The organism is Poseidonocella sedimentorum (genome assembly GCF_900116005.1).
In the GTDB taxonomy this organism is placed as follows: Bacteria; Pseudomonadota; Alphaproteobacteria; order Rhodobacterales; family Rhodobacteraceae; genus Poseidonocella; species Poseidonocella sedimentorum.
Genome location: NZ_FOYI01000001.1, coordinates 447,845 through 505,515, shown reverse-complemented (window position 1 = coordinate 505,515; position 57,671 = coordinate 447,845). Strand labels below are relative to the sequence as shown.

General features: G+C 63.4%; 39 protein-coding genes and 1 pseudogene (2 of these 40 running past the window's edge). 17 read left to right on the top strand and 23 right to left on the bottom strand.

What is annotated here, in order from left to right; genetic code table 11:
• A protein-coding gene (locus BM353_RS02380) for an alpha/beta fold hydrolase (protein ID WP_092076201.1) crosses the window boundary here: on the top strand, window positions 1-216 show its end. The gene continues 750 nt to the left of window position 1, outside the view; 216 of the gene's 966 nt are visible here — the last part of the coding sequence; its start codon lies beyond the left edge, outside the window; its stop codon occupies window positions 214-216.
• A 200-nt stretch (window positions 217-416) separates the two neighbouring features.
• Here BM353_RS02380 and BM353_RS16540 read toward each other — a convergent pair whose 3' ends face one another.
• Genes BM353_RS16540 through BM353_RS16525 form a run of 13 tightly spaced genes read right to left on the bottom strand, consistent with a single transcriptional unit; the run spans window position 417 to window position 24,983 of the window.
• Window positions 417-1,334, bottom strand: a complete 918-nt coding sequence (locus BM353_RS16540) for a hypothetical protein (RefSeq protein ID WP_143104085.1) — start codon at window positions 1,332-1,334, stop codon at window positions 417-419.
• Entirely contained in the window at window positions 1,331-9,538 is an 8,208-nt protein-coding gene (locus BM353_RS02370) for a peptidoglycan-binding domain-containing protein (protein ID WP_092076197.1), read from the bottom strand. The genes BM353_RS16540 and BM353_RS02370 overlap by 4 nt, the downstream gene beginning before the upstream one ends.
• A complete protein-coding gene (locus tag BM353_RS02365; RefSeq protein ID WP_143104084.1) occupies window positions 9,535-10,710 on the bottom strand; it encodes a hypothetical protein in 1,176 nt (391 codons plus the stop codon). The genes BM353_RS02370 and BM353_RS02365 overlap by 4 nt, the downstream gene beginning before the upstream one ends.
• Window positions 10,707-11,213 (bottom strand): hypothetical protein, encoded by a 507-nt coding sequence (locus tag BM353_RS02360; protein ID WP_092076193.1) that lies wholly within the window; start codon window positions 11,211-11,213, stop codon window positions 10,707-10,709. Before BM353_RS02360 ends, BM353_RS02365 begins: the two co-directional genes overlap by 4 nt.
• Complete coding sequence (locus BM353_RS02355; RefSeq protein WP_092076191.1) at window positions 11,210-13,300, bottom strand: hypothetical protein; 2,091 nt, start codon at window positions 13,298-13,300, stop codon at window positions 11,210-11,212. The genes BM353_RS02360 and BM353_RS02355 overlap by 4 nt, the downstream gene beginning before the upstream one ends.
• Window positions 13,284-14,843 carry a hypothetical protein gene (locus BM353_RS02350; protein WP_143104083.1) on the bottom strand — a complete coding sequence of 520 codons (1,560 nt, stop codon included), beginning with the start codon at window positions 14,841-14,843 and terminating at the stop codon, window positions 13,284-13,286. Before BM353_RS02350 ends, BM353_RS02355 begins: the two co-directional genes overlap by 17 nt.
• Before the next feature lie 44 nt (window positions 14,844-14,887).
• Window positions 14,888-15,922, bottom strand: coding sequence for an AAA family ATPase (locus BM353_RS02345; protein WP_092076187.1), 1,035 nt, complete (start codon window positions 15,920-15,922; stop codon window positions 14,888-14,890).
• Window positions 15,923-15,936: 14 nt separating this feature from the next.
• Entirely contained in the window at window positions 15,937-16,788 is an 852-nt protein-coding gene (locus BM353_RS16535) for a hypothetical protein (RefSeq protein ID WP_143104082.1), read from the bottom strand.
• Window positions 16,785-19,253: a vWA domain-containing protein gene (locus BM353_RS02335; RefSeq protein ID WP_177220435.1), complete on the bottom strand. Its 2,469-nt coding sequence runs from the start codon at window positions 19,251-19,253 to the stop codon at window positions 16,785-16,787. Before BM353_RS02335 ends, BM353_RS16535 begins: the two co-directional genes overlap by 4 nt.
• A gap of 52 nt (window positions 19,254-19,305) precedes the next feature.
• A complete protein-coding gene (locus tag BM353_RS16530) occupies window positions 19,306-20,904 on the bottom strand; it encodes a vWA domain-containing protein (RefSeq protein ID WP_143104081.1) in 1,599 nt (532 codons plus the stop codon).
• Complete coding sequence (locus tag BM353_RS02320) at window positions 20,901-21,869, bottom strand: DUF58 domain-containing protein (RefSeq protein ID WP_177220434.1); 969 nt, start codon at window positions 21,867-21,869, stop codon at window positions 20,901-20,903. The genes BM353_RS16530 and BM353_RS02320 overlap by 4 nt, the downstream gene beginning before the upstream one ends.
• A 7-nt stretch (window positions 21,870-21,876) precedes the next feature.
• Window positions 21,877-23,094 carry an AAA family ATPase gene (locus BM353_RS02315; RefSeq protein ID WP_092076175.1) on the bottom strand — a complete coding sequence of 406 codons (1,218 nt, stop codon included), beginning with the start codon at window positions 23,092-23,094 and terminating at the stop codon, window positions 21,877-21,879.
• Entirely contained in the window at window positions 23,091-24,983 is a 1,893-nt protein-coding gene (locus BM353_RS16525) for an ICP22 family protein (protein WP_143104080.1), read from the bottom strand. Before BM353_RS16525 ends, BM353_RS02315 begins: the two co-directional genes overlap by 4 nt.
• A 236-nt stretch (window positions 24,984-25,219) precedes the next feature.
• Between BM353_RS16525 and BM353_RS02305 the strand changes: the two genes are divergently transcribed.
• The 9 genes from BM353_RS02305 (at window position 25,220) to BM353_RS02265 (ending at window position 39,594) form a co-directional block, all read left to right on the top strand.
• A complete protein-coding gene (locus BM353_RS02305) occupies window positions 25,220-25,666 on the top strand; it encodes a DUF4236 domain-containing protein (protein WP_092076171.1) in 447 nt (148 codons plus the stop codon).
• A 238-nt stretch (window positions 25,667-25,904) separates the two neighbouring features.
• A complete protein-coding gene (locus BM353_RS02300; protein ID WP_143104079.1) occupies window positions 25,905-27,158 on the top strand; it encodes a radical SAM protein in 1,254 nt (417 codons plus the stop codon).
• Complete coding sequence (hxsC, locus tag BM353_RS02295; protein ID WP_092076167.1) at window positions 27,151-28,248, top strand: His-Xaa-Ser system radical SAM maturase HxsC; 1,098 nt, start codon at window positions 27,151-27,153, stop codon at window positions 28,246-28,248. The genes BM353_RS02300 and hxsC overlap by 8 nt, the downstream gene beginning before the upstream one ends.
• Window positions 28,233-28,766: a His-Xaa-Ser repeat protein HxsA gene (gene hxsA, locus BM353_RS02290; protein ID WP_092076165.1), complete on the top strand. Its 534-nt coding sequence runs from the start codon at window positions 28,233-28,235 to the stop codon at window positions 28,764-28,766. The genes hxsC and hxsA overlap by 16 nt, the downstream gene beginning before the upstream one ends.
• Before the next feature lie 37 nt (window positions 28,767-28,803).
• The gene (locus tag BM353_RS02285; RefSeq protein WP_092076163.1) at window positions 28,804-29,139 is read left to right on the top strand and encodes a TIGR03982 family His-Xaa-Ser system protein; all 336 of its coding nucleotides are present in this window, start codon (window positions 28,804-28,806) and stop codon (window positions 29,137-29,139) included.
• On the top strand, window positions 29,123-30,379 hold the full coding sequence (locus BM353_RS02280) for a His-Xaa-Ser system-associated MauG-like protein (protein WP_092076161.1): 1,257 nt from the start codon (window positions 29,123-29,125) through the stop codon (window positions 30,377-30,379). The genes BM353_RS02285 and BM353_RS02280 overlap by 17 nt, the downstream gene beginning before the upstream one ends.
• 386 nt (window positions 30,380-30,765) lie before the next feature.
• Complete coding sequence (locus BM353_RS17060; protein ID WP_177220433.1) at window positions 30,766-37,377, top strand: cadherin domain-containing protein; 6,612 nt, start codon at window positions 30,766-30,768, stop codon at window positions 37,375-37,377.
• Window positions 37,378-37,456: 79 nt separating this feature from the next.
• Window positions 37,457-38,059: a PEP-CTERM sorting domain-containing protein gene (locus BM353_RS02270; RefSeq protein WP_143104077.1), complete on the top strand. Its 603-nt coding sequence runs from the start codon at window positions 37,457-37,459 to the stop codon at window positions 38,057-38,059.
• 269 nt (window positions 38,060-38,328) lie between these two features.
• On the top strand, window positions 38,329-39,594 hold the full coding sequence (locus BM353_RS02265; protein WP_092076155.1) for a SulP family inorganic anion transporter: 1,266 nt from the start codon (window positions 38,329-38,331) through the stop codon (window positions 39,592-39,594).
• A gap of 37 nt (window positions 39,595-39,631) precedes the next feature.
• On the opposite strand, the gene ligD is transcribed toward BM353_RS02265, so the two are convergent.
• From ligD to ku, 3 genes and pseudogenes are all read right to left on the bottom strand, one after another.
• Window positions 39,632-41,161: a DNA ligase D gene (ligD, locus tag BM353_RS17190; RefSeq protein ID WP_342742200.1), complete on the bottom strand. Its 1,530-nt coding sequence runs from the start codon at window positions 41,159-41,161 to the stop codon at window positions 39,632-39,634.
• Between the two features lie 109 nt (window positions 41,162-41,270).
• Window positions 41,271-42,080, bottom strand: a pseudogene (locus BM353_RS17185) (DNA polymerase ligase N-terminal domain-containing protein); the annotation flags it as partial.
• Entirely contained in the window at window positions 42,077-42,904 is an 828-nt protein-coding gene (gene ku / locus BM353_RS02255; RefSeq protein ID WP_092076153.1) for a non-homologous end joining protein Ku, read from the bottom strand. The gene ku and the pseudogene BM353_RS17185, both read right to left, overlap by 4 nt.
• 500 nt (window positions 42,905-43,404) lie before the next feature.
• Between ku and BM353_RS02250 the strand changes: the two genes are divergently transcribed.
• Entirely contained in the window at window positions 43,405-45,468 is a 2,064-nt protein-coding gene (locus BM353_RS02250) for a catalase (RefSeq protein ID WP_092076151.1), read from the top strand.
• 28 nt (window positions 45,469-45,496) lie between these two features.
• On the opposite strand, the gene BM353_RS02245 is transcribed toward BM353_RS02250, so the two are convergent.
• Window positions 45,497-46,333, bottom strand: coding sequence for a Crp/Fnr family transcriptional regulator (locus BM353_RS02245; protein ID WP_092076149.1), 837 nt, complete (start codon window positions 46,331-46,333; stop codon window positions 45,497-45,499).
• The gene (locus BM353_RS02240; RefSeq protein WP_092076147.1) at window positions 46,330-46,905 is read right to left on the bottom strand and encodes a DUF421 domain-containing protein; all 576 of its coding nucleotides are present in this window, start codon (window positions 46,903-46,905) and stop codon (window positions 46,330-46,332) included. Before BM353_RS02240 ends, BM353_RS02245 begins: the two co-directional genes overlap by 4 nt.
• A 173-nt stretch (window positions 46,906-47,078) precedes the next feature.
• Between BM353_RS02240 and BM353_RS02235 the strand changes: the two genes are divergently transcribed.
• The gene (locus tag BM353_RS02235) at window positions 47,079-47,273 is read left to right on the top strand and encodes a hypothetical protein (RefSeq protein ID WP_092076145.1); all 195 of its coding nucleotides are present in this window, start codon (window positions 47,079-47,081) and stop codon (window positions 47,271-47,273) included.
• 40 nt (window positions 47,274-47,313) lie between these two features.
• Here BM353_RS02235 and BM353_RS02230 read toward each other — a convergent pair whose 3' ends face one another.
• Window positions 47,314-48,060: an alpha/beta hydrolase gene (locus tag BM353_RS02230; protein WP_092076143.1), complete on the bottom strand. Its 747-nt coding sequence runs from the start codon at window positions 48,058-48,060 to the stop codon at window positions 47,314-47,316.
• Between the two features lie 187 nt (window positions 48,061-48,247).
• Between BM353_RS02230 and thrS the strand changes: the two genes are divergently transcribed.
• The 5 genes from thrS (at window position 48,248) to BM353_RS17015 (ending at window position 52,963) form a co-directional block, all read left to right on the top strand.
• Window positions 48,248-50,194 carry a threonine--tRNA ligase gene (thrS, locus tag BM353_RS02225; RefSeq protein ID WP_092076142.1) on the top strand — a complete coding sequence of 649 codons (1,947 nt, stop codon included), beginning with the start codon at window positions 48,248-48,250 and terminating at the stop codon, window positions 50,192-50,194.
• 260 nt (window positions 50,195-50,454) lie between these two features.
• Window positions 50,455-50,757, top strand: a complete 303-nt coding sequence (locus BM353_RS02220; protein WP_092076140.1) for a BufA1 family periplasmic bufferin-type metallophore — start codon at window positions 50,455-50,457, stop codon at window positions 50,755-50,757.
• A 63-nt stretch (window positions 50,758-50,820) separates the two neighbouring features.
• A complete protein-coding gene (gene bufB, locus BM353_RS02215; RefSeq protein ID WP_092076138.1) occupies window positions 50,821-51,678 on the top strand; it encodes an MNIO family bufferin maturase in 858 nt (285 codons plus the stop codon).
• Window positions 51,675-52,424: an HvfC/BufC N-terminal domain-containing protein gene (locus tag BM353_RS02210; protein ID WP_092076136.1), complete on the top strand. Its 750-nt coding sequence runs from the start codon at window positions 51,675-51,677 to the stop codon at window positions 52,422-52,424. Before bufB ends, BM353_RS02210 begins: the two co-directional genes overlap by 4 nt.
• On the top strand, window positions 52,421-52,963 hold the full coding sequence (locus tag BM353_RS17015; RefSeq protein ID WP_092076134.1) for a DoxX family protein: 543 nt from the start codon (window positions 52,421-52,423) through the stop codon (window positions 52,961-52,963). Before BM353_RS02210 ends, BM353_RS17015 begins: the two co-directional genes overlap by 4 nt.
• 25 nt (window positions 52,964-52,988) lie before the next feature.
• On the opposite strand, the gene betA is transcribed toward BM353_RS17015, so the two are convergent.
• The 4 genes in view from betA to betI are tightly spaced (at most 8 nt apart) and all read right to left on the bottom strand, a layout consistent with a single transcriptional unit that may run on beyond the window.
• Window positions 52,989-54,650, bottom strand: a complete 1,662-nt coding sequence (gene betA / locus BM353_RS02200; RefSeq protein WP_281248099.1) for a choline dehydrogenase — start codon at window positions 54,648-54,650, stop codon at window positions 52,989-52,991.
• The gene (gene betB, locus BM353_RS02195) at window positions 54,647-56,107 is read right to left on the bottom strand and encodes a betaine-aldehyde dehydrogenase (RefSeq protein ID WP_218155447.1); all 1,461 of its coding nucleotides are present in this window, start codon (window positions 56,105-56,107) and stop codon (window positions 54,647-54,649) included. The genes betA and betB overlap by 4 nt, the downstream gene beginning before the upstream one ends.
• 8 nt (window positions 56,108-56,115) lie before the next feature.
• Window positions 56,116-57,624: a choline-sulfatase gene (gene betC / locus BM353_RS02190; protein ID WP_092076132.1), complete on the bottom strand. Its 1,509-nt coding sequence runs from the start codon at window positions 57,622-57,624 to the stop codon at window positions 56,116-56,118.
• Window positions 57,621-57,671, bottom strand: the final stretch of a protein-coding gene (gene betI, locus BM353_RS02185) for a choline-binding transcriptional repressor BetI (RefSeq protein WP_092076130.1). The gene runs 534 nt beyond the window's last position; 51 of the gene's 585 nt are visible here — the last part of the coding sequence; the start codon falls outside the window, past its right edge; it ends in the stop codon at window positions 57,621-57,623. The genes betC and betI overlap by 4 nt, the downstream gene beginning before the upstream one ends.

The following is a 57,671-nucleotide window of genomic DNA, read 5'->3' as shown; positions in this document are numbered from 1 at the left end:
CTCACCTTCCTTGGGACCAACGAACGGATCGTCTCCCCATCGCGCATCCACGACCGGATGCGCCGCTGGCCGGGGGGCGAGCTGGTGATGGTCGACAGCGCCGAGCACGAGGTGCTGATGGAACGACCGACCATGCGAGAGCCCTGCCTCGACCGCATCGCGGCGTTCTTCCACGACAACGCCCAAAGCAACACCCCCGCCGCCCGCACCGGCTGAGCGGCACAGCTCCGTGGCGGGCACCAGATGCCCTCACACAAGCGGACTCACTCTGCGGGAGTATTCCCAACGGTCAATAAAGGACCAAATATTGAAACGCGCGACCTAATAAACGCCGACTCCGAAGGGTGCAGGTCACCTCCAATTCGCGGGACTATATACTCCCAGTTTTTGGCCCACTTTCAGGGGCCACCCCATCTTCATAAAAATTGAAAGTAAAGGCGCTCTGATCCAAAATTGGAATCGATTGCCGCTGCCGCAGTCTCAAATCCCCACGCCCCCGGTTCCAAAGTCAGTTGCCCTGAGAGCTCGCTCTCTGAACTGAGAGTCTCCAGAGCAATAATTACCTTGAAATCGACCGGACCCAGCCAAAGCTCCACACACCTTGCGACCGCAATTAGAAACTTTCTGCAGATCAATCTGGCAACTTGCTTACGTTCCTCGACGGATCGAGCGACAAACTCCAATCGGTGGCCTCGCGCTTGAAGATACGACACGCCCCACACCTCGCTCATGAGATGAACGAAGGCGAGCTTGACCCGAAGGGCCTTTCGGGACGAGTCGAACGACACGGAGACCGTCGCCGGAGCGGGAAGACGCAGCCGCGAGAATTCGCGCCTTAACTTCATCTCGCCACGGCCGGGGAGATCTCTGTCCTGGTCCTGATCCTTTTCAACCTTGGAAAGTGTTTGACGCAAAGATCGAAGTCTTCGATCATTCGCAGTCGTTCGACTGACGTTCCATTGAACCGGTGCCAAGTGTAATTTGGGCGCGGGTGGAAGTTCGACTGGTAGAAGGCCAGGCTGCGATTCAACAAGAGCGTCGGCGGCATGGTTCATCACTTTGAGCACGAGTTCCGTGGTTTGCGGCAAGGCCTCCCAATCACTGGCTTCGGTCGAAGGTCGCACCGTCATGAGGGTGGGATCGAATGTCAGGCCTATCTCTCCCGCAACTGCAGAAAACCCGACAGAGCGGAGCAACCAGATCCGCCCACCTAGATGAAACGGGCTCTCATCGGTGTCACTATTCTGTCCTTTTGGGCGTGACGCTCGGGCAGGCGTGTTCTCCTGAAGCGAGAATTCATACCGTTCGAGCTCATGGAGAAAAGCGACACTCATTTGTCATCCCTCAGGAGGCGATCGAGCTGTCTCTGCGTCAGCTCGCCCGTGACTTCCAACCTTTCATTCCTCTGCCAGTCACGAATTGCCGCTGTGCTGAGGGGGCCGAGATCTCCGTCGAGTTCGCCATCATAGTAACCGAGGGACTTTAGGACCTTCTGCACAGAATACACCTCCTCCCAACCCAGCGAAATACCGGGCTCCGCCGCAACCACAGCGTCATCTGGACTCGGCGATATTTGCATCGGTCCCGTTTGCTTCCCCGGATTAGCCTGCGCGGGTTGTGAGACAGTGGGCGAAGTCGTTGAAATCGGCTTTGGTTGAGGATTGGTGCCGGTCGCGAAGGGGCCAGTTGGGGATGCTGTCGCCCCTTCGGAACGCGCAAGGTCGGATAGCAGGCGGTCTCCATCCAGACGGAACAGAGCCTGTTCGGTCAGGATCAGCGCGGCACGACCGTCAGAAGACGCCATCTGTGCCACTGGGCGACCCACGGAGGGAAGATCGAACGAAACCGCGCCGTCGCTGGCCCGAACCCGCTGCTGATCCGCGGAAATCAGGAGCAGGCCACTCTGGAGCGCGCCGCCCATGGCGGCCCGGCGGCTTCGATCCTCGGCGTCGAGGATCTGGGACCAGAGGAGTGCGCCGTCGATATTTGCGCAATCGATGAGCAACTGCTGACGATCATCGGATGTCTCCAGAGTGAGGAGCGCCGTGGACGCCGGCGTTTCGACAACGCGGAGCAGACGCTGACCGTCATCGAGCTTTGACAGGACCTCCGTCAAAGCTGCGCAAGTCGGCGGCACAAGATCACGCGTCGCATGTAATCCGATCGGCGCGACTCGGTCATCCATTCCATTTGCCAGAAGCACCGGCCTGTCGGATGCCATCAGACCAACCGGCCCATCGTTGCCGAGGGTCAGAAGGCCGGCCATCGTGGGCACAAGGAGCCGACCCGCCACGCGACTGTCCTGCCGCGGCGCGGCGGTTACCACCAGGTCGGAAAACCTGCCGCCGACAAGCTCGCGGACGATACGCGCGCCGGTCTCGGACACACCTTCCGCCTCCGCTCCGGTGTCGCTCTGCCACCAGGTCCAAAACGGGTCCGCACCGCTCCAGCGGCGGCACTCGGAGGCCCTGACTACCTTGTCGTCAGCGTCAACGACGGCCGTGGTCTCTCCATCCACACAGAGCGCACGCTCCCCACCCCTACGATCCGAACGTAGTGAAGTGACCCTCTCCGGCGCAGCACCCCTCGGCCCTCGCAGACTGCGATTCGCCCCGAGATCATCCGCCGGAAGCCGCCACCATCCGGCGCCTTCCGTGACAATCTCGACTGTCTCGCTGAACGGAGTGGCCAGGCCAGAATAAGCGTCGATCGAGAGCCTGCCGGCGTTCAACGCAATCGCTTCATCCCGGAATCGGATATCGATACCCTCAGGAGGAGCGGTGTCTCCGAAATGCTGTGTCCAGCGCCAGACCTCCGTGTCGACAAGCACACGGTCCTCCGGGATCGCCTTGTCCGAGGCAGTGAAACTCCCCAGATCAATCTGTTTGGTGGGGTCGGCTAAGAACCCTATTCCATCGGTACAGACAACGCTGATCGGATGATCCGCCTCTTGAGGTATCCCGTGAGTGCGCCCGTCGCGGACTTCAATCCAAACCGGGTTGCACTCCGCAAATCTCTGCGGATCCGGCGGCGTTCTGAGCGTCAATTGCCCCGGATCGAACCCAACGTGCTGCGTATCCCAGCCGTGCAAACCCGCAGGGGTAAAGACCTGCATGCCTCCAACGTCATAGGCAAGGCCCTGAATCCTGTCGACGGGCATCCTACCCACCTCCCAAGCGATCCCGCGCCAAGCAGAGCCATCTTCCAGCAGGTAGGAGAGCTCGGGAAATCCGGATCGCAAGGCCAATCTAAGGCGTTGCGTTTCCCATGGTACGTTGCCGGCTGCTCGCTCCGCGAGAGCGGCAGCTTCCGGCTCGGATGTCCACCCCGATGACGACCAACGCCAAGCAGAGCCGCCTCCGGCCGAATAGGGGCCAGCACCGAGAGTGCGTCCACCACCGAGGTGTGAGGTATCAGTGTGACAATGCAAATACCTGGCCGCCGGAAGCATCTGCAAGTCGCCTGGCACTCCGGCAGTGATCTCGGCGGCGACCGGGGCGCCACGCCAGAGTTCGAAGATCCTTCCTTCGCACAGCATCCGGTCTGCGAGCCGATCATGCAGCCACGGCGCGCCGGCTGCTACAGGCAGCGGTATCAGCGGTGTGCCATCGCGCGCGACATACTCCGCAAAGACCGCTGAGTCCGACTTCGACCAATGCCAGAAATCGTTGCGAAGAATATGACGTCGCGAAAGATTGCCGCCGGCGGCATCGCAGGGCCGCGGGAATGCCGAGATGTCGTCAAAGATAACGCACGCGTCGATCACCTCACCGAGCAACTGCCCGGTCAGATCCGAACGTCCGACCCGAAGCGCCGCGGCTTGAGGCCCCGTGGGCGACAGACGAAACAGCGCTTCATGCTCAAGACCGGCTTCCGTCAGTGCGAGCCGGCGCAACCCGAAATCTGTGGCAAGGAGCAATTTCCCATCTTCAGCGTGGACGCTTCGCACGAGGTCGAAAGGCAAATGTCCTCCCCTCCTCCAGTTGAACGGGACCGGGTGCTTTGCCCCGCCAGCAGTATCGGTAAGGAAGGCGGCCTTGGCCTTCGTTCCTCCGAATTCGATCCGGAGACTTCCCGAGGCGACAGCGCGCCGGGCCTCCCAAGGGTTTTCGCCGTCGGAGGGTTTGCGCCATCGCTGGTGCGTATTATCCCAAATCAGATGCCCATTCGGCGTCTCGCCCCAGGTGACAGGGAGATCCGGCGCGATCTGAAGCGTGTCGAGGCGCTCTACACCGGGATCGGAGGTGACGGGCGCCGCCAACCGGCCCAGAGCTGCGATCGAGCTGGAGACATGCGTGCCGGCGCCGGTAACAAGAACAAGTGCCGCGCCTTCGCCTGACATCGCCAACGGGCGTTCGGCGGCGAAATCCAAGCCGTTCCCCATGATCCGCCAAGTGTCGGCGTCGCTTTCCGGCACGACTTCCGCCCGGCCGTCAACGCGGCGCCAGATGCGACCGGGATCGCGTGCGAGTTCCATCGTCTCGCGCGGCGGTGCACTCTGTCGCCAAACCTCCGCGCGTCTCGATTGCCAGCCGGAGGGTATATCGGCAAAGAGTTGACCACTCACGGTGTCTAGTGACCTGGTTCCGGGAGCAACCACGCCGCCTTCGTCCAGATCATCCGCAGGGACGAGTCCGATTGGCGTCAAGAGCCAGGGCTTGCCAGCTTCTGTTGCCGCGGCGAGCCGACGATCGAAAGCGAAACCATGCGGCGCGAAAGCCGGCACCGCCTGGCCCGAAATCATGTAGCTGGCATCGACACCGCCGGGTCTCAGAGTCTCTGAAAGGGTCAAGGCGCCGCGATTGATTTTACGTAGATTGCCATCGTTCACAGGCAGACCGGATTGCGCCTCGCGTCCACCTTTGTCGAAGAGGAACACACCGTGCGAGAGACCCACCACCTCCGGCAAGGCCGCAACCACGATGGGACTCACATGATTACCCGATACCCGCCAAATTCCATTTGCATTCGCATAGGAGAAGGATCCGTCCGGCAATAGCGCCCCCTTGCCAGGCGCCGCAGGAAGAAACAAACCGTCCCGAAAGGCCTGCTCTGGGAGCAATGAAACCGTTCTTCCGAACCGCACTTTACCAGTGGATCGATCCCAGTCGAACCAGGCCTGATCGAGGGGGGGGAGGCCAGTCACTCCCCCTACTGTGACACTCGTTTTCGAACCGAGTTTGAGCTGGAACAGCTCATCGTTCTTTTGAAACGCAGGGGGAGCCAGGAAGTCCATCCCATCGACATTGATCACATGACTGCGAACATCTGACAGGCTCTCGTGATCGGCACTGGTGATCCCACCAAGCCGTTGCCTGCGCACCCGCATCGAGACGGCGTCCACCTCATATTTTGCCTCGGAGGTACCGACGAAGATCGTCCCGGTGGTCCCATCGATCATGATCTCCGACAGATGCTCGCTCTGCGAAAGGCGCAGCGGCAGACTGAGGCTATGGACGCAGGGGCTGATATCGACTCGCATTGGAGCAATTTCAATCCGTGTAAGATCGGGGCCAATCGGCGAACCAGATTCGCATCGCTGCGTTGAGACGATTTCCAACCTGCCTTCGTCCGTCTGATAGGCCCACTGTGCTCCACCCTCCCTCTCACTTGAAGGTTGCCCCAGCCGCATGATCGCGGTGGCCGACGCGGGAAATCGCAAGGCTCTGTCGTAGATCGCAAGGGGCTGGGTCGACCGGAGGCGTCCCAACGCGTCCAGCCAGACGACTTCTCTGCCACCTCTGGAAAGGGTCGCGGCAGACACACGGCTTGCCCCAGCGTCCAGAGGTGTGAGGGCGCCGTATCTTACGACATGAATCGCGTCCAATGTGAAAGCCAGCAGCTCGGGAATGGCAGAGATCGACGCCCTAAAGCTCTCGATAGACGTCACGCCATCCAAGAGGGCGGTCGCCTCGTCTTCCCAAACATCGAGCAGGCGGCGGTCCGGGCCCTCCCAGAGATACGTTCGTCCGTCGGAGTTGATCAGCCGGCTGTCAGCGTTCACGCGGACATTTGCCATCGTCTCTGTCCACCGGAAATTGTCGTCCAACCGCACAACCGAGTCACGCAGCAGAGCGATGTAGCCGTTCGATCGCTTTTCCAACGCTTTGATGTCTTTCGCCCGCATCGGTGTTGCAAAACCAATTCGGCAAACGTCGGCGTCGCCAAGACCGGGCGTTATCGGGCAGATATGGACGTTCAAGCCACGGTCGATTCGAAAGATCTCCTGCGCCCCGATCTTCCAGTCACGGTCGTCTCCGGGACGATAAACGAACGCACTATTCGCGAGGGTCGCGCCCGTCTCTCTCATCCGCTCCGGGTCGAGAACGTAGATGCTCTTCGGAGTTTCCGGAGCACCGTCAACAAGAACGAGGTGATCTTGTCCGGACACCTGCATAATCTGCCAGCCGATTTGGGCCTCGGGCAGATCGATACGGCCAGAGGGTTTGAAATCCCCAATATCGAAAAGCTCCATCTCCCGCCTACCGAGGATCGCCACGCCGTCGTCGAAGACGGCCATATCGATGATATCCTCAGGCGGTTGCGTCACGACAGGCATCGGTGGAAGCCGCAGACGCGAGAAATGAAGCCCGTGCTCTCCCGGCTGCCCGCCCCAGGTCTCCCCGGTCGCGTCCCAAAGCGTCACCAACTGGCGCCCGGTGTTATCGCGCACGAGATCAACTTCCCGGGGATCGGGAGGCGCGTCGAAGAACTGCCTGAGCTTCCAGACACGATCCGTGAGCTCATATCGCCAGATTGCCGTGTCTGATGCGAAGATCAGAGCATCGGAATCGTCATACACCCGGCGCAATGTCCCAGACGGGGGCGCTGGCCCTACCGGTGGCAACAGCTCGACCTGGTGGCCGGCCCGCCAACGGGTGATCCGGCCACGGGGATAGCGCAACAGAGCATCTCCTCGCGCGGTATCGAGGACAACTTGCTCAACCTCGAATTCCGAGGTCCAGGCCAAATCCAATGGCTCGGGGTCGCAAGACAAGGGCGTTGGAATGTTCGCGAACGGCACCGCCCGGAAAGTGTCGGTTCCCGCGAGCACCAGAAACTCCCCAAGAACCTCGAGACGCGCGCCCTCCGGCATCTCGCCAATGTCGATATCCAACCAGCGGTGCGCTGCTGGCTCGTAGATATAGGCCTCGTCTTCAGTGAGAACGAACAGCCTCCCATCAGGCAGGTTGCGCGCATCCCGCAAAGCTTTCGCAGGAGATGTCGTCCCGCGAAACAGGCATCTTTCCTGCTCGCCGAAAACGACGTAGTCTTGACGGCCATTGCGGGCGAGATAGGCGAATTCACCCCCCGAGACTGCAACCCCGCGAACGGCCTCTTCCGGTAGCGAAAGTGGCTTTGCTCCGCGAAACAGACGATTGTTCGACAACCATAGCGGCAGGCTACTTTCGACATCCAGCAGTCGCACAGGACCCGCACCACCTTTGAAGACAGGACGGAAACCGCGGGCGGCCTGATCATAGGCCTGCACCGAACCGTCCCCGGCGAGGAAAACCTGATCGCCCGATGCCCGAGCATCGCTCAATTCCTCAAGGCCCAGAACTGCCCCCGCCGGCCCCCCGACCACCGCGCGCCATTGCGTCTCGCCAAGTGCGTGGACCGCCGCCTGCCCTGTCAGCGCGTAGAGTTCCGGTCCAAGAACAGCAAGGTCGACGACACCGCCATAAGGTCCGGGCATCGGCCCTGTCCATCCGCGCGTTTGGGGATCGTAATGCGCAAGGTCATGGCCGTCGGAAAACACGAGCGCGGTTCCGGCGACCGTGGCCGCCGTGGGGCGGAAATCAGATCCGATCTCGGCTCCGAACACTGGATGAGCGGGCGCCGTCCCGTCTGCTTGCAGCGCAAGAGGCCGACCGCCCGCGTCGACAAAGTTCAAGGTGGACCCGGTGACATGAGGGTTCAATATTCCGTTTGGGACGGTTGCTCGGTGTTTGAAGACCAGTTTCCGATCTGGCCAGTCGCCGCTCGTACTTGCGACGAACACCCGTCCAGAGCCCGGCATGACCAGCCAAAGCGCAGCTTCACTGGCAAACAGACTCGCGTCGCGCTCGAAGGATCCGGTCGGTGGCGCTCCGGGATCGAATGCGTAGCGCCGCGCAAACGGATCATGGATCAGCGCTCCCTCCGCCCCAAGCAAGATAACCTCGCCCTTCCAGAACGCGCCCGTCACAAACTCAGTATCCTTGGGCAGCGCGGGGTCGGCGAACGCGATTGTTCGAGGATCATTGCCACTGACATCATAGACTGCGCCACCGCGGGCTAGCGCAATCACCGGACCATCGGGCAGAGGCAAAAGCTGAATTATCGGTTTTGGAAGAAGCAGTCGTCTGGTGATTTCTGCCGAAACCACTTCGGCATAGCCAGGACCGGTTGCGAACCGGATGATACGGCCCCCGGCCTCGACATGATAGGCGCTGACCGGCGCAGACTCGAGGATCGTCCAATTTCGGTTCTTCGGGTCGTAGGCATGCACACCGGCCGCGCCGAGCGTAACGATCTGCCGCTCCTGGAGAACCGCATGCTCAATGCCCTGCTGCGACAACGAAGCCGGGACAACTGTTTCTCCGACGATGTGGGAGAACGAAGTCGGCGTCAGCCCGCTCAGAATAGACAGGCACTGCCCGCCCGGACAGGTGAGAGACTGAAGAATCCAGACTTTGCCGTCCGGTGACGTGGCTATATCCAGAACCGCGCCGGTGACCGCTTCGACCGGACGGCGATCCATCGGTCGGCTTGGTGCGATCGCCTCAAGACCGTGAGAGCCGGCGATCCAGAAGTACCCATTGCTCCAGACGAGATGGTCCGGGCGTTGTACCGTGCCGGACTGCGATACGGCGCGCCACGATCCGGACCGTTGATCGAACAGTCCGAGCCCTTTCGCTCCTGCCGATGCCAAAATCCAACGACCAGTTTCGGAGGCACTCCAGAGAGCCACCTCCTCTTGCTCGATCGGGACGCCGTCGGGTCCTTCCCAGGAAGAATCGCCCAGAAGTACATCCCAGTTTCCAGCGCTCCGCCTGGCCAAGCCACCTGCTTGCGTAACCGCGAACAGCGGGACGTCAGAAGTGCAGACACCTGTCAACTCGCCCTCGCAGGCACTCGAAAGAAACGACAACTCCGAAGACAGATTCGCATCGCGCGGGATCGTGTCGTCCGCGAACAACTCGCGGGTGCTATCGTAATAGGCTATTTGGCCATCGGAACGGCCGAGTACCGCAAGTTCTCCATGCTGGACACCGTCGACAAAAGGTGTGTTCCCGGTTCGATAGTCCGCCAGGATCCGGGGATCATCCACTTCCACGAGAGGTTGTGGATCAAAGACACCATTGGCGTTTTCGGCCATCGCGAAGATCCATCCCAACACTCCGAAGATCATCGCCGCGGTGGCACCCACCACCACAAGCCCGGGATCAAACCGCCCGGCTGGCCGCACCCGGCCCAACCTCTTCCACTCGCCTTTTCGGCGCATCCGTCCCGCTTGCGCGCGGATGTCGGCCCAGCCGGTTGCCAGCCTCATAGCGCCCCCTTCTCCGCCTGAGGACCCCGTCGCGCGAAAATCTCTCCCCGTGAGCGGGTTGCGTTTAAGCCATGAAAAGCGTTTTTCATCATGGCACTCACTTGCGGACCTGAGATCGCTGTCTCGGCAATATCCGCCCAGGCTTCGAAGGTGATGAGATCCTCGGCCACAAAGAGGGACGACCCGCCGCCAAGAGGCGCCATTCGTTGCCGTGCCCAGGCATCAAACCAGACCAGCAGCGCCGGTTGCGGGTTTCTGGACGCTTCCACAGCAACCGCAAGAGTCTGTCCGGCGAGGCGAAGGGGCGACACTTCCGAAAGCCGACTGGTTGACCAATCGACTACCTTACGTGCCTCCACGCCGTTGATCAGCGCCTCGATCAGATCACGCCAACCAGGGTCGTCTTCGATCTGTCGCAGCATGCGCACGAAGCTTGCAGGGGTGGCCTCATCGGCTTGAGTCAGAAAGCCGACGAGCGCCAGGGTTTCCAATAGCGACCCCAAATCTTTTTGGTCCAAGCCACCGAACCGGATGATCTGGCGCTGCCTGTCCACAAGCTCCGATAGACCGCCAGAAGCTATTTCCTCGTCGAGTTCCAGCAATTCGGAGGTGAGTGCGTCACGGTCCTCTCGCAGAATTGTCTCCGCCTGTTCGGCCCGCAGGCCGAATGGCATGATCGCACGGTGCCAGGATAGGACGAAGCCGGCACCACGCCCCCGCAAGAGGAAACGAAGGACCTTTACTTGTGTCCGCCTGAGAATCCCCCAGAGGCCGAAGAACTCGACCGATATCGCAAGCAGGAGTCCAACCACCGGCACCACCCAGATCAAAACGCCCGGGAAGTCCGCTGTCCAGACCGTGCCCCTGACGGGCAACCAGACCTGATCGTGGAAAATATAAAATAACAACGTTGGCCCGGTCTTTGGAAACCATTCGAGGACGACGCCAGCGCCTATGAGCGCGAAAAGGCCAAGTATGGTGGCACCACCAAGCAGACGCAGCGCAAAGCGCCTCGTACGGCCGGAGGAGATCAAACCTCCGCGAAGCAAAGACGACCGACCCATGGAGGTTCCCTGCGTCGCACCTGATGCTTCGCCCTCTGCCAGTGGCCCTCTGCCCGGAGACTTCCCGCTGTCCGCACCGGCCAGTTCGCTGTCGGCCTGCCCCGTCATGGTTGCGTACCCCGAGGCGTTACAGTCCCGACGGGAGGCTGAGAAGCAGGGCCAACCTTGCTCTCCTCATTCGGCGACGGCACCATGTCCAGAAGCCTGGACACCGCATACTCCATCCACGCCGAGACGGCGTCCCACCAGAACCATACGGACCAAGTCACCGCAGCGCTCAGGAGCGTCGAAACGATCGCCGTCCCGTAACGCCGCCAGAACAGCAAAAACGACAGACGACGCTTTCGCCGCCGCAAGCGTGTTTCGGCCACTGCGAAGCGGTTCATGGTCTCGATGCGCAGCGACCGCAAAGCCTGGACGATATCGGCGTATGCCAAACGCTCCGAGATTGCTGCGTGGCACGCGGCCATCGCATGATATAGGGCGCTGATCTGCTGCGTGAAATCACTGGAGTTGGGTAGCGCCCTCTGCGCGATCTGATCGAGTGCGTCGATCGCGTCGTCGAAAGCTTCCTCTTGCTCGGAGTGGGGAGGACGGGATCGTTTCCTCACGGATCAATACCCAATCTGCTTAGCAGAACCGCGATACGATCTTTCTCAACACGGACACGCTCTTTCGCCTGCTCCAATGTGCGTTCGCCTACGCGAAATTCGGTCAGCAGGCTCTCAACCATCGCCATCCGCTCGGCCGAAAGCTGCTCCGGCAGTTCCGCGAACTCGGCTTCGAGAACTTGCAACCTGTCGAGTTGTGACCGGGTGGCATCAAGCACCCGGTCCATGTCCTCTACTTTTTCCCGCACTCGTTCTAGATATGAAAAGCCAAGCCCGAGTCGCTCGGCGGTGCGCGACAACTGCCCGGTCATGTGTTCCAAAACCGCGTTTGCACGCTCAAGGACCCGAGTGCTGCCATCGGACCATACTGCTTCCAGCGCGGCGAGGTCGGCATCGAGCTCCGACCGGATCGTCTCGACGAGTTCCCCCTGATAGAGGTCTTCGGCCAGTCGTTTGAGATCATCCGCCTCAGGGATGCGCGGAGAGCGCACCATGAGGTGATCGTTGAGCCATTTGATTGCCAACTCCAGCGGCTCGAAACGTGACAGATCAAATACCTCAACCTCCATTTCGGCACCCGAGTCAGGCGATGGAGAAAACACGAATGCGGGCCGCGCGTCGGGGGCGGCAAGTACGGCATCCGCCTCTGAAAACAGGTTTCCGAGTATCAGGCGCAGGTTCTCTCCCAGACGTCCACCATAGCTGTCTATGGCAGGCAGGATCCGGTGTCGCACCGGCGTGAAGACAAAAGGCGCCTTGCTGTCCTTGGTCATCGCTTCTGCCGCATGTGGATCGAGCCAGTATCGCATGGGATGATCCTCGGTCCGCGCACGCCAGTAGTGTTCGGGCAAGACCCCCTCAACCGCGGCTTTGGCCGGGTCGTAGAGCACAAAATAGCTCGGCTCGGATTTACCGGCCGAGTGACAGGTCGCGAAAGTCAGACCCGCGTCTCGCAACATTTTGGGCGGCATCTTACGAAGGCCATCGACCAGCGCTGGTAGCTGCGCATCGCTGAAACGGAGCAGTCCGAGTTGAGGAGCGGTCAGTGCCTGCAACAGCTCGATCGCAGCCGCCCGTTCGTCGATCTCTTCACGAAGACGCTCGATCGCCTGCTCGTCGGGCGATACCTCCAATGTTCGGTGTAGGGCGACGCGATAGCCCAGTGGGAAGCGGGCCGCTGCGATTTTCTCCTGAAGCGCGGCGAGTGCCGGCTTGGATGGCCGTGCTTCCAGTCTGTGAACTGTGATCGCGGCCCGTTCCACCCCGTGATCACTGATATCGTCGAGGTCGGCCGAAGACATTTCCAGCGGCAGGCTCAGATAGAGAAGGCGTTCGGGCTCGGGCGGCATGATGAGCAGATCGCTGTCGGAGTCGACTACTCCGGCTTTGGCAAGCCCATCGAGAATTCCAGAGACATCCCCCCGCTGATCGGGCGGCAAACCAAGGCCCCGGGGGCACCAGACCGACCCAGACGCAGTGGCGATCCTATCAAACAACGGGAGTTCGCCTTCGAAGCCCGCGCGCAATCCCTCGAGCGTCGCCCCGCTCTCCTCCGCGTCAGAGAACCGTATGACGATGACATCGTCTTGCTCCTCATCGCGCAGGACCGAGAGGGCCGGATAACGGCTGCGCCGGACCACTGCCACAGCTGCTTCAACTGTCTCGGAAAGAGGGCCACGGAGAACACAAAGCGCATCCATGGACCCGCTCGGGATCGCGTCGCCCCGCCTCAGCGCAGCGAACAGGCTATGAACTGCGGCGCCGATCGCATCCGCATGGCCAGCCATTTCCAACGACCTTGGGGCAAGGCGCGACGGGTCGACATGACGATCGCAGCGATTTTGATAAATCTCAGCCAAAATGCTGCGGAGAGTTGTTACAAGCTCCTGGCTCTGATGCGGCGGCGCGTTCCAGTGCGGCAGGAAAGGTACCATGCTCCCGTCGGCTTGAATCGCGAAACTGAGTTCTGCAGCGGTCGCCTGGAGCAGGTGTGGCGCGAGCCCCGCGAAGAACGAGGGTGTTTCTTCGCGTTGCAGATTTGGCAGCACGAACCCTTGCCGCAGGGCGCCTTCAGTCTCGTCGGCCATCAATCGCCTCAATCGTACAACGGATGAAACAGTCAGAGAGCGCGCCAAGGATCTCGTCGACCCATTGTCGGCCCGTCGCATCGGGGTCCGCTGATGTCATCTCCAGTCTCCCGCCTGGCGCAAGCTCACCAACCGCCACGAAATGGGCCGCATCAGAAATGACCCTCGGGACGATGAGCGCCACTGGTATCACTCTGTCTTCAAGCACGCCGGCCAGCCCGGCCGTAAGCGCAGTGCGCAATGCCGGCCAGTCCTCATCGGCGATTGTCGCTGCGTCCGTGCCCTCCGTCAGGGTGACAAAGCAGAGCTTCCGCGCATAGTCCGGCAGTTCGGAAGCGGATCTGGCACCAGTCGCGAGAGGGTTCAGCGCCATCAGGCGTGCAAGCGCAACGCGCGCCAAAAGCGCTGCATCCTCCGGCCCGTCCGTAGGCTCCGGTGAGGCGGCGGATGCGAGGGTATCTGCGAAATGAGGGAGCAACCCTGAGCGGGACAACATACTCACGCGGACATGTTCTTTCATAGCCAGAGCATCAATCCCCGACGGGAATTCAGCGTTTTCGACGCCGAGGTGGTCCGAAGTGACACCCAACCCGGTTTGTTCTGACCAGAGCAGATCGCTTTTATCCTGCCCGATCTGCGACAGGACGATCCTCAGCCGCAGGGCAGCGTCGCACCACGCCGCCTTGACGATCGCTGTCGCCTCGGAAGCGGCGCGCCGGTCACACAGACACAGCGACAGTAAGTCCCGTCGTGGTTGCCGGAACGGCGGTCTGTTTCGGACAAGGATTCCCTCGTGCAGAAGGCGGTGCGCGATTGCCTCGGGCGGCATAAAAAATTCTGACATTGTCGCGTCGGGAAGGTCCTCCACCCGGTTCGAGATCCGGATGCCATTGACGCCGCCTTCCTTCGGTCGGAAACCCGAGCGCTTTCGACGTGCATTGCTCCGGGATCTTTGCAACCGTTGCTTCAGCGCGGCGTCATCCGGCAGGACGGGTTCGGCCACGTAGAGCAGGTGACAAAGCAGCGGTTCGGGCTCGGGCACCGGATGTGGGCGGTGCCGGCCCTGCCCTCTCGGTATCGCTCGGTCTGTCGCAGCCTTCATCGCGGCGCCATATAAAGCGACGCCGGATTCGGCCCAGAAGCCGCGGCCCATAGGCGCTTCGGTCTCGAGAAACCGATCCACTTCGGACTCGAAAGAGCTGACCCAGTGTTGATCTGGCGCCCGTTTTCCGCCCGGCAAGGGCGCTCGGCCCGAAAGCACTACGGCACCAGTTCGGATCGCCGCCTGTCGCAGGATCGGTTCCGCCACATTCGAACAAAAAACCTCGCTCGCACCGCGCCAGAATTCCGATGCTCCCAGAACCCGAGTCAAACCGATGGCTGCGCCTGCAAGGTTGAATCCACGCCCCCAAAAAGGATGATCCGCCGGTCGGCCCGCCTGCTCCAAACCTGCCAGGGTCTCCGCGAGCCTTGGTGTCAGAGGGACATGCCGTTCGGCCATCGCGGCGATGAGATGACCTGCGCGCTCGGATACCCCGGTCATGGGAGCAGGACCGTCGACCCGGATGAAAAGAGGGCCTTCGTGCGTCATGTTCCGAGAAGATGGCTGGTGAGTTTGGAAACGGTACTCTCGTCCTCGGTGTCCAGTCCGAATTTAAGCAGGACGGTCAGGTCGACGGGCTCGATAGCAAGCGCTTTGCCGGGGTTGCGCGCATGCCGCAACAAGGCGTTGCCGAGCACGACGGCGCTCAGCTTGACAAGCCGGCGATTCGACATTTCACTCAGCCCCTTACGTCGAACCTCGGTCACAAGATCGGCCAGGCGGGCAAAGATCGGATCGGTTTGCTGGATGGACAGCCGACCGTCCAGAGTCATTTCATCGACCGTTTCGCGATAAGCGGTGAGTGACGGCAAAAGCCCCGCGAAAGACGCCTCTTCCTCCCCCCCCCGGCCGTGGGTTTCGGTCCACGCGGTTTCGAGCAGACCCGATATGCTTTCTTGATCACTCGCGACATTCTCGATGCGACTTCGCAGCACAAACCGGTCATAAACCGCACCCAGGCCCTCTTCGCGCGGAGGATGATTGGACGCAGCAAATAGAATCTGCAGCGGGACCGGATGCACCATCCCTCGGTCGTGAAACTTTCGCTCGTTCATAAAGGTCAGCAGGGCATTCAGGATGGCACTCGAAGCGTTGAAAACTTCATCGAGGAAGACAACCTCGGCCTTCTGCATCATCCCCTCATCATCCCGCACCAAAGCCTTGGCATCGCCCATGAGCTTCCCGAGATCGAAATACCCAAACAGCTCCGAAGGCTCGGTGAACTGGGTCAGCAGGTACTCGAAGTATCGATCATCGCCTTGCGCCGAAGCGTCAGTCCGATCGCTATTTGGCAGCAGCCCCACCAATTGGCAAAACGTCCGCGTCAAGCGCGACTTCGCGGTACCGGGTGGGCCCAGCATCAGCATGGCTTCGCCCGTGATCGCAGACAGCATCATGCACTCTATCGTCTGTTCAAGGCCGTAGAACCGGGCGTTCAAACTGTCCTGGAGTGAAACGAGGCTCGTCAAGGTATTCTTGTGCGCCTTGAATATCTTGGCGAGTATTTCTTTTTCGAACATTAATGTCTCATATCTTATGGCATATCAGTTACAATCTGGCGCCAATATTCTGGCGCATCCTCGGTCCAATCTTCTCGGGCCAATGGGCCAAAGTCCATTTCCTGAAATTCATGCCACCGTTCAAGTTTTCTTTCCAGAGAGGCAAACTCCTCGCCAAAGTCGAAGCCCGGGTGCTTGTGACCGAGATCGAGCAACCACAGATCCCAAAACCCAGCCCAACCCTCGGTGGCGAGCACAGTACTGGCAAGTGACTCCAAACAGGTTCGGATCTCCTGGGGAGCGTTTTCCATTGTCCCGGCCCTGAGAAGTAGAAACAGGGTCCACGCAGATGGCGCGGATGTCGGCGGTCCATCGGGATGCATAAGAACTCTTGCCCGCAGGTATCGGTAGATCCGTTCGAGCACCTGCTGCCTCAACTTCGGAGCCGCGAGTGCTGTCGTGATGAGCCCAAGTTGGAATTCTTCAGCGCCAGCAGCGACTTCCGGGCGCGGACGACGACGTATCCGATGCTGCCATACATCAGATCCGAAGTCGCGCGCACGATCCCGCCAGCGCGGAGGGAACGACTGGCCAAGCAACCAATCCTCGAAAGGTTTTCGCCCGATCCCGTCAGGAAACGGAAATGTCCGTGACGCGCGCTGGACGCCAGCCCGAAGCTGCGCCGGGATTCGGCCCGCAGACCGGAACCACGGCCTGAGGCGGTTGTGGTTCGGCGATATCTTCGCACCGCCCTGCCCCAGGACCAGATCGAGCGCAGCAAGAGCCAACCGCTGAAGCTCTTCAGCCGCCAACTGCGCGCTCACCGGATCGTAATTTCCCATCGCCCGTACGGCGTGATTCCCATTTTCGGTAGTCACAGACGTCATTCCCGCTCCTTGCACCAAAGGGAACAGGAGAACAGCGCGATTGCAATTGCAATCAGCCATGGGTGCAGCGGTATTTTACTGTCAGGGGCGTCTGCCACGCTGATCTTGATCGGCTCGACTGAAAGTTCCTGACCACCGGTGCCGCTCGACAATTCGCGCATCGCCTCCAGCTGGATGCCGAAATCCAATCTCTCTCGTCCCATCGAAGTGGTCAAATCAGAATTCAACAATGTCACAGGAATGAACTGCGTGTCCTGCCCCTGTTCTGAAAGTTCGAGAACAGCCTTCATCGGACCCACGAGATCCGGCATGGGAATTGAGGCGAAAAACTCTCCAGGCGCTCCGCGTGAGACAAACCCCAACCCCAGTCGGCGCCCGGATTCGAGCGCCAGAACCCCGCTCAAGAAAGGCGAAGCAAGCGCATCAGCTTCGAGCGCCGAAACCGTGAAATTCAAACGCCCCCCGGTTTGTCCAATCCGGATATCGAAGCGGCGCGGAGATTTCCAGCCAACCAAGCGGGTCAGCAGGGCCGCAACGTCTTCACCGCGAACGTTGGGCGGCATCGGGCCTAGAAAAACCGCTGTGGCGACCTCTGGTCGCTCGGCGTCATGCCGAAGCGCCAGCAGAGGATCCGGTGGCGGAGCCTCGTGGATTGCCAATACCTCTGCATCGGCCCGTGGATACGTCGCAGCAAGGCCCGCGACCGGCGACCCTGCGAACAGGGCAACATCGGAAGTGGGCACCGGCTCAAACACTTCGGATCGGTAATAGATTATGCGGGGCTCTGGCTCGAAGTAGGTAAGCTTCAATGACCCCAGCCCGCTACCACTTGACAGCAGCACCTCTTGCCCCCAGGCGGCTACACCGCCGGGGAAGTGTTGCCCTTCGGTTGAAATTGCGGTGGTGAAGCATTGCGGGTGCGTCCCCGGCGGATCGAAGCCGCCGTCGGAAATGAAGAAATAGGCGCAGTAGTTCGAACGCATCCGAGCCGCCTCAGCAAGCGCACTATCAGGGGCGGTGCCACCACTGGCCGCCAAAGTGTCGATGAACCTGCGCGCCTGGGAAAGTGCCTCCGGTTCGGCCATCTGTCGGCGAAAAGACGGTTCCGACCGATCCGAAAACGGCAGTATCGCCAAGGTATCGATAGGTCTCAGCTGGTCGAGGATGACATGCGCGGCACCTTTCGCGATGCCCATGGATCTGCCCATAGACCCCGAAACGTCAATCAGGATTACGACGTCGCGCCTTGGTGGTGTCATCCGGACGGCATGGGGATCGCTGTTGACCGGAAGGATCGGCCCAAGGTCCGATGCGTTCCAATCGGCGATCCTCTGCGGCATTTCGGGCGATCCCCGCAAACCTCCATTGACGATGAGAAGCCCGGTGCGCGCAGCACCTGAGAGCAGGGTCCGATCGAAGCCTGCAGTAAAATCCTCCGGTACCAATGCATCGATGACGACAATGTCGAAGGTCTCAGGCGCTGGCGGTGCAGCAGGGTCACCGCGTGTCACGTTCCATTCGGTGGGATCCAGCAGGTCAAGCCAGCGGGCATCCCCAAATGCCAGAACCCGAGCCGGACCCACGACCTTGGTATAGAGAACACGGGACTGCTTTCCCCCTAGACCAGTGAACGTCAGACGGACTGGCTGCAATCCACGTTCAGCGAAAACCGTTTCTGCACGGATCGCGCGCAGGCTCTTTGCCTCTGGAATGTCCTGCCCTTCCACCCCATCCACGCCCGCTACCTCCAACGTGCCGCCGCCAAAGACGGCGCCACGGACTACCGCTGGGTGCCCGGCACTTTGTTCGGGTCCAAGGTTCGCTGCGACAAGACCGGTCGCGGGAGCGCTTGAGCCAGCCGCAAGGATATGGATCGGCACGCCGCGCGCTTGAAAAGCTTCTACAAGGTCAGGCGACAGATCGGAGTGAAAATTTCCGTCGGATAGTAAGATCACTGCGCCGCGCCCACCGTCTTGGCGGATGCGTGCAAGCGACATCGAGAGCGCACGGTCCGCCCGGCTCCCCTCGCGCCCGCCGCTTGGCGGGACAAACCGGCGAAGGTTTTCTGCCAACTGCGGAAGCGTTTGAACCGGTGCCGATTCCGCCGCTGCCTCGCTGAACTCAATCAGCAGGCCTTGCCAACCTGTTCTCGCTCCGAGCGATTGTGACAACGCGTCGACCTGGTCCGCGATCTTGCGTGTTGCCGTCTCCGCCACCGCCGGTTCGCGCCAGAAACTCTCCGAGGCATCAAGCGCCACGACAAGCAACCCGCCGTCCACCGCGCCGGATTGCGCCGGGAGGATCAGTCGCGGGCGCCCTGCTGCCGCCGCGAGAAGCAGAACGGAGATGCTCAGCAATGCGACCGACGCCAGGGCACGGCGACGAGATCTTCCGCTTCCGAGGATGAATGCGACGGTCGCGAGACCGATGCTGACGATAGCCAGAATCTCCGGCCAGGGGGCCAAGTGTGCCCGACAGTCAGCTTCCAGACTTGCGGGCGCCAGTATCAAGAGGGCCTCACAAAATGGCATGTCGCCGCCTCTCCGATCGCAGCGCCGCAAGCCGCTCCAACGCAATCAACCCAAGCGACGCAAGAAGGAATAGCGGCCAGAAAGGTGTCTCGACCTGCCCGCCTGTGGTGGAGGAAAAACTGACGTCCGGAGGTTTCTTGACGGGCCTTCCTGTGTCGCTTTCCTTCCAGGCGTCGGCGACGTCTCGTCCGTCGGGGCCAGGCCATCTGACCTCCAAGCGGTCCTCTCCATCCCCTGTAACTTCCAGCAGAGCCGTAAAGAAAAGCGTTGATGACAGAGCATCGACGGCGCCGCCCGGAGCGGGACCTGGAACAATATAGGCCGCGGGTTCACTGCGCCGCGCAACAAGCCATGCCCCCGACGCATCCGAGAGGACGGGTTCGAATCCAGCAGGCAACGGAACACCCGCCGGCGACGGCAGCGCCGCTTCGAATGCGTCGAAGTTCAGCACTTCGATTACCGGATCACTGCCGATGAACGGGCCGATACGATGAAATCCCGGAGCAGACCAGCCGTCGTAGGTGAAGACCCCAGGCCGTGCGAGGTCGTCCTTGCTGGCGTCCATCAACGGTTTCACCAGTACGGGTCCGGATTGCGCGCGAACGGCGGGCGGGGCTGGGACCGATAGCTGCCAATCCAGCTCGACCCCTTGCGCGATCTCGATGGAAAAGCTCATCCGGTCATCTCCGGAATAAGCCCCTCCGCCTTGGAGCTGGGCGGTATAGCCCCCCGAAGCCGAGGGGCTCAAACGCGCAAGCGATGTGTCGGCACGATCAATCGAGGACACCAGCGGAACGGACCTCGATCCCCGCGGTCCGGTCAACATCAGACGGGGAATATCTGCCCCTCCGAAGCGACCGACTTCAATAATCAACTCCGACCGACCGACGCCAAGCGCTGCGGGACGCATCCTTGCCCGCAACAGGCCGGCATTCGGTACGGGGGCTCCAACCTGCAGCCATTGCAATTCCGGGCCGTCCTCGGGCCATCGGGTCTCAGGAGATGGCTGATCAGTGACGACGACAACATGAGACGGAGCGCATCCGTCCTCATGTACCGGCGCGAGGCTTGCAGCGAGCAGAGCAGAAACTTCGCCGCCTTCGTGAGCCACCTCCACCCTGTCGAGTTGCTCGTCCACCGGCCCAAGCCTGCGCGCACTGCTCCCGACAGCAATCAGAGCATCGCAATAGGCCCCTTCCGCGGCCGCCTGGCGCGCCTTGTGCACGACATCACGCACCACCGTCCGGGCAGATGACAGCCGGTCTTCGGGCCCGTCCGCCACCCCCATGCTGTCGGAGACATCGAGTACGACGCGCAGGCCAATGGTGCCCGGCCGTTCCCGGACGTGTCCCGGCAGGCGATCCCATACACTGAGCAGGCAAAGCGTCAAGGCCGCGAGATGAAGCCAGAAGGCGGCCTGTCGACGCGGAAGTACCAGGGCAAATCGCGGTTCCGGCTCCGGTGGGGCTGCCGGTGGATCGAGCAACCGCGAAAAGCTAAACTGCAGCTCGCGCGGTGGCCGGCGCTGAAGATACCAAGCCAATGCCGATATCGTGGCCAAAGCTGTGAAGAGAAACGCGATCATGACAGCCCCCTGCGGGAGGCCACGCTCGAAAGAACGGCCGATCGTGGAAACCAGTTCGCAAACACGCCGCGTAGACGCGCGGCGTCGCAGTCGGCCGGCCACATCACGGAGCGATCCACAAGGCTGCCGCGCCCGCGCAACGCCCGAAGATTACTCTGCGTCTGCGCTGCCACACGCTCGTTTACCTGTGCATCGAAATCCGCTGTGCCCTCGAAGATCCCGTCTCCGAATTCGCGCCCTTCTGCCGCCGCCAATCGGAACCGGCCAGTATTCCGTGCCAGCGCAAGTTCGGCGGGCGTGCTGTTAAGCGGAATCACCATGAAGCTTCCCCAGGATCTCTGTGCCCGCTGGGCGAGATGAGCGATCTTTCCATCCGGGTCCGGGTAAAGAAGGTCGGAAATGAAGATCACAGCGCTGGCTGGACGGAAGGTTTCCAGCAACGGTTGAGTCAGAGGGTCGACCTGCGCCGTCAGCAAAGTGGGTCGGGCGGACCACAGACCCGTCGCCAGGCGCGCCGCAGCGGGTGCCGCGCCCCTCCCCGTCGCAACAACCGGCCGGCTGGGTTCTGGGTGAAAGAGCGCGCCCATGACCACCTCATCCCCCGAAGCGCCAGCAACCGCGGCGAGGGCCTGAAGGGTCCAGAGGGCGAAGAGCAGCTTCGGAGCCCGTGCAGGAAGTCGCATCGCCGTGCGCGCGTCCACGATCAGCACGACGCGCATCCGTTCCTCGGCCACATACCGTCGCACCACCCGATCATGTTCCGAGCCGGTCCGGAGAGATGCGAGCCAGTCGATGCCACGAACATCATCGCCCATCTGGTAGCTTCGGTAATCGCGAAATTCCAGGCTGTTGCCCGCAAGGCGCCGTAGATGCACCCCCTGACCATTGATGGGAACGGTCCGCTTGAACCGGAACCTGAGCCGTTCGAGCAAATCAGGTGAAATAGGGGGAGCGATATCTGGCATCGTCGCCTCAGAACTTATGCAGTTCGACGGCTGCCTCGAGGTCGCCGGAGAACCGGTCGGCATAGCCCGCGGGATCCTCTCCGACTCTCTGATCCGGGGCCGCAGCCTTGGCAAGTGCGTGGATCATGGCCTCCTGCTGCCGGCCTTCCTCGAATGCCGAATTGATTGCCTGGCCGTAATCGTGGGTGACGCGCAAGCGGTGGCGCAGAACCGGTGTAAGGACTGCCGCGAGCCCCGACCGGGACGAGGCCGCGGCCTCTTCTGCTCGATCCGGCTCAGTCAGCACCATCGCGCTCCAGCCGAGCGCCGCCTTGCTCAGCGCGATCGCGCCACGAGGCCCCAAAGGGTATTCTATGCTGCCCGAAACCAGTTCCTTCAGCGCCGCCATGCGCCGTGGAGACAGACCTCGGACAGCGTCGAACCGGGCGTTGCTGGCCATCACGATGTTGACGATATGCGTCAAGACCGAGGGCGGCGCTCGAAGCGCCATCACGCCCCGGGCGGCCCGGTCCAACGCTATCAACGATGAGTTGCGCACTCCGGCCTTCTCGGGCGGCGGTGAAAGGCGTGACCCTGTCTGTTGCGCTGCAGCCAGTTCCTTCGCAACGATACGCTCCATCGCAGCGGCACCCGGGAGCTCCATCTGCACCTTGAACATGAAACGGTCGAGCTGTGCCTCCGGCAGGGGGAAGGTGCCGTCCTGATCGATAGGATTCTGCGTTGCCATCACCATGAACGGTGACCGCAGCTCGCAAAGCCCGTCGGGGGAACTGATCTGGCAGGTCTCGCGCAGGATGTGGGTGTCGCCCAGTACAGTGACCTGAAATTCAGCCATTGCCTCCAGCATGGCAGCCTGGGTCTTGGGGCTTGCCCGGTTGATCTCGTCGGCCAGCAGGAGCTCGTGGAACACCGGACCCTTCTTGAACACAAGGCGGCGTGCGTCCTCGGGGTCGGGCATGAGCGTGCCAGTGATGTCCGACGGCATGAGATCAGGGGTAAACTGTATTCGGCCCACAGCCCCGGCGCCGAGGCAGAGCGCAGATGACAACGCCTTGACCAGCGCAGTCTTGCCAAGCCCGGGATTGCCTTCAAGCAGGACATGACCGCCGGACAAGAGCGCCACGACAAGCAAGCGTACTACGTCCCCGAGGTCGTGCATGCCGGCGTCCTCGACACGCTGCGGCAGCCCGCGCAGAAATTCGATGTCCTGGGGTCTTAGGCTCATGGCAACTTGTCCTGTTCGTCAGTGTAGAGCGACCTGATCCAGGCCGGCATGTTCTGTTTCGGTGGCCGCGCAGCTGTCGGCGGCGAGATAGCGGTTTCGTTCTGCACCCTGAGGTCGATGGACTCAGGTGCCTCGCCGGGGGCAGCGAATATCTGGCGCGGAGTGCCAAGCTCGACATCGGTGCCTTTCGCATTTGCCTCATCACCCGACACACGCTCGCGGAATTCGCTCGTCTCCTCGTCGGAGGAAGAGAGGGTCGCCCGAAATTCTATCGGTTCGCCGCGCTCAATGAGGTGGTCGGTTACTGCGGCTTCCCCCGGGATAGCGGCATCACCGCTCTCGTGCCACGTCGCACCGCCGGATCGAGAGGCGCCTTGCTGCATTGATGCTTCATCTGCACCCTTTGCAGACGACGCATCATGGCCGGCCTCGCCGATGGTGTCGGCGAGCTCCGGCTTGCCTCTAGCACCCTGCGATGCACGAGCGTCTGAACCAGACACTGGATCACGCGCCAAATTCTGAGAAGGCGGCACTCCGGTCTCGGCAGCCCCATCCGCCCCGGCAGTCTCTCCGCCCCCGCCGGGGCTGCCCCGCGGCAAATCCAGCTTCGCGTCACCTGCCTCGCCAGTGACGTTATCTGTCCCGCTGCCAGATTGATTGCCTCTCGGTGCCGGGGCTTCGACCCCGCCCGGTTTGGACCTGCTCGTGTCCCCCTCCCGGCCGGGTTCTGCGCCATCCCCGCGCCCCTGCCCCAACTGCGCCTGTGATGTCGAGGCGCCGTTCGTGACGTGTTCACCAAGAGTACCCGTGGACGATAGACCTCCATTGCCTTCAGAAGACGAGGGTGTGCCGGAGCCTTCTTCTGACGACGTCAGCCCTGTCGAGCTTGCCGATGAGGTCGACGATCCTGGAGCCTTCCCGCTCGTAGTCGTTTCGCCGGAGCCTCCTTCTGTTGAAATGCCGGAGCCTGATGCTGTTGCACCGCCTTGGTTTTCCGTACCACCTGCGCCGCCACCGCCCGGCCCAGCACTCGTCTGGCCGCTGCCGTCGTTTGAGCCAAAACTGTCCGTCGCGCCCTCCGCTTGCAGCGAGTCGTCATCCCCGCGGTCGAATGAAAAAACCGAGGACGGCCATGGCAGGGAGAAGACAGAGCCGGACGGCAAGAGAGCGGCCACAAGCCAACCGGCGAGCGCATAAGGGAGGAACGCTGCGAGCGCGGGACCAAGAGCGCACGCCCTGCGCGAAATCGAGCGCGCGGGTTGAAACGCTGAATTCGGCGCCACCGGGCGAATAGATCCGCCGCTGTCCAGGGCTGTAAGGTAGTCAACAGCGTCAGCGGCCGCCTCCCGCCGGGCGAGAACAGCACGTCTCAGATCGCGCAGACGGATGTTATAGGACCATTGCGCTTCAAAACGCGCCACCGCGCCCCGAGCGTCCGGAGCACGAGTCCGGATCGGCTCGTAGGCCAGAAGGCCACCGTCGGAGGACCGCATCAATGACCGCGTCCTGGTCAGCGAGAAGAGGACGAGCGTGGCGGCGCCGACCGTAATGGGAAACGCAAGCGCGCTCTGTCCTGCCAATAATCCAGTCACACCAGCCGCTAGCGACAACACCGCACACACCGCGACACTGCCAGAGGCCACGAACAGTGTCGCCTGGCTCGCCGCAAGCTGAGAGGCGAACGCTCTGAAGATCAGTCTTTCCCGGCGATACCCTCGCAAGCACCTCCAGGTGCCGCACGCCCCGACCGCAAGAATAAAAACGGCAATGACGGCGGCCGCCACAGCAAGGATGGCGAGCCAAGCTGCAGCGATGACACCCCAGCCCACGATAATGACGGCTGCAATAGCACCGGACGTACCAGCCACCACGATCTTCCAATGCAGCATGTCCTGGACGACCGGCAGGAACCGTTCAAATGGGGCTGACAAAGTTCTTCTGGTCAATACTGATGACTGGCGCATAAATCCGGCTTTCTCGAGACTGATCTCGCTACGAGACTGTCTCTGAAATCATTCTCGGCCACAAAATTCTATTGCGCGGCTCTTTTCAACCCAGGCACTTGCCGCAATAATTCAAAACCGATGAAACCTTGATATCGTCGGATGGTGCAGTGAGGTCGCATATGCCTTTGAGACTGAGACGTCGGGTGCAGGTCCTTCCCGGCATCAAGCTTAATTTCTCCAAGTCCGGTATCAGCACGACGATCGGACCAAGGGGCGCAAGCGTGAACATTGGCAGACGCGGACTCTATGCGAACCTCGGCATCCCCGGCACCGGTCTTTCCTATCGCCGGAAACTGAAACAGAAGTCTGCGCCAGCAAAAGGCCGGTCAACTACAAACGCGACCGTTGCCAACCGCGCGCACCCGAGCATGCCAGCGCTTCAGCAACAAGTTGCCACGCTGGATCTGAAACAGGCAAACGAGCGCATGCGAACAATTGCCCTTCGCGCGCAAATCATGCTGGCGCTGCCAAACGTAGAGAAAGAGCCGGAACCAGGGGCTGGCAAAGGCCTCGTGCTCACCCTTTCCCTCTTGGCCATTGGCGGGTTGCTATTCATTCTGACCTGACCGTCTCAGGTGGTTAGGGACCGCCCCCCCTCAAGGCTTGCTCTGCCGATCTCAAGAATTTTTCTGTTCGCGGCGATCACCGAACATGTTTATATAGTCTGAATTATTTTGAGCATTCTGCAGGTTGGATCGCGTGTCATTGTCTCCGCCCCGTACTCGCGCTATCGCGCCAGGTATAGCCATTGAGAAAGGCGATTTCGGTCGACCTGTGCTGGCCGGCAATACCAAGCAGGTTGCGATGAGCGAGGTCCTCGCGTCTCGCCTGGCCGCGGTCAACACCGCCCGCATGGCGGCGCGTCAACATGCGCGTGCGTCCGTGGCGAACTATTTCATTCTGGTGCCGACCCTGCGGTGCAATCTCATGTGCGATTACTGTCAGGTATCCCGCGTTGCAGAGCGCGCGACAGGATTCGATTGGGACGACACCGTCCTGGACGAAGTCACCGCACTTATCCTGCAAAGCCCTGCGACAGAGCTGACTCTGGAGTTCCAGGGCGGCGAGCCTCTGCTGCGGACAGACCTCATTCGCGCCCTGCGGCAGCGCCTGTCCGACGCCGGGCGCGAAACGCGCACGGTCATATGCACAAACCTCCAGGTCGTGGGAGAAGACGCCTGGTCGCTGCTTGCGCAACCGGATGTTCTGATCAGTACCTCTTTTGATGGCACCTGGGCCGCGCATCAACGGCATCGGACACAAAGCCCGACCGCCACCTCCGTTTTTCGCGAAAACCTACGTCGTGCCCTCGACGCCTTCGGATCCGACCGGGTCAGTCTGACTTCAACACTGGACCCCGCTAACCCTCCCGATCCGAAGGAGGTGATCGCAGAAATGCGAGAGTTGGATATCAGAACCTTGTTCCTGCGCCCGGTCAATTACCAGGGTTTCGCCCGGAAGAAGTTCGGCGGCGTCCGTGAGGATGCGCAATGGGATCAGTATTATCTCGCCTTCATCGATCAGCTGATAGAGGACAATCTCCGGCACCAGATCACATTGGGCGAATACTACTTCAGCTATCTGCTCCGTCGCGTGCTCGATCCACGGCGCGATGAACATGTAGACCTGCGCAATCCTGCGCCTCTTGGCCGAGACTATCTGGTTGTCGGGGAGCGTGGAGATATCTTCCCCACCGACGAAGCGCGGATGCTGTTCCGTACCGGGCAGATCGACCTTCGGATCGGGCATGTCTCGACCGGGCTTGATCTCGCCAAGATCGCTCAACTCAACATTCATGCCGACAACCGGACCGATCCCGAATGCGGAAACTGCGTCTATCAAGCGGTATGCGGCAGAGACCTTGTGGATGACATCTCGCGATATGGCAGGATCGACGTCCCCCGGCATCGGACCCGGCACTGCCAGCGGCATATGGCCATCTTCGACCACGTGATGCGTAAACTCGTCACGGCCGAAGCGGCTGAACTCGACGTGATCGCGCGCATGTGTGGCCTCAAGGCGATTGACCCCGCAGCCTACAGGCCGGCTCATGTATAGCACGAAAGTCGCGATCCCGGCCTTTCCCGAAGAACTTCCGCTCCTCATCCGGCTGGAAGCGGATGCCGCAGACGGCGAGGTTCCCGCTTGCGGGTTGATCTATGAAGAACCCGGAGTTGGCTGGTTTCAGCATGGCCGTCACACCTTTGAGGTGCATACACAGGATCCGCAGGCGCTGATCGGCGACGTGGTCCTGGTCAATCCGCATCGGGGCGTGGGTGAGCGCATCCTGCGGCGCCAGTCTCCGCACAACACCTTGCTGATCACCGAAAGATGCGATCAGCGCTGCGTCATGTGTTCTCAGCCGCCGAAGGACTACGAACTCGACCTGTTTGATGTCTATCAGCGCGCCCTTCCCTTTGCTGCGCCCGACGCGGTGATCGGCATTTCGGGCGGTGAACCACTGCTCTACAAAGCGCCTCTCTTTGATCTGATTGACACTGCCGCGCTCGCACGTCCGGACATCGGATTTCACCTGCTCACAAACGCACAGCACCTGACTGCCCGGGATGCGCCGCGCCTCGCAGCCTTGCCGCACGGGCGCATGAAAGTTGCCGTGCCCCTCTACGCCGCGGAACCGGAAGTCCACGATCGCATCGTCGGAAAACCCGGTGCCTTTGCGGCGGCCCTCGACGGCATCGCACTGCTTCTGGAAGCGGGCGCGGAGGTTGAGATACGCACGATCGTGATGCGTCAAAATCTGGACCAGCTCTCGAAGCTCGCACATCTGCTCGCATGGTCGATACCCGATATCGCCCATTGGGCCGTGATGCAGCTCGAATATATCGGATTCGCCCGGAAGAACTGGGCCGAAATCTTCTACGATCACTCGCTCGACCCCGAACCCCTGATCGCAGCGGTCGCGGCAGCCGAACAGCACGGGGTGAGCTGCATCCTTTACAACATGCCCCTTTGCACCCTTCCGCCCATCCTGCGAAACTTGGCGCCCAGGACGATCTCCGACTGGAAGCAAAAGTATTATCAAAGCTGCGAAGGATGTGTCCGCCGCGAGGACTGCAGCGGTGTTTTTGCCTGGCAGCCCCGTGATCAGACCTTCGCAAGAATGGAGCCGTTATGCCACGTTTCGTGATCCCTTCCCTGCTCGCCGCGGGCTTCTTGGCGCCAACGAATGTTCGTGCCGTCGCGGTGGAAACGCCTGCCGTCGATACAGAATTGCTTCACCAATTCGCCGAACGTTTGCGGCTGGAACACAGCTTCACGTTGGCCGGGCATCGATCCCATTCCTCGCATCGTTCTCATTCGTCGCATCGCTCGTCCTCCGGCGGAGGGTATTCTGCACCAAGCTCAAGCAGTTCCAGCTCGACGCGTAACCAGTCCTCGACGCCGCCAAGTTCGATCCTGCCATCAGCACCCGCAGCGGCGCCAAAGCCGAAGGTCCTGCCCGGCAATTCCGAAAAATTCGTCCTGATCGCGCGCAAGGTGCAACTCGCCTTGACCTCTTACGGGTACTACAGTGGGGCGATCGATGGCATCATTGGGCCGGGCTCGCGCTCCGCCTTGTCGAAGTTCCAATCTGACTACGGCTTCGAAGTCACTGGAACGATCACACCAAAGGTTCTGGATGTCTTCGGTATACAAGCGAATTAACGTACTGCTCTTTCTTTGTGGCCTGACACTTGGCCTCATGATTGCCTGGCTCGGCCAACCCGTGTTCCAGTGGGGCGTGCAAAGCCTGTTCCGGAAACAATTCTACGAGCTCACGGCCTCCTGCGATGCGGCCATGAGGACCCATTTGATCGCGAAAAACCGACTGGACTTGGAGCCGTCTGAAACAGCAGTCCGCGCGGTGAGGAGCGCCGAACTTGGGCTTCTAGCCTGTCAGGACTACGATCTCCTCCGCAAGCGCCTAATAAGAATCGGACTTGACGAGAATGCGCTCAGCGAGCTGACACTGAGCTTTGCAGAGGCTCGCGCGAGCGACCTGCAGCTGGTGGTAGAGACTCATGAATTTCGGTATTGACCGGCTGGCCGCGGCCGTCACGATCGTGCTCTTGGCCGCGCCTAACACCTCAGCCACAGAGACCTTGCGCGAGCGTATGCTGCGCAGCTATGCGCTTGATTTCGGGTTGGTTCCGGCGGAAGAAACTTGGCGAGACGTCGATCCTGTCCTTGCCGCGATTGGCAAAGAGCTCTTCGAGAGCACGCTCCTGTCGAGCAATGTCGATACGGCTTGCGCCTCCTGCCACCTCGATCGTTTCGGTAGTGCCGATGGTTTGCCTGTGGCCATCGGCGTCGAAGGTCGATCTTTTGGCGCAGAACGTGTCCGACTGGGCGGTGACCCGCAGCCACGCAATACGCTTCCGCTTTGGGGCCGTGGGGGAAAGGGGTTCGACACTTTGTTCTGGGATGGCAGGGTCGAGAAACTCCAGAGCGGAGAAATCCAATCGCAATACGGAGCGGCAGCGCCAGACGATGATCCGCTGACCGTTGCGGCGCACCTGCCGCCCCTTCAACTCGGCGAAATGGTTTTTGACCGCGACTCGCGCTTCGCACAATACGAACAGGAAAGTACGAGCGCTGCCGCGGCCTACGCCGATACCATCGTTTCCCGATTGCGCGAGCGTTCAGATCTCATTGCTCAACTTGCCACTCGTTCGGAACAGGCCGAAACAGATATTGACTACACCGATGTGGCCGCTGCGTTGGCAAGCTTCATCGCCAGAAACTTCCGCCTTGGCACCTCACGATTCCATGCATTTGTATTCCACGCCGCACCTTTGACATCAGAAGAGCTTCGCGGAGGAGTGCTTTTTTACGGCAAGGGTCAATGCGCTTTGTGTCACTCGGGCCCGTATTTCAGCGATCTGGACTTCCACACGATTGCGTTCCCTCAATTCGGTTTCGGTGCAAACGGGTTTGGAGTCGACTACGGCCGATATAACGTCACCCAAAACCCCGATGACCTCTTTGCCTTCCGGACACCACCGCTGATCAATGTGACAAGGACTGCTCCATACTCTCACTCGGGCTCCGTGGCAAAACTGCGCGACGCCATCGTCTACCACTTCGACCCCCTCGCTTTTTTCTCAAATGATGGGTCAACAGCTGATGACAGAGAGCAACTTGCCCGTCGAATTGGTTTGTGGGCGCGAGACTACCCTGTGGCGGCAACACTGAGCGAGCGCGAAATTGACGATCTTGTCGCCTTCCTTGGCACGCTTGAAACCGAGTCGTTGGAGAAGGTGGCGGACCCGCAGTAGCGGGATCGATCGAGGCGATGGATCATTGCCGCGCGTGCGAATTCTCTGCGGCGCATCACTTGCAATTCGCTGTGGTGGATCGGGGTGTAGGGAAGGTTTGGCAAATGGTTTCGGCAGTGATGCCAAATCGCTTTGAGCTATAAATTCCAATAATTGATTTTATAGCGAATACAAAAATTCCTGTGACAGAATCGTCGATTCAAAGCTATCGTTAACCATATTTTAACGGGAGAAATTTGATGGCGAGTGCGGGAGCAAGTCACTCCTCGGAGGGTCAATTTGACCGTTTCGCGGACGAAAACCTTCAAGAAACCCAAGCAAATGTCGACGAACTTCAGGGCTGTGTCATTGACGCAAAGGAGCTCACGATTGACGTTCGCGATGCATTGGGGATTTTCAAACAGGTCGAAAAAGATGCCGACCGAATTTCAAACATTCTGGAGACGCTTGAGAAAGTCGCCAAGATCGCGACCAAGATTCCGCCGGTGTCGCGGCCGGCGTCGGTGTTGGAAAAAGTCTTCGACTCTCTGGGAGACGCCACGAAAAAGATCGAGAAAACCTCCGGCCAGATCGCCGATCGGGTGGAGCCGATCCGCGAGACCCTGCGGAAGCTGAAAGAAGGGCTGAAGAAGACCGAAGACAAGCTGGGCGATGCGTCCGACAGGCTCGGCACGGTGGAGGACGGGGCGCAGCAGGTTCAGTCGGCGCTCGTCGGGCTGCGTGCGCTCGAAGAAGACGAACTCGTCACCCGCGGCACCGCCGATGACCTCGAACATTGCCTCAACATTGCGGTGATCCCCGCCAATCGCTTCATGGAAGAGATCAACGGCTATTACGATGAGGCGTCCGATGCGATCAAGCCGCTCAAGACGTTGCTCGATCACAATGACGGCTTCGGAAAGCTTGACGCGGTGGTCAGGCTATCTGGAGAGATGAAGCAAATTCTCGATGTGCTCGGCGTGCTGGAGGCCCCGCTCAAGACGTTGGAAGATGCGATCACGCCCAAGGTCCAGGCGGCGCTGGACGCCGCGCAGGCGGTGTACGATTCCATCGTCGCGCCGGTTGTCGATCCGATCATCGAGCAACTGGGTATCGACGCGCTGATTTCCTCCGTCAGCAAGGAGCTCGACGCCCTGCTTCCGGATGTGGGCATCCTCACATCGGCCAACGGGCTTATCTCGGATATCGAAGCGGAGATACCCGATTTTAAAGGCCTGTCCGAGCCCGAGATCGAAGCGAAAATCAACGCTGACTACAAGATCGACAACGTTATCTCCGGGTTCGATCTCGATGCGCCCGAGCCCGGGGCTGTGTCCGCGCCGCTGCCGTTTGCGCCCGAACCCTATGGCGATCTTGCATCTCCGGACCTGTTCTCGCCATTGAGCGCCATCGCGGCGGATTTCGGCATCGATGTGGACAAGCTCAGAGGCAAATCGGAGTTCTGGGATCAGGCGACGCAAAAGCTCGACAAGACCGCGGGGGAAGCCGGCGGCGTGGTGCTCGGCGGCGCGGAAGACGACCGGATCGAGCGGCGCAGCAATGACCAGATCGATGTGATCCTCGGCGGTGCCGGGCAGGATATCCTGACGCGCGACGTGGCCGATGACGCCAATGACACGGTCTATGATGTCTTTGTCGGCGGTGCGGGCGATGACACGCTGCGCGCGAAAGGCATGGTCGTTGTCTCCTACGCCGGCCTGATTTCGAGCTACCGCTTCGAAAAGGGAGACGATGGCGAGACCCTGACCATCGAAGATCTCAACATCGATGGCGGCGTCGACGAAGGGTTTGACACCGTGACGTTCGACGAAAGGACGATGCTGTCTTTCGATGGCTATCAGGTGAAGGCCAAGGTGTTTCACGACAGCCTGATCAACGTCGGCAGCGGCCCTGACCTGTCCGGAACCGGCGGGATTGACTTCATCTTCGGCGATGAGCGCGACAATGAGTTGCGCGGGCGCGGTGGAGATGACCTGCTGGTCGGTCGCCGCGGCGAAGATCGCCTCTTTGGCGGGAAGGGTGACGACTATCTCGATGGCGGCAAGGATATAGACCTGCTTGACGGCGGAGAGGGGATCGACACGGCTGACCTGCGCAGCGGCGATCCCGGTCAAACCAGTTCGGGGGTTCATGTGTTCCTCGGAGAAACGCCGTTCGACGCGGACGGAAATCGCACAGCGGAGATGGTTGCGATCGGTTTCTTCCCCACGGACGTGATCGTGGACGTGGAAAACCTGATCGGGCTCGACGATACGGCGCGCCGCGACCTGCTTTTCGGATCGATGAACAGCAGCGAAACCATCCAGGGCCGCGCCGGGAACGATCTGATCCGCAGTTCGGGGGGCGATGGCAGTGTTCTCGACGGCGGCGAGGACAACGATACCATCATCATGGACAGCGGCAGCGATACCGCGATCGGAGGCGCCGGGTCGGACGTCTTTTACGGCGTGTTGCAAACCGGTGAGGACAGCCCGGATACCGGCAACAAGATTGATGGAGGCCGCGACGGGCGATTGAATTTCGCCGATGTCCTGAGCTACGCGCCCGATATCGAGAACGCCTCCCGGATAATCGACCAGAACCCCGATCCAGACGCAGTGCACGCGACCGAAGGCGCCTTCGCCAAGCTCAACATCCAGCAGAGCATGCTCGGTGGGCATGTGGTCGTCAACACGGCGGAGGCGACGGTCACGCGGGTGGTTGGCGATCGCTCGGTGATGGATGAATACCGCAATATCGAGGCGATCATCGCCAGCATGGGCGACGACGAGATCATCGTGAACGGGCCCACCACCCTGACCGAAATTCATGGTCATGATGGCGATGACGTTTTCAGGGCCGGCCCGGGCGGGGCTATCGAAGGCGGCGTCGACCTGACGCTTGTCGGGCCCACGCTATACGGGGGCAAAGGCGCCAACCGGTTCATACTCAAAAGCCTTTTCGAAATCCATGCCGACAGCGACCATCCCGATGAAGAGGCTTACGACGTCCTCGATCTGTCGACGACCACCGGCCTGGCGTGGTGGATGACCGGCTCGCACCTGTCTGTCGTGGACGCCGATGCCGATCAGGATGAGGACGCGGAAGGCCCGGTCTGGGTGACAGTGAGCGGCATCGAGCATGTGATCGGCGGGTCTCGCAACGACGTTTTCGTCAACAACGTCCGCGCGCTCATCGTCGAGGGCGGCAAGGGCGACGATACTCTCAGGGATCTGAATGACGACAGCAGCATCGAGTTCCACGGCGACGAAGGAAATGACGAGCTTGTCACAGGGGGCTCGGACGGAGACAAACTCTTTGGCGGCAGCGGCAATGACATCCTCGATCTGTCCTTGGGCGGGGCATGGGAAGTTGCCGAAGGCGGGTCCGGCAACGACATCATCTTCATCGGGGAAAGCAGCGCGCGGCTCATCGTCTATGGCGGCAGCAAGGGCGCGAGCGGCGAATTGACCGACGAGGCCGAGCAGACCGACGATGCCAGCGCGAACTCCGCATTCACCGACACGATCAGCTTCTCTGGCGGGCAGGCCGGCGTGTTCACCGGAACCAAGGGTGTGATCGTCGATCTGGAAGACACCGATCACAACGACAACACCGAAGGCGCGGCGCAATACCACCAGTATTTCGGCATCGAAAACGTCATCGGCAGCAATCTCGACGATGAAATCTACGGCGACGGGAACGACAATGTCCTCATGGGCTACTACGACCTTTATGGCGGGGGATCGGACCTGCTGGTGGGCCGTGGCGGGGACGACACGCTTGTCGCCAACGGCAGCGCTGGCCAGCAGAGCCTGTACGGCGGCGCGGGCGACGACATCCTTTTCGCCTCGATCTCAAGCGCCGGAAGCGACGTTCTTCCGGACGTGGTGGATGGCGGTGTCTCGGGCCTTGCGGCCGGGATGACAAGCCCGTTCCAAGACGGCAAGCTCGTGGGCGATGTGGTGAGTTTCGCGGCCGAACGGCCCGACATCACCGGCCGAACGGTGATCGCGCCGGCGCTCATGGGCTCCCTCACACTCTCGCTCGCAGAGGGGACGGCCGTCCTCGATCAGGGCTCGGGTCACAAGCGGACCTACGCGCTCACCAGCATCGAGCATGTCATCGGCGGGCCGAACGATGATCTCATCACCGGCGACGCCGGGGTGAACTTCCTCTCCGGTGGGGCCGGCGATGATGTTCTGTTCGGTCAGGGGGGCGCCGATGTCCTCGATGGCGGGGACGGCGACGACGTCGTCAACGGAGGAAACGGCAACGATACGCTGCGCGGCTCGGCCGGCACGGATCTTCTGGCCGGGTCAAACCAGTCCGACACCGTCGACTTCTCCGCCAACAACCGCGGCATCATCGTCCGGGCCGAAGACGCGGGAACGGTCGAGGGCGATGGGAGCCACGCTGGGGAAGCTTACGAGGCGACGGTCAGCTCCACGTGGCTGGCGGACGATGGCACCGTGCAGACCGCGCTCTCCTATGTCCGCAATGTCGAGGCCTTCATCGGCAGCACGGGCGACGACCTGTTCCACGCCGCATCCACGGAGGACAATTTCGACGGCAACGACGGCTTTGACATGCTCGACTTCAGCGGAAGCGGCGTCGAGATCACCTTGAAGGGCAGCGCGGCGGCGCAGGTCAGCGGCGGGACTGCCGCGGGCGGCATCTATGTCAATTTCGAGGGTGTCAGCGGCACGGATGAGGGCGACGCATTGACGGGAGATCACGCCGCCAACCTGCTGCGCGGGCGCGGCGGCGACGATACCCTCGCCGGCGCAGGCGGGGATGACGAGCTGATCGGTGGCGCGGGCGGCGACCATCTTGACGGCGGCGAGGGATCGGACCTCGCGGCCTTCGACGGAGACGTCGGGGTCGAGGTCAACCTGCGGGCACAGAGCGCGTCCGGCGGCGAAGCCGAGGGCGATACGTTGATCAGCATCGAGAACCTGCGCGGCACCGGCGCGCGGGATGTGCTGGCCGGCGATGCGGGCGCCAATCTGCTCGACGGGAACGGCGGCGACGATGAGCTCTTCGGGGATGACGGCGATGACGTCCTGATCCTCGGGGCGTTCGGCCGGGCCCAGGTGGATGGCGGCACCGGACGCGACACGCTTGTGCTCGGGGGTACGGCGGCGACGGTCGATCTCCGCATGACGGCGGAGCAGGACATCGGCGAGAGCCGGTTACTCACGATAGACCGCATCGCAAACCTCACGACCGGCGCCGGGGACGACTTTGTCGAAGGCCACGGGGGCGCGAACACGATCCGGCTCGGCGCTGGCGACGACAGGGCCAAGGGCCGCGCCGGGGATGATGCTCTCTTTGGAGACGCCGGGGACGACCTGCTGCAAGGTGGGCACGGCAATGATACCGTCGATGGCGGCGCGGGCGATGACAATCTTCATGGCGGCGCCGGGGTGGACAGGCTGTTCGGCGGCGAGGGCGACGACAAACTTGATGGCGGCTCCGGCGACGATAGCCTCGACGGGGGCGACGGGAACGACATCCTGAATGGCAAGGCAGGAAACGACACGCTCACGGGCGGGCTCGGCGCCGATCGCTTCATGATCGACCTGGCCATGGGCGGCGTGACGACAATCACCGATTTCGAGGTCGGCACGTCGATCCTTGAGGACGACGACCCCGAAAACGACATGGTGGACCAGATCGTGCTCGCCGCCGGGCAGCGCGAAGACCTGATCTTCACCGACATCGACGCCGATCCCGCAACAGAAACCGAGGCGTATCTGCGCATCACCAGCGAGCTTGCTGGCATGACGGGCGAGATCCACGTGCTCGGGGCCCGGACCAACGACTTCATCGCCAGCGAAGAGCGGCAGCATGCGGGGGACGGCACCAACGCGGCGCCGGTGCTCTCCAACACGACCGTGTCCCTGAACCCCAGCGAAAACACGGCGGAGATCGAACTCGATGAACTCGGCGCGGACGCGGATGACTATGACGACGCGGCCTCCCTCAGCTACACTCTGGCGTCCAGCGGCAGCGCGGCGGCGGCGCCGGTCTCGCGGCTGTCCACCTTCGCGGACGCGCCGGACGCGCCGGCGAGCAGCTTCAGCATCGCCGCTGTGCCCAGCCTGCCCGATCCGGACCTGCCGCCGATCAACCCGCCGCTCCCGGTGATCAACATCGACCCGTTCGAGCTGTTCGGCGGCGGGATCAGCATCGACGGCACCACCCTGACCATCGACTACGGCACCGCGCTCGACTTCCTGCCGGAAGGGCTGAAGGGGCGCTTCGAGTTGCAGGTGCAGGCGAAGGACTTCTTCCACGCAACCTCCAACGTCGCGACGCTGACCTTCGAGATCGAGGGGGTGAATGACGCGCCCGAGATCACCTCGCTCGGCGGCTTCGTCGCGGAGGAGAACCAGACCTCGGTCGGGCGGGTGGAGGCCACGGACCCGGATGGCACTCCGGTCCTGTTCTATGCGCTTTCAGGGGGCGCGGATGCGGACCTTTTCCAGATCGGGGCCACCTCCGGCGTGCTGAGCTTCAAGGCGGCGCCCGATTTCGAAGCACCAGGCGACGCGGATGGCAACAACCTCTACGAGATCCGGGTGCAGGTTTCGGACGGTCGCGAGGCGAGCGAGCAGACCATCACGGTCGCCGTGGAGGATGTCGACGAGGGCCCAGGCGTCATCGAACTGCGCGGCACCGAGCAGCGAGATGCGCTCCAGGGGACGGATGCGGACGAGGTCTTCCTCGGATTCGGCGGCGCGCTCGATCGCTATTACGGCAACGGCGGAAGCGACACATTCGTCTTCGGCAGCGAGTTGCGCAACGGTGTGCGCGAGCGCGACGTGATCTATGACTTCGACGCCGAAAACGACACGATCCTCATGGCCGATCACGGCTTCAGCGTCCGCGACATCCGCACCGGTGTGCTCATCACCCACGGCGCGGAGGGCGACCGGATCTACATCAACGGTGCCAATGTGGACACAGACAGCATCCAGATTGCCGTTGGGGCATATGACGTTTTGGTGTAAAGGTTAACGGCATATTGATGATGACGGGAGAGGGCAACAGATGGTCTTTTCAGAAAAATATTCGTTTTATATAAACGGCTTGCGGCGTTTTACAGAACGTCTGGCGCTGCCCGCCATCGCCGCCCTTGGCATCGCTGGCGGCGCCTCGGCGGCGACTCTGGACAGTGTGGCGATCTCGGCGACGCCGTTTTATACCTCGCCCGACCTGCTTGACGTGGTCGCCGGCGATGACGGCAGCGGGAACAAATCCTTCGAAGCGATCGATCTGGCGTTGTTCCAGATGGGCGCATATCTCGACTACGACGACGCCGATGAATCGATCCTCGCGGCCTCAGACCCATTTGACTTTTTCGTCGACGAGTCGGGCGCTCTCGCGGAAGGCTCGGCGCTGGATTTCGCCTTTGATGCGGTCGGAGACACGATGCGCATCCTCTATGATTTGAGCGTAAATTCCTTCACGGCCGATGAGTTTGCCGTCGTCCACCTGATCTTCGATAGCGGCGTGATCGGGTCAATGACGGACATCGGAAGTCTCGACGGCGAGCTTGTGGGCGCAGTGGTCTACGGCGCGAACGCCGCCACGGTGATCCCGCTGCCCGCGACCTTGCCGCTGGCGCTTGCGGGTCTGGGCGGCCTCGCCTTTGCGGGGCGCCGCGCCAGCAGGCCCCTCGGCCGTTCCTGAGGGCGCACCGCCGATCCTCGGGCGCGCGGGCCCTCGTGCGCGCCCTCCCCCGCTCTCGGGCATTTGGCCCCTCAAGCACCTGAACACGCTCCGGTCGCTTGGATTTTGAGCGCCTGGCCCCCGCCCGGCGCCGAAGGACGGCCATTTGCCGCAGTCCCGGCCCGCAGGTCCATTAGGTCTGGAGCCCCAGCCCGGTTCCATGCAAACCATAGGGCGCGGATGCCCCGATCATCCGGGCACATTTCGGAAATTTTGCCGGGCGCCAATTCATGAGACAGCCAAAGATCCTGACCACCCTCAAGACCTATGACACGCAGCAATTCGCGGCGGACCTGATCGCGGGGATCACCGTTGCGATGGTCGCCCTGCCGCTCAGCCTCGCCATCGCGATCGCCTCGGGCGCGGATCCCGGGCAAGGGCTGATAACCGCGATCGTCGCGGGCTTTCTCATTTCCGCCCTCGGCGGCAGCCGTGTCCAGATCGGCGGGCCGACCGGCGCCTTCATCGTCGTGGTCTTCGGTGTCATCGCCGAGCACGGCTACGACGGGCTCGTCCTCGCCACCCTGATGGCCGGGGTCCTGCTCTTGCTCGCGGGTCAGTTACGCGCGGGCAACCTGATCGCTTATATCCCCGAAGCGGTCGTGAACGGGTTCACCATCGGGATCGCGATCATCATCGCGACCAGCCAGCTCAAGGACATTCTCGGCCTGACTGTCGATCACGACCCCGCTGATTTTCTGGAGAAAATCCCGGTACTCTGGGGCGCGAGGAACAGCTTCAGCGCGCCGGCCTTTCTCATCGGCGGCCTCGCCCTCGCGCTCATCGTCCTGTTACGGCGGCTGGCGCCGCGGTTTCCGGGGCTCATCGTGGCGGTGGGAATTGGCTCTCTCGCCGTGACGGCCCTGTCTCTGCCCGTCGATACCCTGGGCTCGCGCTTCGGCGCCCTGCCCCAGAGCCTTCCGATGCCGTCCCTGCCGGAGATCAGCGTGGCCCGGATGCTGGAGCTGTTCCCCTCCGCGCTGGTGATTGCCTTCCTTGCGGGCGTCGAGTCGCTCCTGTCGGCCATGGTGGCGGACCGGATGATCGACGGCAATCATCGTCCGAACGCCGAGCTGACCGCGCAAGGGGCGGCGAATATCGGCTCGGCGCTCTTCGGCGGCCTGCCGGCAACCGGGGCCATCGCGCGCACCGCGACAAACGTGCGCGCGGGCGGCAAGACGCCCGTCGCGGGGCTCATCCATGCGGTTGCGATCCTGTTGATGATGATGCTGGCGGCCCCGCTCGCCGGATATCTCGCGATGCCGGCGCTGGCGGCGATCCTGCTCATTACCGCGTGGAACATGAGTGAGCCCCACAAATGGCCCGAATATGCCCGGGGGCGGCGGAGCGATCTTGCCTTGCTGCTGCTCACCATGGTCCTGACGGTTGTCATCGATCTGACCGTCGCGATCGGCGTGGGCGTGTCGATCGGGCTCGCACTGCGGCTCAGTCGCCGCAGGTCCGTCGAGAGCGATTGGACGCCGCCTGACCGGTAGAGATGGAGCGTGCCCGCTTGTCCCCCCCCGTGGGCGGTCAGCCGCGAGACCAATCTTCCAGCGCCTCGACAACCTCGGTGCCGATGCCGCGGGGCGTGGCCGCGCGCAGCGGACAGGGGCGCGCGAGGCGCGGGTCCATGTCATCGACGTGGAACCCATCGGGCCGGTCAAGCTCGGAGAGTTCGGCCCATGTCACCGGCACGGCCACCGCAGCGCCGGGCCGCGCACGCAGCGAATAGGGCGCGATCGCGGTGGCGCCGCGCTCGTTTCGCAGCCAGTCGATGAAGATCCGGCCCTTGCGTTTCGCCTTCGAAATCGACGCGGTGTAGCGCTCCGGGTGGCGCTCGGCGAGGACGGTGGCAAAGGTCTTGGCGAAGACCTTGACCGTCTCCCATCCGCTGATCCGCCGCAGCGGCACGATCACATGCACGCCCTTCCCGCCCGTGACCATCGGCGCGGCCTCCAGCCCGCAGGCCTCCAGCCCGGCGCGCAGCTCTTCCGCCGCCCGTTTGACCGCGTCAAAGCCAAGCCCCTCATCGGGATCGAGATCAAAGACCAACCTCTCCGGGCGCTCGATCCGGTCGCGCCGGGCGCCCCAGATATGGACCTCCAGCGTGCCCATCTGCGCGGCGCCCAGAAGCCCTTCGCGCGTGGCGGCATACATGTAGTCGGCCGTGTCGCCGTCCTTTTCCTCGATCGGCAGGGTCTTGATCCCGTCCGGAAATCCCTTGCCCGCGTGTTTCTGGAAAAAACATTCGCCCTCAATCCCTTGCGGGCAGCGCAGCAGCGCCAGAGGGCGGTCCGCCACATGGTCAAGCATCCGGTCGGCCACGCGGGCATAGTGCTCGGCGACGGCGCCCTTGGTCAGCCCCGCCCCGGGATAGACCGTGCGGCCCGGGCTTGAGATGCGCACGCCGGCGATTGTCCGGTCATCGCCGGTTTGGGTGTCGGCTTCGGCTCTTGCGCTCACGGTCTCGGCCTCCTTGTCCTCGCGCCGCCCCTTGTAGACGCCATGGCGGATCCGGCCCTCGCCGGTGAATTCGGCGTAGTCCACCTCGACCACGAGCTTCGGCGTGACCCAGCGGGCGCCCTCTGCTTCGGAGGGCAGCGCGCCCTTGAAGGGCGGGGTCTTGCGCGCGAGCGGCGCCATGGCCGCATGGAGCGCGTCAAGCTCCGCGCCGTCGAAGCCGCTGCCGACACGGCCTCGGTAGACCAGCGCGCCAGCCTCGAAGCTGCCGAGGATGAGGGAAGAAAACGCCCTGCCCCGTTTATCCGAGGGCGACCATCCGGCGACGACGAATTCGGCCCGGCGGATGCACTTGGCCTTGATCCAGCTCTTGCTGCGCCCGCCGCGATAGGGCGCGTCGATGCGTTTGGAGATGATGCCCTCGCCGCCGGCCTCGCAGATGGCGTCAAGCGCCTCGGCGCCGCTGCCCTCAAGCACCGGGCTGAGCCGAAGGGGGCCGCGGGGCGGCTGGCCCTGCATCAGCGCTTCGAGCGCCGCGCGCCGCTGGGACAGCGGTTTGCCCGTCAGATCCGCGCCATCGAGGGCCAGCAGGTCGAACACATAAGCGATCAGCGCCCCCCCGTCTTTGAGCGCTTGCTGCAGCGCCCCGAAGTCGCCGCCCCCGCCCCCCGTCCCCGGCGATCACCTCGCCGTCGATGAGGGCAGAGGCACAGTCAAGCGAGGCCGCCGGCGCGCAGAGGGCGCCGAACCGATCCGACCAGTCCTTGCCGTTGCGCGAGTAGAGTCGCACCCCGCCCTTGCCCACGGCAATGAGGCAGCGGTAGCCGTCAAACTTGGCCTCGTGCTGCCAGACCTCGCCCTCGGGCGGCGCGTCGCGCAATGTCGCCAGTTGCAGCTTGCGGAACCGCGGGAGCGGCTTGGCGTGGGGCGCGGGCGGGAACGCCGCATCACCCCGCTGGATCGCGCGCATCGCGCGACCGGTGGTCACGCTGGTGCGGTGCGTCTTGATCAGCCCGTCGGTCGAGCGCGTGGCGAAATCGTCCCGTTCCTTGATCAACAGCCAGTTCTCGCGGCTCTCGCGCCCCTTGCCGCGCATCCGCACCAGCGCCCAGCCGCCCTGCATCCGCGCGCCGTGCAGCCGGAAATGCAGCTTGCCTTGCCTCACCCCCTCATCCGGATCGTGCAGTGGCTCCCACCATCCGCTGTCCCAGAGCATGACTGTGCCGCCGCCATACTGCTCGCGCGGGATCGTCCCCTCAAACGCGCCGTAGGACACCGGGTGATCCTCGGTCCGCACCGCAAGGCGCTTTTGCGACGGATCAGCCGAAGGGCCCTTGGTCACGGCCCAGGAGAGCAGCACCCCGCCCCATTCCAGCCGGAAATCGAAGTGCAACCGGCGGGCATCATGCTTTTGCACCACGAAAGAGGGCCGCGCGCCGCCGGCCTCGACGAGCTCTGCGCGGGGCTCGGGGGTGACATCGAAATCCCGCTTGGTCCGATAGGTCTCCAGCGACCTCATGAGGCTTTCTTGCGGCGCGTCGTCTTGCCGGATCTGCTCTGCTTGAGGCTCTTTTTCAGCGCGTCCATCAGATCGACCACGTTCTCGCCCCCACCGCTCTCGCCGTCATCGGAGGCCTTGGCGCGGGGGGTCTTGCTGGATTTCATCTTGGCCGCGATCAGATCGCGCAGGGCGGCGGCGTAGTGATCCTCGAAAGCCGAGGCGTCGAAGGGCGCGGTTTTCCTGTCGATGAGCTGGGTCGCGACCTCGAGCAACTCCTCATCGCTCGCCGCGTCCTCGATGCCCGAGAACAGCGGGTCCGCGTCGCGGATGTCCTGCTGGTAATGCAGCGTCTCCAGCAGCAGCCCGTCGCCGCAGGGGCGGATCGCGCAGAGGTATTCCTTGCCGCGCATGGTGAGCTGACCCAGCCCGGCCTTCTTCGTCTGGCGCAACGCATCGCGCACCACGCGATAGGCATCCTCGGCCAGCTCATCGGAGGGAACGACGTAGTAGGGCCGGTCGAACCAGATCGGCGCGATCTCGGCGCTGTCGACGAATTGCACCAGCTCCAGCGTCTTCTTGGTCTCCAGCTTGATCGCGTCGATCTCGTCCTTGTCCAGAAGGATGTATTCGCCGTCGTCGGTCTCGTAGCCCTTCATGATGTCGTCGCTCTCGACCGGCCCCACGCCCTGCACCGTTTTCTGGTAGCGGACCGGCTTGCCGGACGGGCCGTGGATCTGCCGGAAGGAGACGCGCGACGAGCTTTTGCGCGCCGAGTGGATCTCCACCGGGATCGACACGAGCGACAGCCGAAGCTGCCCTTTCCAGATCGCGCGCGATGCCATGGTCGATGCCTCCCCTTTGGCGGGCCGTTGATTAACCCAAGATCAACGCCCGACATCGCGCAGGGTTCCGCCGGGGTCAGCCTGCGCGATGTCGGAGCCATTCCAGCCCGCGCAGCCCAACAAATGTTGTCGGAACACAGCGCCCCCTCGCCCCGTTCCTACCCCAATTACCGCGCGATTCGCGCCGCGCGTTTTCAGGGAGACCGTCTCATGACATGGCTCGATGGCCGGTGTGTGTTCCTCGGCATTGCAGCGCTCGCCCTCGCAGGTCCGGGTTTGTCCCCGCGACTGGGTCGCATCCCCCTGCGCCAATCGGTGCGCGGCGCTGTGCAGCACCGAGCCGGGGGCGCCCGAGACGCGGGCGTCGACGCAAGGCGGCCACTGAAGGCGCCTTTGATCGACCGCCAGCATGTCTTTCCCGGCCGCCAACTACGCGCCCCCGGACGTCCGGCCCCGCGCACTCGAAACCCACTCAGGCAACCCCAAGGAAAGGTACGGATATGACAACCAACAGCAAGACCCCCACCACGACCGGCGAGGGAGGCGAGACCCACCAGCACGCGGGCGACGGCTTCGAGACCATGACCACCCAGGTGGGCACGCCGATTTCCGACGACCAGAACGCGCTCAAGATCTCGCCGCGCGGTGCGCATCTGATGGAAGACCAGATCTTCCGCGAGAAGCTTTTTCACTTCGATCACGAGCGCATCCCCGAGCGCGTGGTTCATGCCCGCGGCTACGGCGCCCACGGCACGTTCGAGCTGCACGAGGACCTGTCGGATCTCACCAGCGCCAAGGTTCTGACCGAGGTGGGCGAGAAGACCGAGGTCTTCGTGCGCTTTTCCACCGTTGCCGGCAACAAGGGCTCGCCGGATCTTGCGCGCGACGTGCGCGGCTTTGCCACCAAATTCTACACCAAGGAGGGCAACTGGGACCTCGTGGGCAACAACATCCCGGTGTTCTTCATCCAGGACGCGATGAAATTCCCCGACCTGATCCACGCGGCCAAGCAAGAGCCCGACCGCGCCTTCCCGCAGGCCCAGACCGCGCATGACAACTTCTGGGATTTCATCTCGCTGATGCCGGAATCGATCAACATGGCGCTCTGGATCATGTCCGACCGGACGATCCCGCGCTCTCTGCGCTTCATGGAGGGCTTCGGGGTCCATACCTTCCGGCTGGTGAATGCGGCCGGCAAATCGACTTTCGTGAAATTCCACTGGAAGCCGCGGCAAGGCATGCAATCGGTGCTCTGGGACGAGGCCGTCAAGATCAACGGCGCCGATCCCGATTTCCACCGCCGCGATCTGTGGGATGCGATCAAGGCGGGCGACTATCCGCAGTGGGACCTCGGCCTGCAGATCTTCGATGACGACTTCGCCGAGAGCTTCGAGTTCGACGTGCTTGACGCCACCAAGCTCATCCCCGAAGAGCAGGTCCCGGTGCGCAAGGTGGGCACGCTCACGCTCGACCGGATGCCCGACAACTTCTTCATGGACACCGAGCAGGTCGCCTTCCAGACCGGGAACATCGTCCCCGGGATTGACCACTCCAACGACCCGCTGCTGCAGGGGCGCAACTTCAGCTACCTCGACACCCAGCTCAAGCGCCTCGGCAGCCCCAACTTCAACCACATCCCCGTCAACGCGCCGAAATGCCCCTTCGCGCATCTCCAGCAGGACGGGCACATGGCGATGCACAACCCGCGCGGCCGGGTCAACTACGAGCCCAACAGCCACGGCGAGGGGCCGCGGGAGGACCACGCGCGCGGCTTCCGCTCCTATCCGGCCGAGGACGCCGGGCCAAAGGGCCGCGTGCGCTCCGAGACCTTTGCCGACCACTACAGCCAGGCGCGGCAGTTCTATCTTAGCCAGACCGAGGTCGAGCAGGCGCATATCGTCGACGCCTTCACCTTCGAGCTGTCCAAGGTCGAGCGGCTGGCGATCCGCCAGCGCATGGTCGGGCACCTGCGCCTCGTGGACGAAGGGTTGGCCGAGGCCGTGGCCGAGGGGCTGGGCTTTGAGGAGATGCCGCAGGCCGCCGAGCCCGCGCGCCCGGTGATCGAGACCGAGCCCTCGGCGGCGCTCAGCATCCTCAAGACCACGCCCGAGAGCTTTGCCGGCCGCAAGCTGGGCGTCCTGCTGACCGATGGGATCGACGCCGCCGCCTTCGAAGCTCTGAAGACGGCCGCGGAGGGCGCCGGCGCGATGGTCGAGATCGTCGCTCAAAAGGTCGGCGGCGTGCGCACGGCGGACGGCCAGAAGATCGAGGCCGACCAGAAGCTCGATGGCGCGCCGTCGGTGCTCTACGATGCCGTGGCGATCCTCGCCTCCGAAGAGGGCGCGAAGGCGCTCGCGGGGATGCACGGCGCCAGGACCTTCCTCGCCGATGCCCATGCGCATATGAAGTTCATCGCCCTGTCCGACGCCGCCAAAGCGCATGTCTGGCCTGCCGCCGTGGCGGATGCGCCGGACGCGGGCGTGATGGTGCTTGATGGCGGGGATGCGGCGGAGCGCTTCGTTGCGGCCTGCGGCAAGCTGCGCGTCTGGGATCGCGCGGCCTGAGCCCTGCCCCAAACCACACTCCGTCGCGCTAGAGGCGCGGCGGGGTCACCTCGGCGGGCAGGGACATGTAGGAGGGATCGAACCCGGCAAGACGCCGCAGCCCGGCCCTGTCATGCAGCAACGCCGCGCCGTCCTGAACGGTGCAGAGCTTCGCCTCGCGCAACTCGCGCAGCACCCGGCTCACATGCATCGTCGAAAGCCCCGAGACCTCGGCAAGATCGGCCTGGGTCAGCGGCAGCGGCACGCGCGCGCCGTGCACCTTGCCGCAAGCCTGCAAGCGCAGGTCCATCTCACAGATGAAATCCGCCATCGCCGGCAGCGCCCGCAGACCGCCGGCCCGATAGGTCCAGCGCCGCTGGATCGCCGCGTCGCGCATGGTCAGGCGCCAGAGCCGGCGCGCGTGGCCTGCGTCCTGCTCCATGATCCGGCTGAGCGCCTCATGGGGGAACAGCGCGATCTCGCATGGGCCTAGCCCCACGAGATCATGCGAAAGCTGCGTCAGCGGAAGGGCATCAAGATCCACGAAATCACCGGGCACATGGACCGCAACCATCAGCCGCGCGGCCCGATCCTGCCCGGGCGCCGCAATGTAGCGCGCGATCAAACCGTCAAGCAGGAGGGCGCAATGAGCCGGCTGATCGCCGACGCCCCAAAGCGTCCCGCGCGCCTCGATGCGGCGGATCTCGGCGCAGGCTTCGGCCAGTTGCCTCCAGAGCGCCCCGCCAAGCTCGCGCACCATGCCGCGGCGGTAAAATGCCTCCAGCCCCCGCGCCCGCGGCGCTTTCGCGCGCACCGGGTCCGCGGAAGCCCGCTGCAAAGGCGGCGCCTCTTCCATCGCGGCCGGGCTCAGATCGCGCGCGCTCATGTGCCGCCTCGATCGTCGGTCTCGCCGCCCTGATCCCGCGCCGAGCCCGCGACCGGGTGCAGCAGGTCCGCGTCTGCGGGGCCGGAAGCGCCACCCGCGGGGATCACGGAGAGCTGCCCCGAGGTCTCCAGAACAACCCAGCCCGCCGCATCGCCGCGCGCCAGCCCCGCTTGGCGCATCGCCGATTCCACCTCGTCATCGGTGATCCGTTCGCGCCGCAGCGCCGCGTCAAGCGGGCGGCCATCCGTCCACAGCAGGCGCGGGCGCGGCTTGACCCAGCGGGCGAAGCGCGGCGAACGCAGCGCGCCCCAGGTCGTGAGCCACTGCAACCCCGTCAGCGCGGCCACCGCGAGCATCGCATCGAGCATCGACACGTTCCGCAGCAGGATGCCAGACGCCATCAGCGAACCGATCCCGACGGTGATGATCCAGTCGAAATTGTTCATGTTGCCGGTCGTGCGCTTGCCGGAAAGGCGCGTGAGCAGGATGATATAGGCGTAAAACACCGCGCAAGAGGCGAGGATGTGAAGCAGGCGGTCGGGCTCCGAGACCCAGGTTTGTGCAGGTTCCATCAACCCTAACGCGCATCGCGCGCCCCCTGTTCCCTGCGCCGGTGCGGGGGTGGACGCCGAAAGCTCCCCGGCGCGCGGGCAAACGCCGCGCGGAACATCCGCGCCAGTTGCCGGTTCTATTGCGAAGCCCAGGGGCGGATGGCCCGGACCCTGCACCAAACAAAGGACATGGCATGATCAGATTTCTCTTGAGCGCCACGGTCGGCCTGCTGGCCTATCGGGCCTGGACCTCAAGCCGCCCGGCAAGCGTGCAACACGTTCGCGACGCTGGCCCCTCACAGATGCGCAACCCGCCCCGCCGCTGGGACATGGTCGATGAACAAATCGATGAATCCTTCCCCGCGAGCGACCCGCCCGCCAATTACTGATCGGGCTTGCACCCCCCGGTCCACCGGGCCGGGGGCCTTCTCAGAGCGGCGCGATCTCCTCGACCGCGCGAGTCACCAGATCCAGACAGGCCGGCGTCGAGAAGGAATGATCGACGTTTTTCACGAAGGTCAGGCGCATGTCATCGCAGCTTGCGTGGGACATGAGCCGAAGCGGGACCTCCCATGCGACCGCGGTGTCTTCGGTGCCCTGAAAGAGCCGGACCGGAAATGGTAACGCCATCGGGCTGCGCAGAACGAGATTTTGCCGGCCATCTTCGATCAACGCCTTGGTGACCACGTAGGGATCGCCATAGCCGGAGGGGAGGAGCACCTGCCCTTCAGCCTCCAGTTGCGCCTTTTGCGCGTCATCGAACCCGGCCCAGAACCCGTCTTCGGTAAAGTCCGGCGCCGCCGCGATGCCGACGAAGCCCGCGACCTCGGGTAGATTGCGGATGCACAGCAGCGCGATCCAGCCCCCCATGGACGAGCCGATCAGGAGCGGCGCCCGGCCCGCGCAAACGGCGATGATCACGGCCTGAGCATCCTGCGCCCATTGCCCGATCGTTCCGTCCTCGAACCGCCCCGAGGACTGGCCATGGCCGGAGTAGTCGAAGCGAAGAAACGCGCGCCCCCGCGCCCGGGCCCAGGCCTCCAAGTGCGTGGCCTTCGTGCCGGTCATGTCGGATTTGTACCCGCCGAGGAAGACCACCGGCGCCCCCGCGCCCTCGGTCCAGTGATACGCGATCTCGCGCCCCTGCGCTGTGCTCAACGTTGATGGCGCGGCCATGGTGCCCTCCCTTGCGGATTCGCGCGGAGCCTATCGCGCAGCGTGCGGGGAGTTGAAGCGCGAAATTCGTGCGGCGCGGGCCGGTCGCCACGGCGCTTGACACGCCCCGGCACTCGGGCAACAACGCATCCGAACACCATACCCGCAACCGGGCGTTCCGTGGGCGCCAAACCGACGAGGCAGCCAGATGGCCGATATTTTCCTCACCTTTCCCGATGGTTCTCAGCGCAACTTCGCGCAAGGCATTACCCCTGCCGAAGTCGCAGCCGGGATTTCGACCTCCCTCGCCAAGAAGGCGATCAGCGCGCAGGTGAATGGCGAGCACTGGGATCTTCAATGGCCCATCGAATCGGATTCTTCGATTGCAATCAATACGATGAAAGACGAAGCTCCAGCACTTGAGCTGGTCCGCCACGACCTCGCCCATATCATGGCGCGCGCGGTGCAGGAGCTTTGGCCGGATGTGAAGGTCACAATCGGCCCGGTGATCCAGCACGGCTGGTATTACGATTTCGACCGCGCCGAGCCGTTTACCCCCGAAGACCTTGGCCTCATCGAGAAAAAGATGAAGGATATCATCAACCTGCGGGACGAGGTTAAGACGGAAGTCTGGCCGCGGGAAAAGGCGATCGCGCATTACCGGGAGACCGGCGAGCCCTACAAGGTCGAGCTGATCGAGTCCATTCCCGGCGATGAGCCGATCCGGATGTACTGGCACGGCGCGTGGCAGGATCTTTGCCGCGGCCCGCATCTTCAGCACACCGGACAAGTCCCGGGGGACGCGTTCAAGCTGATGTCCGTGGCCGGCGCCTACTGGCGCGGCGACAGCTCGCGCGCAATGCTCCAGCGTATCTACGGCGTGGCTTTCCGCAACAAGGAAGACCTGCGCAAGCATCTGAATATGCTCGAAGAAGCGGCCAAGCGGGACCACCGGAAACTGGGCCGCGAGATGGAGCTCTTCCATATGCAAGAAGAAGCGCCGGGACAGGTTTTCTGGCATCCCAACGGCTGGAAGGTCTACACCACCTTGCAGGATTACATGCGCCGGATGCAGGAACGCGACGGCTATGTCGAGGTCAACACCCCGCAGCTCGTGAACCGAAAGCTCTGGGAAGAGTCCGGCCATTGGGACAAGTATCAGGAAAACATGTTCATCGTCGAAGTCGACGAGGACCATGCGCGCGAAAAGGCGATCAACGCGCTCAAGCCGATGAACTGCCCCTGCCACGTTCAGGTCTTCAACCAGGGCCTCAAGAGTTACCGCGATCTCCCTCTGCGGATGGCGGAATTCGGATCCTGCGCGCGCTACGAACCTTCGGGCGCGCTCCACGGGATCATGCGCGTGCGCGGCTTCACCCAGGACGACGGGCATATCTTCTGCGCCGAGGACCAGATCACACCCGAGACCGCGAAGTTCATCGCCTTTCTGGCGCGGATCTATGCCGACCTTGGCTTCCACGACTGGACCATCAAGCTCTCGACCCGGCCCGAGCAGCGGATTGGCTCTGACGAGACCTGGGACAGCATGGAAACGGCGCTTGGTGAAGCCTGCAACGCGGCGGGGTACGAGTTCGAGATTCTCGAAGGCGAAGGCGCATTTTACGGGCCGAAGCTCGAGTTCACCCTGACCGATGCCATCGGCCGGAACTGGCAGTGCGGCACGCTCCAGGTGGACGCCAACCTGCCCGAGCGGCTGGACGCGAGCTTCATCGGTGCGGACGGCGCGAAACACCGGCCCGTCATGCTGCACCGCGCCTGCCTTGGCTCCTTCGAACGCTTCATCGGGATCCTCATCGAAGAGCATGCCGGCAAGCTGCCCTTCTGGCTCGCGCCGAGGCAGGTCGTCGTGGCGACCATCGTCTCGGAGGCCGATGATTACGCGCGTGAGGTGGTCGAGACGCTCAAGGCCGCGGGCGTGCGGGCGGAGGCGGATCTTCGCAATGAGAAGATCAACTACAAGGTGCGCGAGCACAGCGTCGGCAAAGTGCCGGTGATCCTCGCCCTGGGGCACCGCGAGGTCGAAGAGCGAACCGTGACCCTGCGCCGGCTGGGGGAAAAGCAGACCCGCGTTCTGGAGCTTGACGCGGTCGCCGCGGAGCTTGCGGGCGAAGCGCTTCCGCCGGATTTGCGCTGAAAGCGTCGGATCGGATTGTTACAAAACGAGGCGCGCCGCTCCTGAGCGACGCCCTCTCGCGCGGTGGGGCGGCCGCGCCAACTCCGGTAAATCCGCCTGTTCTCCCTTGCAAATCAGCCCCTTCGCCAATCCTCACCAATTGTTACAGCCTCTGACCACGCCGTGTGGCACGGCCGTGTGATTGGTTCGTGACCGGCGCGGCGGGCTACCCCTTTCCCTGTCGAAAGACACCGAACGGAATTTCAGGGAAGGAAACACCGATGTCGAAATCGATCAAAACCGCCGCAGTTGTCGGCGCCGTGGCCGCCGCGCTCTCCGCTCAGGTCTCCACCGCGACCGCCCAGGCGCAGGAGAAATGCTACGGCGTTTCGCTCGCCGGGGAGAACGACTGCGCCGCTGGCCCGGGCACGACCTGCGCCGGGACCTCCACCGTCGACTATCAGGGCAACGCCTGGACGCTGGTCGAGGCGGGCACCTGCGCCGAGATCGAACTGCCCGAGATGGCCGATGGCGGCGCGCGCATGGGCTCGCTCGAAGCGCTCTCGCGCGACCTGCCGTCCTGATCAAGGCACCTCCGGGCGCGCGGCCGAAGGGGTGCGCGCCCGTCCCCCGGACCGGAGGCTCCCATGCTTGACGAGACCAAATCGCGCGGCGATCTGCCGGCTCGGCCCGGTGTGGGCTACAAACCCCAGCATTTCAGCGCGATCATCGAGGATCCCGGCTGCGTCGGCTGGCTCGAGATTCACGCCGAAAACTACATGGGCGATGGTGGGCGGCCGCTGGCGCAGTTGCGCGCGCTGCGCGAGCGTTTCGCGATCTCCGTCCATGGTGTTGGCCTGTCGATCGGCGGCGAAGGGGCGCTGGATCGGGATCATCTGGCCCGGCTGAAACATCTCTGCGACTGGCTGGAGCCGGAGAGCTTTTCGGAGCATCTCGCCTGGTCCACCCACGACAGCGCCTTTTACAACGATCTTCTCCCCCTGCCCTATACCGACGCAACGCTCGCGCGCGTCGCCGATCATGTCGATGAGGTGCAGGCCGTGCTCGGGCGGCGGATGCTGCTGGAGAACCCGTCGAGCTATCTCGCCTTTGCCGAGAGCAGCTGGTCGGAGACCGATTTCCTGCGCGAGGTGGCGCGGCGGACCGGATGCGGGCTGCTGCTGGACGTCAACAACGTCTTCGTCTCGGCCACCAATCTTGGCTATGATCCGCGCGCCTATGTCGATGCGCTGCCCCTGTCGCTCGTGGGCGAGATCCACCTCGGCGGGCATGACGAGGATGAGGACGAGCACGGCGCGCCGCTTCTCATCGACAGCCACGGGCGGGAGGTGGCTGACCCGGTCTGGGCGCTGCTGGACCACACCCTCGCGGCGAGCGGGCCGCGCCCCGTTCTGGTGGAATGGGACAATGACGTGCCGGACTGGCCGGTGCTTGAGGCGGAAGCCGCGCGCGGCGCGCGGGCCCTGGCGCAGGTGGGCGCATGACACGGCAGGCCGGGTTTCGCGCGGCGCTGCTGGATGCGCGCGCGCCGGTGCCGGCGGGGTTGCAGGATGGGCGCGGCCGGCCCACGGAGAAACGCTTTGCCGTCTATCGAAACAACGTTGCGGTTGGCTTGCGCGCGGCGCTTGAGACGGGGTTCCCGGTGGTGCGCAAGCTCCTCGGCGAGGCGCCGTTTCGCGATCTTGCGGGCCAGTTCCTGCGCGCCTCGCCGCCCGCCGATCCGCGGATGATGCACTACGGCACCGGGTTTCCCGCCTACCTCGAGGCGCATCCCGCGCTCGCGCGACTTGGGTATCTCGGCGATGTGGCCCGGCTCGATCTGGCGCTGCGCCGCTCCTATCACGCCGGGGATGCCGCGCCGGATGCCGGCGCGCTGGAGCGCATCGCCCCCGATGATCTGCCACGCGCGCGGCTTCGCTTTGCGCCCGGCGTGATCTGTCTGCTCTCGCGCTGGCCGCTCTTTGATCTGTGGCGCTTCAACATGGTCCCCGGGGCGGCGAAACCACGCGCCGTGGCGCAGGCTATCGTCGTCTTGCGGCCCGACTTCGACCCCGCGCCGCATCTTTTGCCCGCAGGCGGCGGCGAGGTGCTGGCGGCATTGCTCGGCGGCGCGACGCTCGGCGAGGCTTTGGCACGGGGGCCGGAGGGATTTGACCTCGCCGCGCTGCTCGGCCTGCTCATCTCGGGCCACGCGATCACCGGCGCCGGGCTTTCGGAGGACCCCTCATGACCCTGTTTCACCACTATGACCGACTGTCCGCGCGGCTCGACGCCGCGGCCCCGCTGCTCCCCCTGCTGTCGCGGGTCCTCTTCGCGGCGATCCTGCTACGCTATTTCTGGGCCTCGGCGATGACCAAGCTCGGCGACGGTCTGGGCGGCGTCATCACCCCCTCGCTCGGCGCCTACGCGCAGATCTTTCCGCGCCAGATGGAGGCCGTGGGCTATGACGTGAGCCAGCTCGGGCTGTACCACAAGCTGGTGGTCCTCGCCGGCACCTATGCGGAAGTCCTGTTGCCGCTGCTGATCGTCATCGGCCTGCTCACCCGGCTCGCCGCGCTCGGCATGATCGGCTTCATCGTGGTCCAGAGCCTGACGGACCTGTTCGGCCATGGCGGGCTCGCGCATGTGGAAACACTTGGCGCCTGGTTTGACCGGCTGCCCGATGGGGTCATCCTCGATCAGCGGGCCCTCTGGGTATTCCTGCTGCTGGTGCTGGCGGTCAAGGGCGCGGGCGCGCTCTCGGTGGATGCGCGGCTGGCGCGCCCCTGACCCTTGGCCAAAGACGAGCGCGGCGTCACGCCCCGCCCTCGCGCTGCGTGCCCCGCCAATCCGTGGGCTCCCACGGCTGCAGGTTCTCGGGCGGCAGCGGCGCCTTGCCCAGCACATGATCGGCGATCTTCTCGCCCACCATGATCGACGGCGCGTTGAGGTTCCCGTTGGTCACGCGCGGGAAGATCGAGCTGTCGGCCACGCGCAGCCCTTTGACCCCGATCACCCGGCCCGTCGGATCGACCACCGCGCCGGCATCATCCGCCCGGCCCATGCGGCAGGTCCCGCAGGGGTGATAGGCGCTCTCGGCGTGATCGCGGATGAAATCGTCAAGCGCATCATCGCTCTGGACCGCGTCGCCGGGCTGGATCTCGTGGCCGGCGTAGGGCGCGAAGGCCTCCTGCCGGAAGAGTTCCCGCGTGAGGCGAATTCCACGGCGAAACTCAACCCAATCGCGCTCTTGCGACATGTAGTTGAAATGGATGCGCGGGTCGGCCCCGGGATCGGCGCTCCTGAGCGTGACCGTCCCGCGGGAGGTGGAGCGCATCGGGCCGACATGGGCCTGAAACCCGTGCCCCTCGGCGGCGGCTTTGCCATCGTATCGCACGGCGATGGGCAGGAAGTGGAACTGGATATCGGGATAGTCGATCCCGGGCTCCGAGCGGATAAACCCGGCGGTCTCGAACTGGTTCGACGCCCCCGGCCCCGTCCGCGTGAACAGCCAGCGCGCCCCGACATAGGCTTTGCCGAGCAGGTTCCAGTAGGTGTAGAGGCTGACCGGCTGCTTGGAGGCGACCTGCAGGTAGACCTCAAGATGGTCCTGCAGGTTGGCCCCGACGCCGGGCCGGTCGGCGATCACGTCAATCCCATGCTCAGCGAGATGCGCGGCGGGGCCGATGCCCGAGAGCATCAGCAGCTTGGGCGAGTTGATCGAGGAGGCCGCGAGGATCACCTCGCGCCGCGCCGTCAGCACCTTGCCGCCCGCAAGCCGAACGCCCGTCGCCCGGCCGTCCACGATCTCGACCTTCTCCACCAGCCCGCGCACCAGCGCGCAGTTCTCGCGCTTCAAGGCGGGGCGGAGATAGGCATTGGCCGCCGACCAGCGCCGCCCCTTGTAGACGGTCATGTCCTTGGGGCCGAAGCCCTCCTGCCGGTGGCCATTGTAGTCGTCTGTGAGACCGTAGCCCGCCTGCCGCCCGGCCTCGGAAAAGGCCCGGGTGAGCGGGTTTTCCCGCGCGCCGCGCGTGACGTGCAGCGGGCCGGAGGTGCCGCGATACTCGGACGTGCCGCCGTGCCATGTCTCCATCCGTTTGAAATAGGGCAGCACATCGGCATAGCCCCAGCCTTGCGCGCCGCTCTCGGCCCAATGGTCGAAATCGCGCGCGTGCCCGCGCACGAAGACCATGCCGTTGATCGAGGACGACCCGCCGATCACCTTGCCGCGCGGACAGGCCAGGCGCCGCCCGCCCAGGTGCGCTTCGGGTTCGGTCTCGAAGCCCCAGTCGTAGATCCCCATGTTCATCGGATAGCTCAGCGCGCCGGGCATCTGGATGAAGGGGCCCGCGTCCGTGCCGCCGTGTTCCACGACGAGCACGGACGCTCCGCTCTCGGCCAGCCGATAGGCCATCGCGCAGCCAGCGCTGCCCGCCCCGACGACGACGAAATCGGCCTCGACGGGCGCGCTCAAAACGGGGCTTCCAGCGGGCTGAGGCGCAGGTAGACGGATTTGACCTGGCTGTAATGCTCGATCGCGGCCTTGGAGTTTTCCCGGCCCACGCCGGACATCTTGACCCCGCCGAAGGGGGCTTCGACCGGCGCGTCGTTGTAGCTGTTGATGAAGCAGGTGCCGGCCTCGAATCCGCGCACCACGCGATGCGCGCGCGCCAGATCCCGGGTGAAGACCCCGGCGGCGAGGCCGAACTCTGTGGCATTGGCCCGCGCCATGACCTCGTCTTCCCCGTCGAAATCGAGCACGCACATGACCGGCCCGAAAATCTCCTCGCGCGCGATGGTCATCTCGTCGGTGACGCCGGCGAAGACGGTGGGCGGCATCCAGTAGCCGTCGCGCTCGATCCGCGCGCCGCCGGTCACAAGCTCCGCGCCCTCCTCGATGCCGAGCCGGACATAGCGCTCAACGATGCCGATCTGGCCCTCGCTCACCATCGGGCCGAAATTCGTCGCCTCATCGAGCGGATCGCCCAGCACCGCGCCGGCCAGCCGTTCGGTGAGGCGTTTGAGAAAGGCATCGCGGATGCCGGTCTGAACGAAGACCCGCGTGCCGTTGGAGCAGACCTGCCCCGAGGAATAGAAGTTGCCCAGAATCGCGCCGCTGACCGCATCCTCCAGATCCGCGTCGTCAAAGACGATGATCGGGGATTTGCCGCCGAGTTCCATCGTGACGTGCTTCATCTCGCCCGCCGCCGCGGCATAAACCTTCTTGCCCGTGGGCACCGAGCCGGTGAGCGAGACCTTGGCGACGCGCGGATCGGTGACGAGCGCCGCCCCCACCTCGCCCATGCCCTGCACCACGTTGAAGAGCCCCGGGGGCGCCCCGGCTTCGGTCAGGATCTCGGCGATTTTCAGAGCGCAGAGCGGCGTCGTCTCGGAGGGTTTGAACACCATCGCATTGCCGCAGGCCAGCGCCGGCGCGGCCTTCCAGCAGGCGATCTGGGTCGGGTAGTTCCACGCGCCGATGCCCACGCAGACGCCCAGGGGCTCGCGCAGGGTATAGACCATGTCGCCGCCCGCGAGCGGGATCGTCTCACCGGTCAGGCTCGCGGCGAGCCCGCCGAAATATTCCAGCGCATCGGCCCCCGAAGTGGCATCGGCGACCAGCGTCTCCTGCAGCGGCTTGCCGGTGTCATAGGTCTCGAGGATCGAAAGCTCCCGGTTGCGCTCGCGGATGAGATCGGCCGCCCGGCGCAGCACGCGCCCCCGCTCCGTTCCGCTCATTGCGGCCCAAGTCTTTTGCGCCGCCGTGGCGGCCTCCAGCGCCCGATCCACAATCGCCGGCGTGGCCGCATGGACCCGGGCGATCACCTCGCCGGTCGCGCCATAGACCACGTCGATCGGCGCGCCGGATGTGTCTTCCACGTAAGCCCCGCCGATATAGTGGCTGGCGGTCGGTTGGGTGTTGATGCTCATGTCTCGTCCTACTCATCACGCGGGAAGCGCTTTTGCTCTTCCAGCACATTCAAATCCATATGGTTGCGCATGTAGCGCTCGGAGGCCCGTTGCAGCGGCTGATAATCCCACGGGTAATAGCCGCCCTGCCGCAGCGCCTCGTAGACGACCAGCCGCCGGGCCTGACTCTCGCGCACCTCGGCGTCATAGGCGGCAAGGTCCCAGCGATCCCCGGCCAGAGCGCGGAAGCTCTGGAGCACCTCGCCATGGGCAGGATCCTCCGCGAGATTGGTGAGCTCGTGCGGGTCGGCCTCAAGGTCGAAAAGCTGTTCGGGATCAAGCGCGCAGCGGGTGTACTTGAAGCGCCCCTGCCGCAGCGCGACCAGCGGCGCATGCGATCCTTCGGCCGCGTATTCCATCGCGACCGGCGACTGGCGCTCGACACCGCCGCCCAAGGGCACGAGGCTTTCCCCGGCGGTCCAGGGGCGCACCTCCTCCATCGAGACGCCGGCCAATTCGCACAGCGTCGGGCAGAGGTCGATCGTGCTCACCGGATCGGCGACGAGCCCGGGGCGCATCCCCGGCGCCGCGATCATCAGCGGCACCCGCGCTGAGCCCTCGAAGAAGGACATCTTGAACCAGAGCCCGCGCTCGCCGAGCATGTCGCCATGGTCCGACACGAAGACGATGATCGCCTCCTGACGGGTGGCCTCCAGCACATCGAGGATCGCGCCGATCTTGTCGTCGAGATAGGAGATATTGGCGAAATAGGCGCGGCGCGCGCGGCGGATGTCCTCTTGGCTGATGTCGAACTTGCGCCAGTCGTTGGCATCGAAGAGCCGCTGCGAATGCGGGTCCTGCTCGGCGTAGGGGATCGCGCCGACCTCCGGCTCCAGATGGGCGCAATCCTCGTAGAGATCCCAGTATTTCTTTCGCGCGACATAGGGGTCATGCGGGTGGGTGAAGCTGACCGTCAGGCACCAGGGGCGATCGTCCTGCCGCCGCGCGAGGTCATAGAGCTTGGCCTTCGCGTGGTATTCGACCTCGTCGTCATATTCCATCTGGTTGGAAATCTCGGCCACGCCCGCGCCGGTCACCGAGCCGAGATTGTGGTACCACCAGTCGATCCGCTCGCCGGGCTTGCGGTAATCGGGGGTCCAGCCGAAATCGGCGGGGTAGATATCCGTGGTCAGCCGCTCCTCGAAGCCGTGCAGTTGATCGGGGCCGACGAAATGCATCTTCCCGCTGAGCGCGGTGCGGTAGCCCGCGCGGCGCAGGTGGTGGGCGAAGGTGGGGATCGAGGAGGCGAATTCGGCGGCATTGTCATAGACGCCGGTGGCGCGCGGCAGCAGGCCCGACATGAAGCTTGCCCGGCCCGGCGCGCAGAGCGGCGAGGCGGTGTAGCTGTTGGCAAAGCGCGTGGATCTGGCCGCGAGCCGCGCAAGGTTGGGCGCGTGCAGCCACGGCGCGGGGCCGTCGGGAAAGAGCGTCCCGTTGAGCTGATCGACCATCAGGACGAGGATGTTGGGGGCGGTCATCGGAGGGGCTCGCGCAGTTCCGCCGCGAGGGCCTGAAGCACATGATG

Bases quoted from the DNA above. Each gene is read 5' to 3' on its own strand.
- BM353_RS02265 (WP_092076155.1), top strand. From the start codon at position 38,329: ATGAGACAGCCAAAGATCCTGACCACCCTCAAGACCTATGACACGCAG.
- BM353_RS02240 (WP_092076147.1), bottom strand. From the start codon at position 46,905: ATGGAACCTGCACAAACCTGGGTCTCGGAGCCCGACCGCCTGCTTCAC.
- BM353_RS16535 (WP_143104082.1), bottom strand. From the start codon at position 16,788: ATGACGTCTGTGACTACCGAAAATGGGAATCACGCCGTACGGGCGATG.
- BM353_RS02365 (WP_143104084.1), bottom strand. From the start codon at position 10,710: ATGACGGGGCAGGCCGACAGCGAACTGGCCGGTGCGGACAGCGGGAAG.
- BM353_RS02320 (WP_177220434.1), bottom strand. From the start codon at position 21,869: ATGCCAGATATCGCTCCCCCTATTTCACCTGATTTGCTCGAACGGCTC.
- betB (WP_218155447.1), bottom strand. From the start codon at position 56,107: ATGAGCATCAACACCCAACCGACCGCCAGCCACTATATCGGCGGGGCT.
- BM353_RS02350 (WP_143104083.1), bottom strand. From the start codon at position 14,843: ATGACCGGGGTATCCGAGCGCGCAGGTCATCTCATCGCCGCGATGGCC.
- BM353_RS02220 (WP_092076140.1), top strand. From the start codon at position 50,455: ATGTCGAAATCGATCAAAACCGCCGCAGTTGTCGGCGCCGTGGCCGCC.
- thrS (WP_092076142.1), top strand. From the start codon at position 48,248: ATGGCCGATATTTTCCTCACCTTTCCCGATGGTTCTCAGCGCAACTTC.
- hxsA (WP_092076165.1), top strand. From the start codon at position 28,233: ATGCCACGTTTCGTGATCCCTTCCCTGCTCGCCGCGGGCTTCTTGGCG.
- BM353_RS16525 (WP_143104080.1), bottom strand. From the start codon at position 24,983: ATGCTGCATTGGAAGATCGTGGTGGCTGGTACGTCCGGTGCTATTGCA.
- BM353_RS02245 (WP_092076149.1), bottom strand. From the start codon at position 46,333: ATGAGCGCGCGCGATCTGAGCCCGGCCGCGATGGAAGAGGCGCCGCCT.
- bufB (WP_092076138.1), top strand. From the start codon at position 50,821: ATGCTTGACGAGACCAAATCGCGCGGCGATCTGCCGGCTCGGCCCGGT.
- BM353_RS02300 (WP_143104079.1), top strand. From the start codon at position 25,905: ATGAGCGAGGTCCTCGCGTCTCGCCTGGCCGCGGTCAACACCGCCCGC.
- BM353_RS02370 (WP_092076197.1), bottom strand. From the start codon at position 9,538: ATGAGGCTGGCAACCGGCTGGGCCGACATCCGCGCGCAAGCGGGACGG.
- BM353_RS17015 (WP_092076134.1), top strand. From the start codon at position 52,421: ATGACCCTGTTTCACCACTATGACCGACTGTCCGCGCGGCTCGACGCC.
- BM353_RS02210 (WP_092076136.1), top strand. From the start codon at position 51,675: ATGACACGGCAGGCCGGGTTTCGCGCGGCGCTGCTGGATGCGCGCGCG.
- betC (WP_092076132.1), bottom strand. From the start codon at position 57,624: ATGACCGCCCCCAACATCCTCGTCCTGATGGTCGATCAGCTCAACGGG.
- ku (WP_092076153.1), bottom strand. From the start codon at position 42,904: ATGGCATCGCGCGCGATCTGGAAAGGGCAGCTTCGGCTGTCGCTCGTG.
- hxsC (WP_092076167.1), top strand. From the start codon at position 27,151: ATGTATAGCACGAAAGTCGCGATCCCGGCCTTTCCCGAAGAACTTCCG.
- BM353_RS02280 (WP_092076161.1), top strand. From the start codon at position 29,123: ATGAATTTCGGTATTGACCGGCTGGCCGCGGCCGTCACGATCGTGCTC.
- BM353_RS02235 (WP_092076145.1), top strand. From the start codon at position 47,079: ATGATCAGATTTCTCTTGAGCGCCACGGTCGGCCTGCTGGCCTATCGG.
- BM353_RS02345 (WP_092076187.1), bottom strand. From the start codon at position 15,922: ATGTTCGAAAAAGAAATACTCGCCAAGATATTCAAGGCGCACAAGAAT.
- BM353_RS02355 (WP_092076191.1), bottom strand. From the start codon at position 13,300: ATGGCCGACGAGACTGAAGGCGCCCTGCGGCAAGGGTTCGTGCTGCCA.
- BM353_RS16540 (WP_143104085.1), bottom strand. From the start codon at position 1,334: ATGAGTGTCGCTTTTCTCCATGAGCTCGAACGGTATGAATTCTCGCTT.
- BM353_RS02305 (WP_092076171.1), top strand. From the start codon at position 25,220: ATGCCTTTGAGACTGAGACGTCGGGTGCAGGTCCTTCCCGGCATCAAG.
- BM353_RS02285 (WP_092076163.1), top strand. From the start codon at position 28,804: ATGATTGCCTGGCTCGGCCAACCCGTGTTCCAGTGGGGCGTGCAAAGC.
- BM353_RS16530 (WP_143104081.1), bottom strand. From the start codon at position 20,904: ATGATCGCGTTTCTCTTCACAGCTTTGGCCACGATATCGGCATTGGCT.
- BM353_RS02250 (WP_092076151.1), top strand. From the start codon at position 43,405: ATGACAACCAACAGCAAGACCCCCACCACGACCGGCGAGGGAGGCGAG.
- BM353_RS02230 (WP_092076143.1), bottom strand. From the start codon at position 48,060: ATGGCCGCGCCATCAACGTTGAGCACAGCGCAGGGGCGCGAGATCGCG.
- BM353_RS02315 (WP_092076175.1), bottom strand. From the start codon at position 23,094: ATGAGCCTAAGACCCCAGGACATCGAATTTCTGCGCGGGCTGCCGCAG.